Origin of the sequence: Mycobacterium sp. E802 (genome assembly GCF_001666875.1) — a bacterium.
Lineage (GTDB): Bacteria > Actinomycetota > Actinomycetes > Mycobacteriales > Mycobacteriaceae > Mycobacterium.
Map to the genome: position 1 here is coordinate 1 of NZ_LZJD01000011.1, position 44,022 is coordinate 44,022.

Below are 44,022 nucleotides of genomic sequence, written 5' to 3' on the forward strand. Positions count from 1 at the left end.
GGATTTCGCCCAGCGCCGCCGCCGCGCGGCTCACCCGGGCATGATCGCGGCCGGCCGAGCATTCGCCGCCACCCCGGCCCCGTTGTTGCGGTGGGGCGTCGCGCAATTCGACCCGACGGTGCGGGCGCCTATGGTCACCGGCAACACCGTGGTGTCCAGCGTCAACCGGGGTGGCGGCGAATGCTCGGCCGGCCGCGATCATGCCCGGGTGAGCCGCGCGGCGTCGGCGCTCGGCGAAATCCGCCGTGATATGCACGATCCGGTCTGGTACGGCGAGTTCGGGACACAAACCGATGCCGACGTTGCCGAAGTGGTTGTGCGCGTGGCGAATACCTGATTTGGCCATGGGCACCTCGGCCGCGAGCGCGCTCGTGTCGTCGCCGAATTCACGCAGATGCCCGTCCAGGGCCGACGAGATCGCGGTCAGGGCTCCGATGGTGACCGTGGGCCCGGGGATCTGTGAACGCTGCCGGATGATGGTGCGCACCCAACGCTCACCGGTCGGCTCGGTATTGCTGTGCAACACCGGACGCGACGGCGCCGGCGCCGGCACGGCACCGGATTCGGTGTCGCGGACCAGCTTCCGCTGGGTGCGGGCTGCCTCGATCGCCCGCCAGGGCAGCCGGGCGGCTGGAATTCGAGGTACGGACACCGGCACCACGGGCTCGGCGCGGCCGAACAGCCACGCGGCCAGCGCCGAGGCCCGGGTCCCGTCGGCAAGGGCATGCGAGATCTGCAACACCGCGACAGTGCCCGTCGCGGCACCCGGAATCGCACGGACCCGGGGGAATATGTGCAGGCGCCAGGCTGCGACGGTGACGTCGAGCTGATGGTCGGCCAGCTGCGCGACGGCGTCCAGGCACTCGTTCCAGCCGAGCTCACCGTGGTGGATCGCGAACTGGTCTTCGCCCACCGTCCGCGGCATCCAGGCCGGGTAGGTCAGCCGGCAGTCGTCACGGATACGCAGGGTCAGGTCCGGGCAGTGCTGGGCACGCATCCGGATCTCGGCCACCGTGGCACCGAGATCCGCGGGCACTCCGTCGAATCCGTAGAGCAGGAACTGATCGTTGGGCAGTTTGGCCGACATCCACCAGTTCTGGGCGTCGATTGCGGCCAGTCGGCGCACCGGTCAGTTCCGTCCGGGACTACCGATGAAATCCACGATCTGTCGCCCGACCGCGTCCGGCCGGTCCAACTGCAGGAAATGTCCGGCGTGGTCGATGATGCCCACCGCACTGCCGCTCGGCAGGATCTCCTCGACCCACCGGGCGTAATCCGGTGCGGCACAGCCGTCATCGGTGCCGTGCAGATACAGTGTCGGCAGCACCGGCGCGGACAGCCAGTGCAGGTGGAGCTCGGCATACTGGGCCGGCGGCTTGCTGCCGCGCAGCATCGCCCGGTAGTAACCGAGCGCGGCCCGCCAGCGGTCGGGCGCTCCGATCGCGGCGTCGACGTGGCGCACGTCCTCGGCGGCGTCGTAGCCGGGTGACCATTGCTTCCACAGTTTCGGCACCACCCACGACGCGGATCGTTCAGGCAGCCAAGGCAATTGGAAGTACATCATGTACCAACTGCGGGCGAACTGACGCGGCAACTGGGCGATCAGCCGGCCTGTGTCGGGCACTCGGCCCAGCGGCCGGAACGACGCCGACGGCGGGACCGACATGATCACCGATTTTGTGAACGGGCTGTCCGGCATCGCCGCCAGACCCGAGGCGGTGATGGCGCCCCAGTCGTGGCCGATCAGCGCATCGTTTCCCGTCGGTCCGGCGGCGTCCAGCACCCGCAGCGCATCATCCATCAGCGCCCCGACGTGATAACTGCCGTCGCTGGGAATCGACGACGGCACGTAGCCGCGCAGGAACGGCGCCACCACCTTCCAGCCGGCATCGGCCAGCATCGGCGCCACCTTCCGCCAGCCGTAGGCGGTATCGGGAAAACCGTGCAGGCACAACGCCACCGGCCCGTCGTCGGGGCCCCACACCAACGCCCGCAGCTGTACCGCGGGAGTGTTCACGTCGATCCAGCGCGGCTCACTCATGGCTGCACCGGCTCGTACTGGGACAGCAACCACTGGTCACCCTCTTTGACCATCGTGGCCCGCACGATCGACAACGTCTTCTCCGGCATCTTGTTACCCACCTGAACGCTCTGATCGACGTACATCACCACCTCGGCACGGTCGGGCTTCGCGCTCACCACTCCCACACGCTGCACATCGGCCACCGCGGCGATCTGCTGAGCATGCGCCGCGGGAATCACCTCGTTGATCATCGCGGTGTACGTCCCGAGGAACTCTCCGGTCATCCGGTCACGGGCCGCGGTCAGCTGCTGGTCGACGGTCTCGGTCTCATACGAGAGCATCTGGACGGTGATATCCTTGGCCGCCTCGACGGATTCTGTTCGGGCGGTGGCACTTTCATGTTGGGTGACGATCAGCCAGCGCAACACCCCACAGGCCACCGCCAGGACCAGAGCCAGCGCCGCCAACACCAGCGGGATCCGTGAGCGGTTACGCGACGGCTCGGGCTCGGCGGGCTCGTCGGCAGCCGCGGGCTCGTCCGTCTGCGCCGTACCCTCGGGCGCCGCGCTCTCGGGCTCGGCGGGCTCAGTCTCGGCCGGCTCAGTCTCGGCCGGCTCGGTCTCGCTGGGCTCGGGTTCAGGTTGCTCGGCCGCGACCTTGTCGAGGCTCACCTGCTCTGTTGCCTCGGCAGATTCCGCCGCGGCCTTGCGACGCCCGGCCGGTGGCATCGTGTGTCGGCCGCTCACTGGATGAACTCCACGTTGGAAACCTTCGCCTTGCCGTCAACGTCCTGCACTGTCAACACCATTCGCCATACCTGGGGCGCCTGTTCGGGCACCCCGGCGTTGGTCGAGCGGATGGTCGCCGAGACGAGCACTTTGGCCTCATCTGGCGAGTAGGACTGCAACCCGGACGCCGTGACGGTGCCTACGGATTTCGATTTGATCTGTTTGACGACCTCAAGGAACGACTTCGAACGCTTGTCGAAGTCGTCGTAGAACGCACCGGTCGAGGTGTCGAGCACTCTCTGGATGTCGTCCTCGGCGTGTTCCCAGTTGACGGTGGTCAGATTTACCGCGGCCTGACGTGCGGTGTCGACGAACATCTCGCGCCGCTGCTGTTCATGCTGAACCTGGTAGAACTTGTATCCCGTCCAACCGGTCAGCGCCACGAGCGCGACGACGAGTACGGCGCCGAGAGCCGTCGGCGTCCGCAGAAAACGTCGCCGCTCGGGCACCGCCCGGTCGTCGTCCGCCGGTTCGGTCTCGTCGGCAACCTCGTCGTCCGCCTCGGCGGTCTCGTCGGCCTCGGTCTGCTCGACAGGCTCGGCGTCCGCGCTGTCGTCTGCCATACATCTGCTCCTCGGGGCACTACGTGTCGCGTGGGTTGGCACGCGTGCGCTCCAAAGTACGTGGCATCGGTCACACCGCGATCAGCGGTCCCGGGTGCGCGCACCCACGGCTCGCAGAGCAAAGTCCACCGCCGCTGCGCACGCATCCTCCCGGTCCCCGTCGGCAGGCAGACGGGCCAGCTCATGGCTGACCACGGCGCGGATGGCCGCGGCGTCGCGATCCGGCTTGGCCAGTGGAAAGGAGCCATCGTCGCGGCCGCGGCGCAGAAGCCCGGCCAGTGCCCGTTCCCGGTCGAAGCGCCACTGTTCCTGTGCCTCGTCGTACCCCTTGGCCGAGCGGATCTCGTCGGAATCCAGAACTGCGGCGTGATTACGCAACCGCGCATCGTGGATCACCTGGAACGCGACGCTGATCCACTGTGCGAGCTGCTCGACCGGCCGTCCGCCGTCGTCATCGGCGATCCGGTCCAGACGGCAGCCCAACGACCGGCCGCCGCTCTGCTGCATGGCCAAGAACAGCGCATCCTTGGACTCGAAGTGCCGGTAGAACGCCCGGGTGGACAACCCCGCCCGGGCCAAGATCACCGCCAGCGGCACCGCACCGGCATGGGGCTCGGACAGGCACGTGAACGCCGCCTTGATGATTGCCTTGCGCTCATCGGCGTCGCGTGCCACCTCGCCTGGCTCGATTTGCACGATTGTCAATTCTAGGAACGTGCCCGCGCAGCGGGTCGCGGATGGGGCGAAAACCCGTCTGGGTAACGTGACCTCCGGGGCCTGGCGAGAGGAATGTCCGTGAGCACCGGGAAACCAGAGCACAGCCAATTGCGGACCGTCACGTTCCGCGGGGTCGACGACCTGAATCTGGTCGGCGACGAATGGAACCGCGACGCGGCGTCGGCTGCCGACAAGCCGACGGTCCTGTTGTTGCACGGCGGCGGACAGAACCGGTTCTCCTGGAAGAACACCGGACAGATCCTGGCCGACCGCGGGCTCCACGTGATCGCTCTCGACGCACGTGGGCACGGCGACAGCGACCGCTCCCCCAGCGCCAACTACTCGGTCGAGGTGCTGTGCGCCGATGTGCAGCATGTGCTGTACCAGATCGGCCGTCCTGTCGTGTTGATCGGCGCCAGCATGGGCGGCTTGACCGGCATCCTGGCCGCGCACGAGGCAGGTCCGGAACTGGTCACCAAACTGGTGCTGGTCGACGTGGTGCCACGGTTCGAGAAGAGCGGCAGCGCACGCATCCGCGACTTCATGTTCACCAACGTCAACGGCTTCGACTCGTTGGAGGAGGCCGCCGAGGCGGTGGCGGCCTACCTGCCGTACCGCACCAAGCCGCGCAGTCCCGAAGGGCTCAAGAAGAACCTGAGGCTGCGCGACGGGCGTTGGTACTGGCACTGGGATCCGGCGTTTCTGACCAAGCCGGAAGACGATCCCTTCGTCCGGGTCGAGAAGCTGGAACAGGCCGCGATAAACCTGTCGATCCCGATCCTGCTGATCCGCGGGAAACTGTCCGATGTGGTCAGCCCCGAGGGTGTGCAGGACTTCCTGGAGAAGGTGCCCGCCGCCGAATTCGTCGAGCTGTCCGACGCCGGGCACACCGCCGCCGGTGACGACAACGACGCCTTCACCGGCGTGGTCGTGGAGTTCGTCGGCCGCTGAACTGCCGTCAACCCGCCGACGCCAAGGTTCGAAGCTGTCGGCGCGAGGTCACCCCAAGCTTGGCGAACACGTTACGCAAGTGCCACTCGACGGTGTGGGTGCTGATGAACAACCGCTCGCCGATGACGGCATTGGTGAAGCCTTGCCCGGCCAGGGTCGCGATCTGCAGCTCCTTGGCGGTGAGATGGTCCCCACCGGCAAGCGTGGGCTGAAGCGGCTTTCCCTCCTTGGCAATCAGTTCACGTTCGGCCCGCCCGGCAAACGCCTGGGCGCCGAAGCGGATGAACATGTCGTGGGCGACGGTGAGATGCTCGTGTGCCGCCGAGCGCCGCCGCCTGCGCCGCAGCCACTCCCCATACCGAAGGTGTGCCCGCGCGTGGTGGATCCGAACCTGGGTACGGCTCAGGTGGTCGATCGCTTCGAGGTGACCGGCCTCGGCATCCTGGCCATGGGTGGTCAGTGCCCGAGCACTCGCCAGAGTTCCCCGCGCCCAATCGGTTTGGCTCGTGGCGAGGCGGCGGGTCAGCCGGATGAGCGCATCCTCGGCCGTTGCGGTGTCACCGACACGGGTGGCCGATTCGACGAGCTCGACCAGGTGCCAACCGTAGAGCCCGAGGTCGTCATACTCGGCGGCCTGTCGGGCGGCGGTGAACGCCTCCTCGTAACGGCCCAGACCATTGCACAGCACCGCCGTCGCATACTGGGCCAGCCCCAGGGCGCGTCCTTCCCCATGGTTGAGCGCAGCTTCCGCACCGGTTTTGATGCCCTCCAGGTCGGCCGGATCCCCTCTCCACGCGTCGAGTAGCAGCGACGGGTAACGCCAGGGGGCGTGGTAGCCGGCCGAGGCCGAGCGCGAATGTGCCTCCGACAGCATCATTTCGGCTTCGTCGAGCTGTCCGGCCAGCATGAGCACGACGGCTCGGTGGGACAGCGTTTCCGCGAGCAGGTGCCGGGCGCCGGACTCCCGAGACCGTTGCACCGCAGCCGTGGCGAGCCGGTGTGCGAGAGCGTCATCCCACATCTCGTAGGCTGCGGCCTGCTCGAGGACGGGCAGGGCGGCCAGTCGGCCCGATGCCTCGAACTCCGGCACCGCGGCGGGTTCACCGGCGGCGGGAACGACCGACTCGGCGAGGCGGGCCACGGCCGGGACGCTCCCGAGACGGCCGGCAGCCGTCGCCGCGGCGAGTGCTTCCAGACGGGCCTCGCCCGCCGCGGCTTCGTCGAGGGTTTCCAACTGTTGTGCGGCATCGTGCAATCGGGCGGCGATATCGCTCGACGTCGTCGCACCGGAGCCGTCATCACGATGTTGGAGGTACGCCATCCGGGCAGACAACCCTGCCGATCGGGCCCGCTGCAGTTCGGTCAGCGGGCCCAGCTGCGCCGTGGCGAGCAACTCCTCGGCATCGCCCAGAGCACCGGCGTCGAGCTTGGCGCGGGCCGCGGCGAGCGCACGGTCGCCGCGACGTTCGGGGTGCGAGGTCAGCAGCGCCGCCCGCTGCAGGAAAGCTGCCGCCACCGAGACACCGGACCGGTGGCGGGCGGGGCCAGCGGCGGCTTCCAGTTGCGTGGCCACCTCGTCGTCGGGCCCAGTCACGGCATTGGCGATATGCCACACGCGCCGATCGGGATCGGTCTGCGCGTCGGTGACTTCGGCCAACACGCGATGTATTGCGCGACGCTCCACCGGGTCTGCGGCACGGTAGGCTGCCGACCGCGCGAGGGGATGGCAAAACCGCACCCGGGCACCGACTTCCACCACACCGGCCGTCACCGCGGGCGCCAAGTCGGCGGCGGTGACCGCCAAGCTGTGCGCGGCGCGGATCAGCACTGCGCGGTCTCCGATCGGCTCGGCAGCGGCGGCGAGAAGCAGCATCCGCGTCGGTTCCGGCAGTGCCCCGATCCGTTCGGCGTAGCTCTGCTCGATTCGTGTGGTCACCGAGCGGGGATGTCCGCGGCGCAACGAGCCGCCAAGTTCGGCAGCGGAGTCATCTGCCGGCAGCGTCATCAACGCCAACGGATTACCCCCGGCCTCGGCCAGGATGCGGTCACTCACCCGCGGATCCAGGTGGACACCCAGGGTCGAGTCCAACAGCTCGCGCGCGTGTGCATCGGACAGGGCTCCGACCACCCGTTCCGGCAGGCCGGCCAAAGCGCCCACGTCACGGGTGGCGAACACCAGCCCCACCGGTCCTTCCATTCGTCGCGCCGCGAACGACAACACCTCCAGTGAGGCGAGATCGAGCCACTGCGCATCGTCGATGAGGCACAACAGCGGCCGGTCACGGCCGGCCGCGGTCAGCAGGGCCAGCGCCGCCACCCGCACCCGGTCCGTTGGGGGACTGTCCCCGGTGTCCAGCCCCAGGGCCGTCTCGAGCGCTCGGCGCTGTGGGTCCGGGAGTTCGTCGAGGTAAGGCAGCAGCGGCCGACACAGCTGCTGCAGGCCGGCATACGCCAGGTCCATGTCGAACTCCACGCCGGTGACCTGAGTGGTGCGGAAACTGCTGTCACACTGGCGGGCCCGCCCGAGCAGGTAGCCCAGCAGTGCCGTCTTGCCGACACCGGCCCCTCCGCGCAACACCAGCACTCGGCTTTCGGTCGACAGAGCCGACATCAGACCATCCAGCAGCCGGCATTCGCCATCGCGACCGATCAGAACCTGGGCGTCGAGGTCGTGAAAAGTTTTCCGCCGCATATGAATATAGACCGCTCGGATAGCCGAAATGTGACAGAACCTAGGCCGAGGGATCGGCGGCCAGCCTCCCCGCGATATCCCGTCGGGAGCGGATGCCCAACTTGCTGAACACCTTTCGCAGGTGCCATTCCACGGTGTGGGCGCTGATGTACATCGCAGCGCCGATCTGCGCGTTGGTCAGCCCGTCGGCAGCCAGCGCAGCGATCCGCCGCTCCTGGTCGGTGAGCACCGCGCCGGCCGGCATCGATCGAGCGGTCGACGGCTCGTGCACCGGCCCGCCCGCAGCCGCAAGTTGGCGAGCGGCCCGCTCGGCGAAGCCGCGCGCACCGATGCCGCCCAGCAGTTCGTGTGCGCGGCCCAGTGTCTGCCGGGCGTCCTCGTGACGCTGCTCACGGCTCAACCACTCTCCGTACACCAAATGAGCTCGGGCCGTGAGCATTCCCACGCCTGAGAGCCCGAGTAACTCGATCGCTTCCCGATGGTGTTCTTCCGCGGCTGCGCCGTCGGCGACCAGCGCGCGAACGTATGCGGCGGTGCCACGCGCCCAGTAGGTTTGACTGGCCGCAGCCATGCCTTCGATATGCCGCACCGCGTCTTCGGCTTCCCCGGACCGGCCGAGTCGCGCTGCGGCCTCCACCAATTCGACCATCGACCACGTCGACAGACCGAGCTCCCGCGGGTACGCCGACCCGCGACGCGCGGCTGCGAGCGCCTCCTCGTACCGGCCGAGTCCGTTGTAGAGCACCGCGGCCGACCATTCCGTCGCCGTCAGCGTCTTACCCTCCCCGTGCAACATCGGATCACCGGTGATCGAGTCGATCGCCTGCCGCGTCCGCATCTCGTCGCCGCGCCAGGGCTCGACCACCACCGCGCCGTAACGCGCGAAGAAACTGCTGCCGATCACCTCACCCAAGGTAGCTGCCTGGCTGACCAACGCGTCGGATGCGGCCAGGTCGCCGGCGTAAACCCGGTTCGACAACCGCAGCAACAGCGCCGACGGCAGCACCGCGAGCGCACCGGCCTCGACCGCCAGTTCCACCAGGGTTGCCGACAGTGCCGACCAGGCATCGAATTCCCAAGTGTTGTGCGCCAATCGGCATGCCAACGGCAGCCAACCCAGTCCTTCCTGGGCTCCGATGGGGGCCGTCCGGTAGGCGGTCAGGGCGCGCTGAACCAGCGACGCACCGGCCGCGTAACCGTCGACCGTTATCCGGGACACCCCCTCGAGCAGCTGATCCGCCCGCGTCGGATTCACCGGGCGGGGCATCGTCAGGACGGCCGCCGCGACCTGCTCGACACCGGTGTCCCCCGACAACCGGCCGGCGGTGAGCGCGGCGTAGATGGCATCGCGATAGGTCTCGGTGGCCAGTGCAGCATCAAGTGGCTCAAGCTGTTTGGCGGCGCTCAGCAGTAACGGCAGCCCCGCGCTCGCGCTGCGGAACGAGAACAGGCTGCGTCCGCGGATCAATTCCGCGAGTGCTCGCTGCTGCTCGTCCAGCGGCTGGGCGGCACCGACGTCGAGCAAATCGAGAGCGTCGCCGAACTCCCCTGCCTCGCTCTTGGCCTGGGCCGCGGCCAGGGCACGGGTGCCGCGACGGTACGGGTCTGGGGTCAGTTGGACGGCCCGGTCAAGAAAGGCTGCGGCCGCGGCCGCACCACCGCGCGCCCGGGCCCGGTCAGCCGCCCACTCCAGACCGGCGGCCACCTCCTCGTCGGGAACCTCTGCGGCACTGGCCAAATGCCACACCCGGCGATCCGGGTCATGGTCTGGATCGGTCGCCTCGGCCAGCGCCCGGTGCACCTGCTGCCGCTGCTGGAGTGTCGCCGACCGGTAGGCCGCCGACCGCACCAGCGGATGACGGAACCGGACCATGGTGCCCACGGTGAGCAGATCGGCCTCCTCGGTTTCCAGGCCGGCAGCGGCCATATCGATGCCGAGCCCCGCTGCGGCGCGCCGCAGCAGTACCACATCGCCCACCGGATCGGCCGCCGCGAGCAGGATCAGACGTTGGGCATCGAGCGACAGGGAGCCGAGACGTCGCCGGAAGCCGGTCTCGATCCGGTGGGCCGGCGGCTCATCGGGCGAGCGTCCGGGCCCGGCGACCGGAGGGGTCTGCCCAACCTCGCGGGGAAGTTCGAGCAGCGCAAGCGGATTGCCTCGGGCCTCGGCCAGGATGCGGTGCAGGACACGGTCGTCGATCCGGCCAGGCGTTCCCGCGGCCAGCAGGGCGCGGGCATCGTGCTCACCCAGACCCTCCACCTGCAGTCGGGGCAACTCCTTCAGCGCGTCGACGCGGACCGGTTCACGCACGGCAAACACCAGCGCCACGCGCTCGGCCAGGAGCCGACGGGCGACGAAAGACAGTGTGTGGGCCGACATCTGGTCCAGCCACTGGGCATCGTCGATCAGGCAGACCACGGGCTTGCGCGCGGCTGCGTCGGCCAGCAGGCTCAAGACGGCCAATCCGACCAAGAAGCGATCGGGAGGAGCGCCGCCCCCGAACCCGAAGGCCGCCTGTAGCGCCGCCCGCTGCGGATCCGGCAGCCGGTCGAGATGATCGGTGAACGGCGCGCAGAGTTGGTGCAGCGCACCGAAAGCCAGTTCGGCCTCCGCCTCGACACCCGTGATGCGTGCCACCCGGCAGCCCGGGGCGTGCTCGGCCACGTGGTCCAACAGCGCGGTCTTGCCGATCCCCGCCTCACCACGTAACACCACCGATGCGCTGCGACCATTCACCGCCCCCGCGACGAGGTCGTCGAGCGTCGCACATTCCCGATGCCGGCCGAGCAGCCGGCCGGTGCCCCTGCGCTCCATGTTCTCGACGCGCAGCGTGTCGACCGACCAGGTCGACCAGCTGGTCACGCCGCTCGTGAGCACGCGAAATCCTCGACCAGCACCCGCTCCAACTCCCGCAGTTCGCCGGTGTGGGCCGCCGCCAGAAACGCCTTGACCAGGCGGCGGTGCGCCCCCACCGGAACCGGTGTCACGCGCCGGCCCACATCCAACCGGGTCTGGGCGCGACGAACCAGCTGGCGGGCATTGGCGACGCTGAGCGTCAGCAGCGCGGCAACGTCGGCATAGGGGTAGCCGAATCCCTTGCGCAGCAGATAGGCGGCCAGCTCCCCCGGCGACAACCTGGCCATGAGCAAGGCGAGCACATCCTCGATCAGCGCCGTCCGCTCGGCGCTGCGGGCGGACGCGTCCTCGCCGGACTCGGTGAGCTGTCCCAACGGTGACGCGGTCGGGGCCTCATGACGGTGCCGCGCGGACTGGATCACGTTGATGGCCAGATTGGTCGTGGTGGTGATCAGGAACGCGGCCGGGTTCTCGACCCGGGCCCGGTCGGTGCGCTGCCAGCGCAACCAGGCCTCCTGGACCAGATCTTCGGCCCCGCACACCTCGCCGGTGACCCGGTAGGCGATCCCGAACAACCGCGGCCGGTGACTCAGGAAGATGTCGAGGGCCACGTCGAGGTCGGCGGATGGCGGCATGGTTCCACTTTCGGTCCCACGTGCCCGCCGTCGCGCCACGGAGGTCCGTGGTCGAGTCCGTGGCGCCCACCCCACGGACTGCCGCGGAGCACCACGTATCGGCCCTAGCCGGCTGCCCCGAGGGCACCGGGCAGCTCACGTCGGGAGCTGACGCCGAGCTTCGTGTACACCTTGCGAAGGTGCCACTCCACGGTGTGCGGGCTGAGGAACAACTCCGCACCGATCTTCGGATTGGTCATCCCGGCGGCGGCCAACGCGGCGATCTGCGCCTCCTGTGGAGTCAGGCTGGTCGCCGGTCCGGTTTCGCGGGTGCGCACATGTTCACCGGTCGCCAGCAGTTCGCGTCGGGCCCGCTCGGCGAACGCCGTGGCCCCCATGCCGTCGAACATCTCGTGGGCGGTCCGGAGCTGCTCGCGCGCCAGTGCCCGCTGCCGGTTGCGGCGCAGCCACTCTCCGTACAGCAGATGGGTGCGTGCCACCTCCACGATCACACGGTCGCCGGCGATCTCCTCGATGGCCGTGCGGTACAGCGCATCTGCCTCGTCGCCGTCGGCGAGCAGGGCCCGGCTGCGCGCGCTGACGCCGCGGGCCCACCCGGAATCGGCGGCGTGGGTCAGTTCGACCAGACGGGCCAGTGAGGTGCGGGCCGCGTCGAGCTCACCGCACCGGACGGCGGCCTCGACATGCTCGACCAACGACAGCCCGGTGAAGTTGTAACCGTCGTGCTCGATGCCCGTCCGGGCCGCCGCGAGCGCCTCGTCGTAGCGGGCCAGGCCGTTGTACAGCACTCCCTGGACATAGCCGGTCACGCCCAACAGCGAGACCTCGCCGTGCTGAGCGGCACGTGCCTTGGCCTCGGCGATCGGGCCGGCAGCGGCGGCCTCGTCGCCCCGCCACGCGGCCAACACCAGCGAGGCGTACGCGTGTGGAGTCTGTCCGGTCGCGGCGGAGATCGCGTCGGCCTCCTCGATCATGCGGGCGGCCGTGGCGAAATCGCCATGGTGGATGTAGACGCCGCCGAGGTAGATCAGGGCCGGGGGCAACACCCCGAGTGCGCCGATGTCGCGGGCGAGCCGCACCGCACGGGTTGCGAAGGCATCCCACGCGGGCAGATCCCAGCCGTAGTGGATGAACGATTCCAGCGCGACCGGCACCAGCAGCAGCCATCGCATGGTCGCTTCGCGGCTGTGTAGTTCCTCTTGCGCGAACGGTTCGAACGCTCGGCGCAGGACCGGCACCCCGGCGTCATGTCCGTCGGCCAGCAGCGTGGCCACACCGTCGAGCAGCAGATCGGCGGCAGGCGAGTTCGACGGCGGAGCACCCGAGGCGCAGGCGGCGACCGCCGCGGCCCTGGCGCCGGCCGGCCCGTGGACCCGGCCGGCGAACACGGTGGCGCTGATCGCCTCTAGGTAGGTCTCGCGGGCCAGTGGTGACCCGGCGGCCGTGAATTGTTCGGCGGCGTCGAGCAGTAACGGGGCCGCCTCGTCACTTCGGCTGCGGCCGAACAGGATTCGGGCGCGCAGTCGGGCCAGCCGGGCCTGGTCCAATGGGTCGAGCGGGCACAGGCTGGCCATGGTGGCCAACTCGGTGGCGCGATCGGGTGCGGCGGCCGAGAAATGCGCCTCGGCGGCCGCAAGTGCCCGGCGTCCGCGCTGCCACACGTCCGGGGTCAGCTCGGTGGCACGTTCCAGCAGAACCGCCTCGGCCGCCATTCCGCCGCGCTGCCGCGCGCGGCCGGCAGCGCGGTCCAGCCCCGCCGCGACCTCCTCGTCGGGTCCGTCGGCCGCCTCTGCGGCGTGCCAGGCGCAGCGGTCGGGATTCAGGACCGGGTCGGTGACCGCTGCCAGAGCCCGGTGCACCGCCCGACGCTCATCAGGATCGGCCTGGCGGTACACCGCCGAGCGGACCAGCGGATGGCGGAACCGCACGGACTCACCGAATTCGATCAGACCAGCCGCCTTGGCCGGTGCCGCATCGGGGACGATGTCCATCGCCTCGGCCGCACGCAGCAGCAACCGGGCCTCCCCGACCGGGTCGGCGGCCGCGATCAACAGCAGTGTTCGGGTCGGTGCCGGCAGCATCTGGATCCGGTCGGCGAAGTCCTGTTCGACGCGGCTCGACACCGATTCCCGGTTTGTCGCCTCATCCGCCTCGACGCCGTAGGCGAGCTCGGCCGCACTGCGCCCGCGGTAGAGCTCCAGCAGTGCGAGCGGATTTCCGGATGTCTCGGCCACCAGCCGGTCGCGTACCCGTTCCTCCAGCCGGCCGTCCACCGCGGCCTCCAACAGCTCGCCGCCCGCCGTCGGGTCGAGCCCACCGAGCCGCAGCTCGGGCAGATCCTTGAGCACGGCGTGCCCTTCGGGATCACGCACCGCGAACACCATCGCGACGGCCTCGGCCAACAGCCGGCGTGCCACGAACTCCAGCGTCAGCACCGACACCTGGTCCAGCCACTGCGCGTCGTCGACGATGACCAGCACCGGACGCGTCTCCGAGGCCCGGGTGAGCAGGGTCAACACCGCCAGGCCGACCAGGAAGCGATCCGGCGGATCACCGGCGGCCAAACCGAACGCGACCCGCAGCGCGTCGCGCTGGGGCACGGGCAGCGCATCGATCGCGGCGAGAAACGGTGCGCACAGTTGATGCAGCCCGGCGTAGGCGAGCTCCATGTCGGCCTCGATGCCGCGGGCCGTGGTGACGGTGATGCCCGAGGCCTGGGCCGCCACAAACTCCAGCAACACCGATTTGCCGATGCCCGCCTCACCCCGGATCACCGAGACCGCGGATTCGCCGCGGCGCAGGCCGTTGAGCAGCTCCGTCAGCCGGGCGCACTCACGTTGCCTGCCAACCAGGTTGGGCAACGGGCTGGCACTCATGCGGGCGACTCCTGGCGGGGCTGGCCGGCACGGATGTGCGCGACTGGCGAGAAATCTACCGGGATTGTCACAAACCGTGACGCCACCCGGTCGGTACTTATAACCACCGGTCTGTCCCCAGGAGATGTCCATGTCGCTCCGCGAACACCAGCTCGCCACGTCTGTCCTCGTGATCGGCGTCGGCGCGGCCGGGTTGCGCACGGCCATCGAGCTCGCCGAGTCGGGTATCGCGGTCACGGCTGTGGGCAAGCACACACCGGACGACGACCACACCGGGCGGTCCCTCAGCGGCATCAACGCCGCGCTGGGCACGGCCGGCGCGTGGGAGCAGCATGCGGCCGACACTCTTCGCGAGAGTCGGTTGTTGGCCGATCCGCGCACCGTGCAACAGGTCGCCCAGGGTGCCGCTCAAGGCATCCACGACTTGGAGCGATTCGGCCTGCGCGCGGAACGAGACGATGCCGGCGGGGCGCACTCCTACCGGCGTCGGGTCGACGCCGGTGAGGTGCAACGCGTCCTGCGTGAACACGCGCTGCGGCTCGGGATTCCGATGCTCTCGACCGTCTACATCACCCGGATCCTGGTGAACGACGGAGCCGTGTTCGGTGCATACGGTTTCGATCTGGTCGACGGATCCCGCTATCTCGTCCACGCCGACGCGGTGATCCTGGCCACCGGCGGGCACTCCCGGATCTGGCGGCGGACAACGGCCCGCCGCGACGAGAACACCGGTGACTCGTTCCGGCTCGCCGCCGAGGCGGGCGCCCGGTTGCGAGATGCCGAGCTGGTGCAGTTCCGGCCATTCGGGTTGCTCACCCCCGAGCCCGCGGCAGGCACGCTGATCAGCGATTCGGTATGCGAGGAGGGCGCCTATCTGCTCAACACCTCCGGTGAGCGGTTCATGGCCCGCTACGCCCCGGAGCAGATGGAGCGGGCCGGCGCCGACCGGGTCGCGATGGCGGCCTACACCGAGATCAAGGCGGGGCGCGGCACCCGCAGCGGAGGGGTTTGGCTCGACCTGTCGCATCTGCCCGCCGAGCAGGTCGTGACGCGGCTGCCGCGCATCTACCAGGCGCTGCTGGAGCTGCAGGGGCACGACATCACCCGCGACCCCGTCGAGGTGGCCCCGACGGCGCATCACTCCTTGGGCGGGGTCGCGGTCCGGCCCCAGGACCACCGCACCGAGGTCGACGGGCTCTACGCCGCCGGCGAGGCCGTCACCGGACTGCACGGGGCCGGCCCGCTGGACGGAAACTCCTTGAGCGCGGTGTTGGTCTACGGCCGGCTGACCGGTCAAGCCGCAGGCCAGTATTCGGCACGGCTGGGCGCGCAACGTCGTTCACCGGCGGCCGTCCGTGCCGCCCAGACCCAGATCGACCGGTTGCTGGCCGCCGATGGCAGCGAGAACATCCGAGGATTGCAACGTTCGGTGCGCAACCTGATGACCGAACATGCCGGCGTGGTGCGCGACGAAGCCGGGCTGCGGGCCGGGCTGAGTGCGCTCGACGAGATCGAGTCCCGGACGGCCGACGTGGCTGTGCACACCGACATCAGCGGGTTCGCAGACCTGGCACACGCCTTCGACCTGCAGTCGGCCGTGCTGTCGGCGCGAGCCACGCTCGAATGTGCGCTGGAACGACGCGAAACGCGCGGCTGCCACATACGTTCGGACTTCCCCGATCCCGACCCGGCACTGCAGGTGAACCTGGTGTGGTCACCGCACGACGGGGTGCGCCGCGAGCCCATCGCTCCGATCCCCACCGACATCGCGGAGTTGATGCACGGCTAGCTACGGGTTCGCATCAGCCTGTTCTGCCTCGGCCAGCCGCCGGTGCATACGCTCCCGGATGTCCTGCGGGGTATAGGCGTTTCGGCGACGCTGATCACGCGCCACCATGACACCACCGGCGACGACGCCGGCGACACCGGCCAGCCCGACCCACTTCCAGATGCTGCGCATGCCTTGAGTCTGCCTAAGCTGCGCATGTGAAAGCGAACACCGTGTCGTTGAGCAAGGCGCTGGAGGAGACCCGCACCGGTGACATCTGGCTGTTTCGCGGCGGGTCCGGGCCCGACCGGGCGATCCAGACCCTGACCAACAGCCCGGTCAACCACGTCGGTATGACCGTGGCCATCGACGACCTTCCGCCGCTGATCTGGCATGCCGAGCTCGGCGACAAATTGCTCGACATGTGGACCGGCACCTTCCATCGAGGCGTGCAGTTGCACGATGCCCGCCAGGCCGTCGAACGCTGGGCCCACAGTTACGGGCAACGCTGCTGGTTACGTCAGCTCACCCCGTTCGCCACCCGCGAGCAGGAGGACAAGCTGCTCAAGGTGATCGCCCGGATGAACGGCACGGCCTTTCCCACCACGGCCCGGCTCACCGGCCGCTGGCTGCGCGGCCGGATCCCCGTCGTCAGCGATTTCACCCGCGGAATCCCATTCGTGCACAACAAGGTTCGTGAGTCGGCCGAACGCAGGAAGGCGCGCGATCGCCAGGTCGGGCTGGAAACCGCCTACTGCGCCGAGACCGTTGCCATCACCTACGAGGAGATGGGCCTGCTCACCACTGAGAAGCACTACAACTGGTTCGATCCCGGCTCGTTCTGGAGCGGGGATCGGTTGCCATTGACCGCCGGATATGCCCTGGGCGACGAGATCTCGGTGATCGTCGACTGAGATTTCGGATTGTCACCGAACGTGCACTCAGATCGCGTTTCGGGCGAAAATCGCGATCTGTATGCACATTCGGCACGTCAATCACGTTCTCACAACCCGAACTTGGCCCGAGCCTCGTCGGTGACGGGCGTGAACAAGTTCACCAGGTTCCCATCCGGGTCGCGGAACAGCAGCGCGCGATTACCCCAGGGCATCGTCGTCGGTTCCGTCACCACCTCGCCGACCGACTCCCGGAGCCGCTCGTATTCGGCATCCACGTCGTCGACGATGAACTCGATGATGGCGCTGCGGTTAGCCGCCGGCTCGGCGGACCCGGCACCGAACAGCGGCACAGTCTTGTCACTGCCGATGGCCAAAGTGCCGACCGGCGTGGGAATCTCGGCGAACAGTTCATTGCCCCAGACGGCGTCGGCACCGGTGACCGTCTCGTAGAACGCGACGAGCCGCTTGACGTCGGCGGTGATGATGCGGGTGGAAACGAATTTCATGCGCGGCACCCTAGTCGTGGGCACCGACAACAGGTTCCGAGCCGAGGTTCAGCCGCTGAACACGAGGCTCCAGTTCGGCGCTGTTGATGGGCCAGAGCGTCAATCCGAACCCATGGGGTCGGTCGTCGCAAGACCGAGATGTTCTGCGACCACCTTCATCGTGGCGTCATGGCTTGCCACTGTGACCGGCTCGCCGATCAGGAGCGCGGTCGCAAGATGCAACGCGTCGAGCGTCCTGGTGTGCCGCTCGATGGATTCGGCGATGACGTGCGTCTCCCTGGTGATGTCGAACATCCCGACGCGATCCAGTAAAGGAGTCCCATCCGTCAGCGCCCTCTTGTCACGCCGCAGCACGCGAACGACCTCGGTGCGCAGCAGCCGCGACGAGACGAAATCGGTTCCGGGGCTCTGCATCCATTCCTGCAGCCGGACGCGCTCGGGAACATCAAGGATCGTGCGCAGCGCGATCGAGGAATCGAGATAGACGATGCCCACGGGGTCAGTGGTCTCCCTTGACCTCATCCAGAAGCGCGTCGACATCAGCGGACTCGTAAGCAGGGCCTCCCGGTCGATCCGGCCAAGGAGCCGGCGCCGGCGCCGGCGGCGTGTAACGCCCCTGGCGTTCTGCCCGCGCCAACGGCGCGTCCTGGCTGCGGTAGGCGCTGACACGCCAGCGCGGCTCACCGCGCTCGGTCACGATGACCTCGCCGGTGTCGGTGACCTGGTCGAGCACGGCCGAAGTGCGCTGGTTGAGGTCACGCTTCGTGACGGTGTCCACGGGACCGATTGTAGTACGTATGTCTGACATAACTAGGAGACCGGCTGAACGCTGAGCCGGAACTCCACCGGTTGGTCATCCCCTTCTATCGCCGCCTTGGTGGCGGTAAGCCATGTTCGGATGTAGCGACGGTGGGACTCAGCCGCCTCCGCCAACACGGTCGGGTTCGCCGCCAGATAGTCGACGAGCCACCGCGACAACCCGTCCCACTCCTCCACAGGGCCAGCCGGATGCAGCTCCCAACCGAGGTGCTCCACCGTCCACTGGTCCTTAGCCTGATTGCTCAGCATCGACGCTGTGACCCAGTTCGACTCGTCGTCGCTCCCACCGCGGCTGACGGGCACGAAATGATCGACCGTCGGGAACAACTCCCAGAAAGCGGGGTGCGTCTCTGAGACCTTCCAGTTCGGATGTGTCGGGAAGTCGACCCCCAGCACGACATGGAGGAGTCGGAGAACGCCGGGGTTAACGAGTCGGTTGCCCGTGTAGCGGTCGATGAAGCCATCTCTCATGAACAGCTTCATCGACTGACGTTCTGAGTACCGGCGGGCGATCTTCTCTACCGGCTTAAACGGATACCGCGACCGAATGGTCGCCTTAGCAGAACGCGAGTCGCCCGCAGCAAGAGCAGCGCATACCTCAAACAGCACGCCAGCCTTTGAGTCCACCCGTATACCTCCCGACTGCTTGCCCGCGGCTTTGCCGATCACACGTTGAAGCGGAACTCCACCCAATTGCGTCACCGATAAACATCACGACGATGCCGTACGTCGATTACCCGTACAACCACAACATCCTCATGAATCTCGTAAACAACGCGGAAGTCGCCGCGCCGTGCTGACCAGCGGCCGGCCAACTCGTCACGCAGGCGCTTGCCGACCCGATGAGGGTGCTCGGCGAGCGGACCGCAGATGAACTCCCAGCAAGCCGCCGCGACAACCTCGGGGAGTTCCTCGGACAGACTTCGCCGAGCGCGTCGAGTCAGTTCGACTCGGTAGGTCATGAAGTGATGACGCCCTTCGCGCGGAGTTCGGACTCCACCTCTTCCAGCGGGTAGACCCGGCCAGCGGCGATATCGGCGTCAGCCTCGCGGATTGCCTCCATCGCTTCCCGATCGCCCAGAATCTCGAGCGTCTCCATGAGAGAGTCGTAATCGTCGGCGCTCATGAGCACGGCGGCGCGGCGCCCATTCTTGGTGACCTCCACCCGCTGATGAGTGCGCATCGCCTCGTCCACCAACTTGGAGAGATTCGCGCGTACATCGGCGATTGGCAACGTAGTCATGTACATAATTCTAGCGCGATGGTAGAACTCAAGCAGTTGTGATTGATGGATCATGGAACCAAAGCAACGGGGGTGACATGACAAACCACTGGTCGGCGGTGACGATCGATTGTCTAGATCCGGTCCGGATGTCGACGTTCTGGGGACAGTTGCTCGCCATCGAACCGTCGCATGAGCACGGTGACGATCCAGGTTGGGCGACCCTCGGATCTCGATCAGGTCCGACACCTCGACTCACGTTCCAGCGAGTGCCCGAGACGAAGTCGACGAAGGTTCGCATCCACCTCGACGTCGAAGTCGATGACATCGAAGCCGGACAGCAGCAAGTCGAGAACCTCGGCGGGCAATGGTCAGGCACTCGCCACGACTACGACGAGGGTGTCGTTCTCGTCATGCTGGATCCCGAGAACCACGAGTTCTGCCTCGTCCAGTATTTCGAAAGACCAACCGCCAAAGGTTGAATCGGAATTAGACGTTGAACCTGAACTCGACGACATCCCCGTCGGCCATCACGTAGTCCTTGCCTTCCATGCGGACCTTGCCTGCAGCCTTGGCCGCGGCCATCGACCCGGCCTCCACGAGATCGTCGAAGGACACGATCTCGGCCTTGATGAAGCCCTTTTCGAAGTCGGTGTGGATCACCCCGGCCGCCTTGGGTGCGGTGTCGCCCTGGTGGATGGTCCAGGCCCGGGCTTCCTTGGGCCCGGCGGTCAGGTAGGTCTGCAGCTTCAAGGTGTGGAAGCCGGCGCGGGCCAGCGCGTCCAGACCACGCTCGGTCTGCCCGATCGACTCCAGCAGCTCGGTGGCCGACTCGTCGTCGAGCTCGATCAGCTCCGATTCGATCTTGGCGTCGAGGAACACCGCGTCGGCCGGGGCCACCAGCTCCCGCAACTCCGCCTGCTTGGCCGGGTCGGTCAAGATCGATTCGTCGGCGTTGAACACATACAGGAACGGCTTGGTGGTCATCAGATTCAGCTCACGCAGGATCGACCAGTCCTGGGCCGCAGAGGCCGCAGAGAACAGAGTCTTTCCGCCATCGAGTACCGCCTGGGCCGCAACCGCCGCTTCCAGCACCGGCTTGCGGTCCTTGTTGTTGCGGGCTTCCTTCTCCAGTCGCGGCACCGCCTTCTCCAGCGTCTGCATGTCCGCGAGGATCAGCTCGGTCTCGATCACCTCGATGTCCGAGCGCGGGTCCACCCGGCCGTCCACGTGGACCACGTCGTCATCGGCGAACGCCCGGACCACCTGACAGATGGCATCGCACTCGCGGATGTTGGCCAGGAACTTGTTACCGAGACCGGCGCCCTCGGACGCGCCTTTGACGATGCCGGCAATGTCGACGAACGTCACCGGCGCCGGCACGATCTTCTCCGAGCCGAAGATCTCGGCGAGCTTGTCGAGCCGGGGATCGGGCAGCGGCACCACGCCCTCGTTGGGCTCGATGGTCGCAAACGGGTAGTTGGCCGCCAACACGTCGTTACGTGTCAGGGCATTGAACAGAGTCGACTTTCCGACGTTCGGCAAACCGACGATTCCCAGGTTCAGGCTCACAGGGAACACAGTCTAGGCCGGTGTGACAGGCGCGCCAGCGCGAGCTGGCAGCACGCGGCCAGACATAGCCGGTACGGTCTACGTGTGTCAGGACAGCGCGCACAGTCGGCCGTGCCGGCTGATCATCGCTCTGTACACCCGCGTTTCGCCGGTGTGCCGTGGTGGGGTGCTGTCTTGTTGGCCGTCACGGCTACTGCGATCGGCTTTGCTTTCGACGCCGGTTCCGGTGCCCGGGAACTCAGCGCGGTGTTCGCGGTGTGCTACTCGCTCGGTTGCCTTTTGGCTGTTCTGGCGGTTCAACAGGCCGGCCTGTTCACCGCGGTGATCCAGCCTCCGCTGATCCTTTTCGTCGCCGTCCCGGGGTCCTATTTCCTGTTCCACGGGGGCCAGCTCGACGGCGTGAAAGACCTGGCGATCAACTGCGGATACCCACTGATCGAACGCTTTCCGCTGATGCTGTTCCTTTCGGCGGCGGTGCTGCTGATCGGCCTGGGCCGGTGGTACGTCGGCCTGACAGCGCGCCGCGGGACCGACGCGGCCGAGCCGACCGACGCGACGCACACCGCCAAAGCAGCCGGAACGGCCAAAGCCACGCCCGTCGCAGCAATTGTGGCTTCTGTCACAGAGAAACTTTCCGGGCTGGTGCTCCGCAAACCCGCGACGGCGTCGACTCGTCGGGCCAGGGCGACCGATCAGGACCCGGCCACCGATGCCCCGCCGCGGCGGCGTCCGTCGGAACGGCCCCCACGGCGGCGTCCGGCCGGCGCCGGCGTCGCATCCGAAGCCGGGGCAGCTGCCGGGCGACCCCGGGGCGAACGCAGGCCCACCAAGCGCACCGCGCCGCCGCGACCCCGTCCCAGCCGCGCCGGTGACACCGACCTCGGCAGCGAGTTCGACGGGGCGATCCCCGAGCGCCCGCGACGCCCCAGGCCTCCGCGTCCGGCCGAGCCCGGGGTCGGCGAGCCGCGCCGACGGGCACGGACCGAGCCGCGGGAACCACGCAGGCAACCGCCACCCGAGCGTCGTGAAGCGGGCACGTTCGAGGCCCATGAACGGCCACAGCGGCGTCGCCGCCGATTCGACGACTACCAACCGTTCGAGGATTCTTTCGACCCGCCGACCCGCTCTGGCCGCTCGACGCACCACCCGGTGTCACGGGTGCGCTACCGCGGCACCGATGACGAAGATCATCGGGTGGAACATCGCACGCGGTCTCGTTCAGCCACCCGGCGCCAGGCGCCCAGGGGACGTCACTCCTGGGAGTACGACGACTGAACGGCCCTCAGGCCCGCGGCGGGCGGATCTCCCGCGGCAGGGCGAACACCAGGGTCTCGTTGGCGGTGGTCACCGGCTGCACGGTTCCGTAGCCGTAGTCGGCGAGCCGCTCCAGCACACCGCGCACCAACACCTCGGGCACCGAGGCCCCTGAGGTGACGCCCACGGTGGTGACGCCTTCCAGCCAGGCCGGGTCGATGTCCTCGGCGTAGTCGACCAGGTGCGCATCGCGCGATCCGGCACCGAGAGCCACCTCGACCAGCCGGACCGAGTTGGACGAGTTACGCGAACCGACCACGATCACGAGCTCACACTCCGGCGCCATGGCCTTCACCGCGACCTGACGGTTCTGCGTGGCGTAGCAGATGTCGTCGCTCGGCGGATCCTGCAGCGTCGGGAACTTCTCGCGCAGCCGACGCACGGTCTCCATGGTCTCGTCGACACTCAGCGTGGTCTGCGACAGCCAGATCACCTTGTTCGGGTCGCGCACCGTGACCTTGTCCACCGCGTCCGGATTGTCGACCACCTGCACGTGATCGGGGGCCTCACCGGCGGTGCCGATCACCTCCTCATGGCCTTCGTGACCGATGAGCAGGATGTCGTAGTCGTCACGGGCGAATCGCTTGGCCTCGTTGTGCACCTTGGTGACCAGCGGGCAGGTGGCGTCGATGACCTGGAGGTCGCGGGCAGCGGCCGTCTCGTGCACGGTCGGTGCGACGCCGTGCGCCGAGAACACCACGATGGCCCCCTCGGGCACTTCGTCTGTTTCGTCGACGAAGACGGCGCCGGCCTTGGCCAACGTCTCCACGACGTGCCGGTTGTGGACGATCTCGTGCCGCACGTAGACCGGGGCACCGTGCTTCTCCAGCGCGCGCTCCACGGTCTCCACCGCGCGGTCGACGCCGGCGCAGTATCCGCGCGGCTCGGCCAGCAGAACTCGTTTGCCCAGGGCTTGCGAACCGCCGCCTGATCGCACCGAGCTGGTGGCACCAGGGATACCCATGTTGATTGTCGACGGCATGTCACCAGGGTACGGGGACACCGCCACGCCGAGCCAGCCGTAGGCTATCGACTATGGGAACTGCACCGTATGGGGTCCGGCTGCTGGTGGGGGCGGCGGTCACCACCTTGGAAGAAGCTCGCAAGTTACCCCACACCATCCTGACCTACCCCATGACCGTGGCCAGCCAGGCCGCCAACATCGTCATGCACGTCCAGCAAAACCTGGCCGAACTGGTGATCAAGGGCGACGAAACGCTCGAGCAGCTGTTTCCGCCCAAGGACGAACAGCCCGAGTGGGCCACCTTCGACGAAGATCTCGAGCCCGCTTCCGACAGTGACGCGGCGGACGATGCGCCCGACACCGACGGAGAACGACGCACCGAGGGCCGGTTCGCGCTGTACAGCACCGGCGAGCCGGAGACGGCGGCGACGAACGGCAAAGCCACGGCCACCAAGGCCGGTTCCGCGGCCGGGGCACCGGGCATCGCCGAGGAACTCGGCTATGACGGGCTGACGCTGGCGCAGCTGCGCGCCAGGCTGGCGTCGCTGCGGGTGGCCGACCTCGAAGCGCTGCTGGCCTACGAAGAGGCCGGCCGGGCCCGCGCACCGTTCGTCACCCTGCTCGCCAACAGGATCACCCGCGCGACCGCGAAGTGACCGAACCGGGTCAGTCACCGGAAAACCCCTGGCCGGTTCGCGCCGTGGCGACCCGGGTCGCCAAATGGATCGACCGCCTGGGCACCGTCTGGGTCGAGGGGCAGTTGACCGAACTGAAGGTCCGCCCGGACTCCAAGACCGTGTTCATGGTGCTGCGCGACCCGGCGGCCGACATGTCGCTGACCCTGACGTGCCCGCGCGATCTGGTGCGCAACGCCCCGGTGAAGTTGTCCGAGGGCACGCAGGTGGTCATCTGCGGCAAGCCCAACTTCTACACCGGCCGCGGCACGTTCTCGTTGCGGGTCAACGAGATTCGCGCTGTCGGTATCGGTGAGCTGCTGGCCCGCATCGAGCGGCTGCGTCGGCTACTGGAAGCCGAAGGGCTGTTCGACCCTCGGCTCAAACGGCCGATTCCGTTCTTGCCCAGCACCATTGGTCTGATCACCGGTCGGGCGTCGGCAGCCGAGCGCGACGTGACCACCGTGGCCACCACCCGTTGGCCGGCAGTGCGTTTCGCGATCCGCAACACCATCGTGCAGGGCCCCAACGCCGTTCCGCAGATCGTGGCGGCGCTGGCGGCACTGGATGCCGATCCCACGGTCGACGTCATCGTGCTGGCCCGCGGCGGCGGCAGCGTCGAGGATCTTTTGCCGTTCTCCGACGAGACCCTGTGCCGGGCCATCGTGGCCTGCCGCACGCCGGTGGTCAGCGCGATCGGCCACGAACCCGACACTCCCCTGTCCGACCTGGTCGCCGACGTGCGGGCGGCCACCCCGACCGACGCGGCCAAACGGATCGTGCCCGACGCGGCCGCCGAACAGGCGCTGATCACCGATCTGCACCGGCGCAGCGCCCGCGCGCTGCGCAACTGGGTGCACCGCGAACAGCATCACCTGGATCAGTTGCGCAGCCGGCCGGTGCTGGCTCAGCCGCTGGCCGCGCTCACCGCGCGGGCCGAGGAGGTTCACCGGTGCCGCGCCACCGCCGAGCGCGACATCACCCGGTTGATCAATGCTCAGGCGGACACGATCGGACATCTGTCGGCGCGCCTGACTGCGCTCGGCCCGGCAGCGACGCTGGCCCGCGGATACGCGGTGGTGCAGACGAAGCCGACGGACGGTGAGCCGGTGGTCCTGCGTTCGGTGGACGACGCACCAGAGGGGACGCGGCTGCGCGTGCGGGTGTCCGACGGGGTGGTCACCGCTGTGAGCGACGGTAGCGAGTAGAAGGTACGAGCATGAAGCCTATTAGTGAACTGGGCTACGAAGAAGCCCGCGACGAGTTGATCGCCGTCGTTCAGCAACTCGAACAGGGCGGTCTCGGCCTTGATGCTTCGCTCAATCTGTGGGAGCGAGGTGAAAAGCTGGCGAAACGCTGCGAGGAACACTTAGCTGGGGCGCGTCAGCGGGTCGAGCAGGCGCTGGCCGAGCGCGAGTCCGGAGAAGATTGATCCAGCAATCAGATCCGATATTTCCGCTCGAAACTGGAACATGTTTCAGTTACCCTGTGCGGCATGGGTGATCCGAAACTGACCACCGAACTCGGCCGTGTCCTCGTCACCGGCGGCTCCGGCTTCGTCGGCGCGAACCTGGTGACCGAACTGCTGGATCGCGGATACGCGGTGCGGTCCTTCGACCGCGCGCCGTCCCCGCTGGGCGAACACGCCGGCCTCGAGGTCGTCGAGGGCGACATCTGCGACAAACAAACGGTGGCCGCCGCCGTCAAGGACGTCGACACGATCATCCACACCGCGGCCATCATCGACCTGATGGGTGGCGCGTCGGTCACCGAGGAGTACCGGCAGCGCAGCTTCGCCGTGAACGTGGAGGGCACCAAGAACCTGGTGCACGCCGCACAGGAGGCGGGGGTCAAACGCTTCGTCTACACCGCGTCCAACAGTGTGGTGATGGGCGGTCAGGACATCGTCAACGGTGACGAGACCATGCCCTACACCGACCGGTTCAACGACCTCTACACCGAGACCAAGGTGGTCGCCGAGAAGTTCGTGCTCGCCGCCAACGGTGAGCACGGCATGCTCACGTGCGCGATCCGGCCCAGCGGCATCTGGGGCCGTGGCGATCAGACCATGTTCCGCAAGGTGTTCGAGAACGTGCTCGCCGGACACGTCAAGGTGCTGGTCGGCAACAAGAACATCAAGCTGGACAACTCCTACGTGCACAACCTGATCCACGGATTCATCCTGGCCGCCCAGCACCTGGTGCCCGGCGGCACCGCACCCGGTCAGGCCTACTTCATCAACGACGGCGAACCGATCAACATGTTCGAGTTCGCCCGCCCCGTCCTCGCCGCCTGCGGCCGGCCACTGCCCACGTTCCGGGTGTCAGGACGCCTGGTGCACAAGGCGATGATGGTGTGGCAGTGGCTGCACTTCAAGTTCGGCATCCCCGAGCCGCTGATCGAACCCCTTGCGGTGGAACGGCTTTACCTCAACAACTACTTCTCGATCGCCAAGGCCCGCCGCGACCTCGGGTACGAGCCGTTGTTCACCACCGAGCAGGCCATGGCCGAATGCATGCCGTACTACACCGACCTGTTCCACCAGATGGAGTCCGCAACCAAGCAGCCGGTCACCGCCTGATCAGCGGTACAGGTGCACCGGATGGTGCGTGGACTGTTCGATGCGCGCCGACGCGGCATGCAGTAGGTCGCTTCCCAAGGAGATGAGCGCGCGGGCCGCCGCGATCTCCTCGCCGATCATGGGCGCGCCCGCGTCTTTCGGGTTGCGGTAGGCATCGCCGGTGGCCGACATCGTGTCGTCGCGCAACTGCGCCCGAGCCGATGCGTGGGTGTGGATCTCGTCCTCGGAGAACTCGATCTCGATGAGCCATTTGTTGGTCAGATCCTTGTCGTACATCTCAATCTCCCTCCACCTTCAAGAGTGCGCCGGATCTGTCCGCGACACCAGGTAGCAGGGTGAGGAAAAGGTGGCGCAGCATGGCCACGAAAGTCACGGCCCACACCACCAGCGCCACCCACCCTTCCACGTAGCCGATGTTCTCCACGATCGGCAGCTGGTCGGCCTGCCCGAGATAGTGCCCGCCGACGCCGTACATGCCGAGTGGGAACACCACGCTCCACATCGTCGCGTCGTACCGCAGCGGGATCCGGTGCACGAGATGGCGCCAGATGCCGGCGGCGATCAGCGGCGGGATCAGCCAGGTGCCGAACGCCCAGAAGAACACCGAGGTGCCGGCGATGAGCCCGCGGGTGGCGGCGACCATGGGCGCGTCGGCCATTTCGACGATCCGGGCGCCGGCAACGACGGTGATCGCCGTGGCGCCCATGGCGACCCAGTAGGGCGGGGTGAGGTCGTCGGGCCGCAGTGGATACATCAGCATCCGCAGCGCGACGAACATGCCGGCGGCTCCGTACAGGAAGATCCCGACGGACCAGGAGAACACCGCAAGCAGCGCGAGTTCGCTGCGGCCCTGGGCGATCTGGGGCTGTAGCGCAGCGGCCAGCACGGCCACCGACTGGCTCGCGACCACCCAGATGAACCAGGTGCCGTTGGCGCTCTGCAAGACCGGCCGCGCGGCGCGGCCCAGCACCGCTGTCCACGGCACCACGTAGCCCAGGACCATCCAGGCCACCCAGCCGATCGCCAGCAGCCCCAGCGCCACGCCGTAGTGGCCGTCGGTGGCGAGCCGGGTACCCAGCACGTTCGTGGCAGCGACGAACGTGAACATCGCGAAACCGCGCCGCGGGTCGGTCAGGTCGGCGACGAACTCGCGACGGAACGCGATGATCCGTGCCGTCACCAACACCACCAGCACCACGTAGGAGATCGCCGCCAGCCACAACAGCACCACCGACAGTGCGTACGTGCGGTGATACTGCGCTGCGATCGACACGATGCCGGTGCCCATGACGAGCGCGAAGTACCCCGGATGCAAGCTGCGGACGGCTTCCGATCCCCTGGCCTGGCTCATGTTCCGGTCATACCATCACGCGATTTCCGTCGCGCCCGAGTGGCGTTTTCCGATGACGGCGTCCGAGTACGCATAAAGTTCAAGGCGCTCAAGATTTTCCGCTCACGGGAGGACGACATGCCTGACGGTAAACCGAACATCCTGGTCATCTGGGGCGACGACATCGGGATCACCAACTTGTCCTGCTACAGCGACGGCTTGATGGGCTACCGCACACCCAACATCGACCGTATCGCCAACGAAGGCATGCGGTTCACCGACTCCTACGGCGAGCAAAGCTGCACCGCGGGCCGGGCGGCTTTCATCAGCGGACAAAGCGTCTACCGCACCGGCATGAGTAAAGTCGGCGCACCCGGCTTTCCCATCGGCTGGGCGGCCGAAGACCCCACCATCGCCGAACTGCTCAAGCCGCTCGGATATGCGACGGGGCAGTTCGGCAAAAACCACTTCGGCGATCTGAACAAATACCTGCCGACCGTGCACGGGTTCGACGAGTTCTACGGCAACTTGTATCACCTCAACGCCGAAGAAGAACCCGAACAGTTCGACTACCCGCATGCCGACCAGTTCCCGGTGCTGCACCAGCTGGCCAAGCCGCGAGGCGTGCTCGACTGCAAGGCCACCACCGAGGTCTCGACGGAGCCCGACGACCCGAAATTCGGGCCCATCGGCAAGCAGACGATCGCCGACACCGGTCCGCTGAACAAGAAGCGGATGGAAACGATCGACGAGGACATCGCCGACCGCACCGTCGACTACATCAAGCGGCAGCACGAGGCGGGCAACCCGTTCTTCGTGTGGTGCAACTTCACCCACATGCACCTCTACACCCACACCAAGCCGGAAAGTCGTGGACAGGCCGGGCTGTGGCAGTCGCCCTACCACGACACGATGATCGACCACGACCGCAATGTCGGCACCGTGCTCGACGTGCTCGACGAACTCGGTATCGCCGAGGACACCATCGTCATCTACTCCACCGACAACGGGCCGCACCGCAACACCTGGCCGGACGGCGGCACCACCCCGTTCCGCAGTGAGAAGGACACCAACTGGGAGGGCGCGTTCCGGGTGCCCGAGATGATCCGGTGGCCCGGAAAGATCAAGGCGGGCAGCATCTCCAACGAGATCATCCAGCACCATGACTGGTTGCCGACGCTGCTGGCCGCGGCGGGCGAACCGAACATCGCAGAGAAACTCAAGAATGGTCACAAGGCCGGTGCCGACGGTCAGACCGAGTACAAGGTGCACATCGACGGGTTCAACCTACTGCCCTATCTGACGGGTGAGGTCGAGACCAGTCCCCGGCGGGGCTTCTTCTATTTCTCCGACGACGGCGACCTGGTGGCCCTGCGGTTCGAGAACTGGAAAGTCGTGTTCGCCGAACAACGTTGCCAGGGCACCCTGCGCATCTGGGCCGAACCCTTCACTCATCTTCGAGTGCCCAAGCTGTTCAATCTGCGCACCGACCCGTTCGAATACGCCGATCTCACCTCGAACACGTACTACGACTGGTTCCTGCACCACGACTACTTCGTGTTCTATTCGATTGCCATGGCCACGAAATTCCTCGACACCTTCAAGGAATTCCCGCCGCGGCACGCGCCGGCCAGCTTCACCATCGACCAGGCCGTGGAAAAACTGGAGAAGTTCCTGGCCAAGGACTGACCGTTCAGACTTAGTTTTCCCTGAGAGACCCGAGAGTTCGTCGTCAACCCGGCCTCACGCGAATACCGTCGAGTCAGCGTCCGATGGCCAGCGTTCAAATTCGATACGAAAGCGAGGCATTGCGAATGCCGAACGGGAAACCCAACATCCTGGTGATCTGGGGCGACGACATCGGGATCAGCAATCTGTCCTGCTACAGCATGGGGCTGATGGGCTATCAAACACCCAACATCGACCGCATCGCCAAGGAAGGCATGCTGTTCACCGATTCCTACGGCGAGCAGAGCTGCACGGCCGGGCGGGCGTCGTTCATCACCGGCCAAAGCGTCTACCGCACCGGCCTGAGCAAGGTCGGCTTCCCGGGCGCCGACGTCGGATTGCAGGCCGAGGACCCGACGATCGCCGAATGCCTCAAACCGCTCGGGTACGCCACCGGGCAGTTCGGCAAGAATCACCTCGGTGACCTGAACAAGTACCTGCCGACGGCCCACGGGTTCGATGAATTCTTCGGCAACCTCTACCACCTGAATGTGGAGGAGGAGCCGGAGCTGCCGGACTATCCCAAGAGGGAAGACTTCCCGGTGCTGGCCGAGATGCAGCGACCGCGTGGCGTCATCCGCTCATGGGCCACCGATGAGGTCTCGACCGAACCCGACGACCTCAAGTACGGGCCGATCGGCAAGCAGCGGATCGAGGACACCGGCCCGCTGACCAAGAAGCGGATGGAGACCATCGACGACGAAACGACCGACGCCTGTGTGGATTTCATTCGGCGGCAGGCCACCGCCGACACCCCGTTCTTCGTGTGGATGAACACCACCCACATGCATCTGCGCACCCATGCCAAGCCGGAATCGATTGGGCAGGCAGGCGTTTGGCAATCGCCCTACCACGACACGATGATCGACCACGACCGGCACGTAGGTAAGTTGCTCGACCTGCTCGACGAGCTCGGCATCGCCGAGGACACCATCGTCATCTACTCCACCGACAACGGACCGCACGCCAACACCTGGCCGGACGGGGCCACCACCCCGTTCCGCAGCGAGAAGAACACGAACTGGGAGGGCGCATTCCGGATTCCCGAACTGATCCGCTGGCCCGGAAAGATCAAAGCGGGCAGCATCTCCAACGAGATCATCCAGCACCACGACTGGTTCCCGACCTTCTTGGCCGCCGCGGGTGAGCCGGACATCGTCGAAAAGCTCAAGGCCGGGCACAAGATAGGCGACAAAGAGTTCAAGGTTCACCTCGACGCGTTCAACCTCCTGCCCTATCTGACCGGCGAGGCCGAGGAGAGCCCGCGCAAGGGGTTCATCTACTTCTCCGACGATTGCGATGTGCTCGGATTCCGGTTCCACAACTGGAAAGTGGTGTTCCAGGAGCAGCGCTGCCAGGGCCGTCTGCAGATCTGGATGGAGCCGTTCACGCCGCTGCGCGCGCCCAAGATCTTCAACCTGCGCACCGACCCGTACGAGCAGGCCGACATCACGTCGAACACCTACTTCGACTGGTGGCTCGATCACGACTACATCGCCTTCTACGGCAGTTCGATCGTCACGCAATTCCTCGACACGTTCCGGGAATTCCCGCCTCGTCAGGAAGCGGCCTCATTCACGATCAACCACGCGGTGGAGAAGCTGCACGCGTTCCTGGCGGCTGACTAGGTGCTGGACTCCTGGAAAGACGGGCCGACGAAGTCGGCTGTCGTCGACTTCGTCGAGCGCGCGGCCCGCGACGTCGCCTCTGAGGATCGGGTCGCGGTCTTCGACAACGACGGCACGCTGTGGGTGGAGAAACCGGCCTACATCCAGCTCGATTTCCTGGTGCGCCGATTGGCCGAACAGGCCGCCGCAGATGCCGAACTCGCGGCGCGTCAACCATACCGGGCCGCGGCGGCCGGCGACCTCACCTGGTTCGGCGATGCCGTCACCAAGCACTACAACGGTGACGACTCTGGCCTGAAAGTCCTTGCTGCCGGGATACTTTCGGCCTATGCCGGGTTGCCGGTGGAAGATCACGCCGAGCGGGTCAAGGCATTCTTCGCGGCGACCGCGCACCCGACGCTGAACCGGCCGTACACGGCTTGTGGCTACGCGCCCATGGTCGACCTGCTGCGTTATCTGGAAGACAACGGATTCACCAACTACATCGCCTCCGGCGGTGGTCGCGATTTCATGCGCCCGGTGACCAGGCAGATGTACGGCATACCGCCGGAGCGGGTGATCGGCAGTTCGGTGGGGCTCGATTTTGTCGACGGCCACCTCAAGACCACCGCCACCCCGGAATTCATGGATGACGGGCCGGTCAAGCCGGTGCGCATCTGGGGACGCATCGGCCGACGGCCCATCTTCGCGGCGGGCAATTCGAACGGTGACATCGAAATGCTCGAGTACACCAGCGCAGGTCCGGGCCCGTCGCTGAGCCTGCTGGTACGTCACGACGACGCCGACCGCGAATTCGATTACACCGCAGGGGCCGAGAAGGCGCTGGCGCTCGCCGCCGACCGGGGCTGGACGGTGACGAGTATGCGCGACGATTGGACGACGGTCTTTGGGTGACGTGCCGAAATCGATCCTGCGTCCAGGGCGCAAAAGTGCGAGTAGCCCACGCCCTCATTGCAGAGTCGATCTATGACAGACACCGGCCTGGTCTGGATTCCGGCACAGACGACGATCCTCGGATCTGACTCGCATTACCCCGAGGAGGCGCCGGCCCGCGAAGTCGCCACGCGGGGGTTCTGGATTCAGCCCCACCAGGTCACCAACGCCGAGTACGCCGAATTCGTGAACGCCACCGGCTATGTCACGGTCGCGGAACGTCCGGTGAATCCTGACGACTTTCCCGGCGCCCCGCCGGAAAACCTGGTGCCCGGCTCGATGGTGTTCCGGCGCACTGCCGGGCCCGTCGACCTGCGGCACATCAACCTGTGGTGGGCCTGGACCCCGGGTGCCTGCTGGAATCACCCACGCGGGCCACGGTCGTCGCTCAAAGGGCGCGACGACCATCCGGTCGTGCACATCGCTTTCGCGGATGCTCAGGCTTATGCGGACTGGGCCGGCCTGGAACTGCCGACCGAGGACGAGTGGGAGATCGCCGCCCGCGGTGGCCTCACCGGTGCGTCCTACACCTGGGGTGACGATCCCGAGCGACCTGGACAACGCCTCGCGAACTATTGGCACGGCGAGTTCCCGTATCTGCCCGAAACCGACTATGGCACAACGAAACCGGTGGGCAGTTTCGAGCCCAATGGCTACGGCCTGTTCGACATGGCCGGCAATGTCTGGGAATGGACCGTCGATTGGTACGGCGCGGACCGCGCCACCACGCCCTGCTGTGCCGCGGAGACGTATGACCCGAACCAGCCGCAGTTTCAGGTCGGTCGACGGGTGATCAAGGGCGGGTCGTACCTGTGCGCCGACAGTTACTGCATGCGGTACCGGCCGGCGGCACGGCGACCGCAGGCGGTCGATACGGGTATGAGCCACATCGGTTTTCGATGCGTGCGCCGCAGCTGAGTACTGTCTAGAACGCCGGGGCGACGAAGCGGCGCAGCATCTCCTGCTCGGCGGCCTCGTCGGCACCTGGCCATACCAACAGGGACAGCACCAGGCGCACGATCCAGGCCGCGGCCACCGGATCGTCTTCACCGAGTCCACTGAGCTCGGTGGCGAACGTGGCCGGCACCGACGATCGGGCCAAGTCGGCCGCCATGCCACCGCCGCTGCGCAGTGAGCTCAGCAGCAGGCCGAACATCGGGTCGGCCCGGATGAGTTGCAGCGCCACGGTGACGGCGGTGAGCACACGCTGCGCCCCGGTCAGGCCGTCGACCCGACCACGGATCTCCCCGACGATCGTGGCGGCCAGCCGGGCCAGCACGGCATCGCGGATCTGAGCTTTGCCACCCGCATGCCGGTACACCGTCGCCCGTGAGCAATGCACGCGCGCGGCCAGGGCATCGATGTCGAGGGCGTCGAGACCGTCCCGTGCGACCATCTCGGCGGCCGCGGCATAGATGCGCTCGGCGGCCTCGGCTCGTCGATCTCCGCCGACCAGCCAGTCCGTTCGCCCTGGAGACATGGTGCCAATTTATCGCATCCTGAGACGAAATTAGCTGATGGTCTCACCCGGTCCGCAGGTCACTGCGCGTCACTGAGACACCGGTTCGACCACCTGCCGCGTGCGGGTTATCAACCTGCACCCGGCCCGTTGACTCCCCGCAGACACCGGATCAACCTGGGCGAATGCTTCTGGCACACGAACTGTTCGAGCCGGCCTGCCTCCAGGATCCCTACCCGCTGTATGACCGGTTGCGTACCGACGCTCCGGTGGCGCGGGTTGGCGACTCACCGTTCTTCGTGGTGAGTTCGTACGACGCTGTCGCCGAGGCCACCGCGCGCACGCAGGAATTTTCGTCGAATCTGACCGCGACGATGTGGTCGCAGCCCGACGGCACCGTCGCCGCGTTCGGCATGGGCGAGCTGGGCGATCCGATCCACGTGCTGGCCACCGCCGACGAACCGATACATGCAGCCCATCGCAAGACGGTGTTGCCCCGGATGGCTGCCAAACGCCTGGTCGAGCTGGAGCGCTTCATCGCCGAGACCGCCGACGAGCTGCTGGCCGCGGCGGGTTCGGAGTTCGACTGGATGGAAGTGGTGGCCGACCGGCTGCCGATGCTGGTGGTCGCCCGCTTGCTCGGAGTGCCCGCCAAAGATGTGGACCGGTTGGTGACGTGGGCGTATGCCACCACCCAGCTGCTCGACGGTCTCGTCGACACGGACCAACTGACCGCGTCAGGGATCGCCGCCATGGAAGTCGGTGGGTACCTGACCGAGCGGTTCGGTGAAGCGCTGGCAAACCCGGGCGACAACCTGCTGGGCGATCTGGCGGCACACTGTGCGGCTGAGCGTTTGTCGCCCGAAACCGCGGTGATGATGCTTGTCCAGCTGGTCGGTGCGGGTGGGGAGTCGACGGCCTCGCTGATCGGCAGTGCGGTCTGGATCCTGAGCCGTCGACCTGAAGTCGCCGAGCGGCTGCGGAGCGACCCGGCGTTGATTCCGCCGTTTCTGGAGAAGGTGTTGCGGTTCGAATCCCCTTTTCGGGGCCATTACCGGCACGTGGTGAGCGATACCGAGCTGGCCGGCGTCGCGGTGCCCAAAGACTCACATCTGCTGCTGTTGTGGGGAGCAGCCAACCGCGATGCAGCCGTGTTCGAGGAGCCCCAAGAATTCCGGATGGATCGTCCGAACGTCAAGCGCCACATGGCTTTCGGCAAGGGCGCCCACTTCTGCCTGGGCGCCGCGCTGGCGCGGCTCGAAGCGCGCATCGTGGTGTCGTCGCTACTTGCAGGCGGCCACACCGTGCGCCCGGCCGGGGTCGCCGAATGGCAGCCCAGCCTGCTGGTGCGGCGGTTACGTCAGCTTCCGCTGAGAGTGCGGTGAACTACCGCGAGATCAGGCGTCTTGCGTCGCGAGCGCGATGCTGTCGTCGTCGACGAACACCAGGCCGCCGTCGTCGAGGTTTACCGCCCAACGCCGCGCCGGTCCGACAATTCGTTCCCCAGCGACCTCGACCGCGGTGCCGGCCAAGTCGGCAAAATCTTCGACGACCTCACCGTGCAGCTCGTCGTCAGTTCCGGGATAAACGACCACCGAGGAACCGACAGCAACCTCTCCGGCAATTTCACCGGAGTCGCTGTCGTTAACCCCTGCCACGACATCTTCGGACATCACACACCTCCCCAATTGCTGACGCGTGCAACCGAGTACATCACAAACGCCTGCGATTGGCTCACTTTCATCGATACCTACAGCCACACCTTGCATAGGTCTCGGGCAAATTTCCAAATTGAGCGACGACGACCATTCCGGCAAATGGATCACAGGCCAACCCGCGATGTGTTCCCAGTCACACATACCTTCGGACGGTGCCATTGGCGACTGCTTTTGAGGCAACGGCAGCAACATTCGCCTCGGCATGCGCCGCCCCAGCACCACGGTCATGGACCGGTTGCTGAGCATCGACGGGCTAACAGCCCATTTAGAGCCCTCGAAATCGGGCCGGATCACGGTGACACACACCACACTGTCGTTCGCTAGGGTTGCAACACGTTCTATCGAGGAGGTCTATGTCCGACGCAGTTCTGGTCACCGGAGCTTTCGGTTTGGTGGGCTCTGCCGTGGTGAAGGCTCTGGCCGCCGGTGGGCGCAGCGTGGTCGCGACCGACCTCGACGTCCCGGCCAACCGGAAGGCGGCAGCCGCACTGCCGGCCTCGGTCCAGGTGCGCTGGGCCGATCTGACCGATTCCGGGACGGTCGATCAGCTGATGGCGGCAGTCGCCCCGGCCGCCGTCATCCACCTCGCCGCCATCATCCCGCCGTTCTGCTACCTGCGCCGGGGGCTGGCCCGCAAGGTCAACGTCGAGGCAACCGCCTCACTGGTGCGCGCCGCCGAGGCCCAACCGACCCCGCCGCGGTTCATCCAGGCCTCCAGCATCGCCGTCTACGGGGCCCGCAATCCGCACCACATCGACGACGTCCTGACCCCGGACACCCCGGTCAACCCCTCCGACATCTACGGCGCGCACAAGGTCGAGGCCGAAGCACTGGTGCGGGCCAGCACGCTGGACTGGCTGATCCTGCGCCTCGGCGGGGTGATGAGCTCCGAGTTCAGCCTCGACATGGACGTCGACCTCATCTCGTTCGAGAGCGTGCTGCCCGCCGACGGCCGGCTGCAGACCGTCGACGTGCGCGATGTCGCGGCCGCGTTCGTCGCGGCCACCACCGTCGGAACCGACATCGCCAACCACGAGGTGCTCCTGATCGGCGGCGATTCCGAGACGCACCGCCACACGCAATCCGCGGTCGGTTCGCAAGCGGCGGCCGCCATGGGCATCAAGGGTGGACTGCCGCCCGGCCGGCCCGGCAACCCCGACGACGACGCGGCCTGGTTCGCCACCGACTGGATGGACAGCAGCCGGGCGCAGGAAGTGCTCGGCTTTCAGCATCACAGCTGGCCGCAGCTGCTGGCCGACACCAAGGCGAAAGCCGGCTGGAAGCGGTTCCCGATCGGCCTGGCCGCCCCGCTGATCCGCGCGTTCCTGCGGTCCAAGTCCGCCTACAAGAACTATCCCGGGCACTACGCCGACGTGTGGAATGCCATCGACAAGAAGTGGGGCGATCACCGACCGGATGGGACGCCCGACGAGCGCTCGCCCGAGGGCCAAGCGTGAGCACGCAACGCGTCGCCGTCGTCATCGGCGGGGCCTCGGGAATCGGGTGGGCCAGTGCGCAGGCACTGGCGGCCGACGGCTGCCGCATCGTGGTGGCCGACCGTGATGCCGAGGGCGCCGCGGCCCGGGCCGCCCAGCTGGGTGCCGGCCATGACAGTCACTACGTCGACGTCACCGACGAGGCCTCGGTGGAGGCGCTTTTCGCCTCGATCGACGCCGTCGACGTCGTGCTCAACTGCGCCGGGTTCAGCAACGTCGGCCTGATCACCGACATGCCGGTCGAGGATTTCCGTGCCGTCATCGACGTCTGCCTCAACGGCGGGTTCGTCGTCGCCAAGCACGCCGGGCGCCATCTGCCCGAAGGCGGTGTGCTGGTGTCGATCTCGTCGCTGAACGGGCGTCAGCCGGCCGCCGGCATGAGCGCCTACTGCGCGGCCAAGGCCGGGTTGTCCATGCTCACCCAGGTGGCCGCGCTCGAGCTCGGGCCGCGCGGCATCCGGGTCAACGCGATCGCACCGGGGTTCGTGAAAACCCCACTGACCGACCCCGCGGCCATGATCCCCGGCGTGGTCGAGGAGTACGTCGAGAACACCGCCCTGGGCCGTACCGGGGTGCCCGAGGACATCGCCGCCGCGGTGGTGTTCATCTGCTCACCGCAGGCGTCCTGGCTGACCGGTGAGGTGCTCGACCTCAACGGCGGCGCGCACCTCAAGCGCTACCCGGACGTGCTCGGCCATGTGATGAAGCTGGCGCAGGGATGAATCTCGCCGGCAAACAGGCGATCGTCACCGGGGCGGGATCCGGCATCGGGGCGGCCCTGTGCCGGGCGCTGACGGCCGCCGGTGCCGAGGTGTTGTGCACCGACATCGACGCCGACGCTGCCGCGGCCACCGCCGCAGGACTCGGCGCACGCTCGGCCCGGCTCGACGTCACCGACGCGGCCGCCGTCCAGGATGCGGTGGACAGCGTCGTCGAGCGGGCCGGACGGCTCGACCTCATGTTCAACAACGCCGGCATCGTCTGGGGCGGAGACACCGAACTGCTGACGCTGGACCAGTGGAACGCCATCATCGACGTCAATGTGCGCGGCGTCGTCCACGGTGTTGCCGCGGCGTATCCGCAGATGATCCGGCAGGGCCACGGGCACATCATCAACACCGCCTCGATGGCCGGCCTGGCGGCCGCGGGCCAGCTCACCAGTTATGTGATGACCAAGCACGCCGTCGTCGGCCTGTCCTTGGCCCTGCGCTCGGAAGCGGCGGCTCACGGTGTCGGCGTGCTGGCGGTGTGCCCGGCCGCCGTCGAGACCCCGATCCTGGACAAGGGTGCGGTCGGCGGGTTCGTCGGGCGCGACTACTTCCTTCAAGGCCAAGGCGTCAAGACCGCCTATGACGCCGACCGGCTGGCTGCCGACACCCTGCGCGCCATCGCCCGCAACAAGGCCATCCTCGTCAAACCCCGCCGCGCCCATGCCTCCTGGGTGTTCGCCCGACTGGCCCCGGGCCTGATGCAGCGCCTGTCGATGAAGTTCGTCGCCTCGCAACGGGCCGGCCAAGCAGCCCGCCGCGCCCCCAGCGTCACGCTGGAGTGACGTTCAATGCCCACTGTCACGCCGCCCTGACGATAAGGTCAGGCCAACGGCGGGAAGGGGCCTGATGGAAAACCAGTTCACCGTCACCCAGAAGCGGGCCCTGGCGGTCGTCACGGTGCTGGCGGTGTTACTGGGCGCCTATTTTCTGCGCAGCTTCTTCGTCCTGATCGTGATGGCCGCCGTCGGCGCGTACCTGTTCACCCCGCTGTACCAACGATTTCGACGACGCCTGGGTACCGGTTTTTCGGCCACGCTGACGGTGTTGGTCGCCATTCTCATGGTGATCATCCCTGTCGCCCTGGTGGTGTTCATGGCGATCGTGCAGATCACCCAGATCGTCAACACGGTCAGCACGTGGATCGCCGAGACGGACGTCAGCACCCTGGGCGACCGGGGCCTGGAACTGGTCAACTCACTGCTGGCGCGGGTGCCGTTCCTGGACATCCACCTCACCGCGGATTCGTTGCGCGACACCGTGGTCAAGCTTTCCCAACATCTCGGGGAATGGCTGCTCGGCATCCTGCAGGGCGCGGTCGGCGGCCTGGTCGGCGCGATCACCGCGTCAATCATCTTCCTGTACGTGTTCATCTCGATGCTGGTCAAGAACGACGAGATGGCCACCCTGATCCGGCGGCTCAATCCCCTCGGCGAAGAGATCACCGACCTGTACCTGGCCAAGACCGGCGCCATGGTGAAGGGAACGGTCAAGGGGCAGTTCGTGATCGCGCTGTGTCAGGGCGTGGCCGGCGCGATCTCGATCTACATCGCCGGTTTCCACAACGGCTTTTTCGTCTTCGCGATCCTGCTCACCGCCCTGTCGGTGATCCCGCTCGGCGGCGGCATCGTCACGATCCCGTTCGGAATCGGGATGATGTTCTTCGGCAACGTCATCGGCGGCATCTTCGTGGTGGTGTTCCACCTCGTGGTGGTCACCAACATCGACAACCTGCTGCGTCCCTGGCTGGTGCCCAAGGCGGCCCGGCTGGATCCCGCGCTGATGCTGCTGGCGGTGTTCTCCGGGATCGCGATGTTCGGCTTCTTCGGCCTGGTGATCGGGCCGGTGCTGATGATCATCATCGTCACCACGGTCAGCGTGTACCTGGCGGTCTTCAAGGGCGTCGAGCTCGAGACCACCGAACCAGAACAAGCCGGCCCGAGTCCGTGGCGACGGCTCGTGAACTGGGTGCAGAAACGGCTGGGCCGCGAGAGCGACCGGGAGAATGACGCTAAGCGCTCAGCCGCGAGGTGAGAAAAGCCACCACCCGCTTGCGCGCCTCATAGGCCGGATGCCCGTCGACCTCGCGTACCTGATCGGTCAGCACCGAGTGCGCTGAGGCCGGGAAGCCGTGGGCATTGCCCTTTTTCGAGTCGATCTCGATGACCTCGAAGGCATCGCCGAGACGGGCCTTGAGCGTGGCGAACCGCTCCCCCGGCGCCATCCGATCCTCGCTGAACCGCAACGCCAGCGCGCACAAGCCGTCGTTGGCCGCGCGTTGTTCGATGATCTTGAGTTCGGCCTCGGACATACCCGGATCGCGTTTCTGCTTGGCCGTCAGCGCCACCGGGACCGAAGGTTGGCTGAGCACCGGGGCCAGCACACTGTCGTCCACCGCGGCCGCCAGCGCGAAACCACCGGTGAAGCACTGCCCGATGACGCCGACGCCCTTACCCGGGGTGGTGGCGTTCAGGTCGCGGGCCAACGCCCGCAGATAATGCGCGACGGGACGATCGGCGTTGGTCGCGAATGCTGAAAACTCGCGCGTCACACAGGCTTTCACCAGGACCCCGACGGCTCCGGGCCGCACAGCAGGCGCGCCGGGCGTACCGAACAACGACGGCGCCGCCACGGTGAACCCGTTGTCCACCAGGTGGTTACCCAGCGCCAGGACGCCGGGATGCAGGCCGGGGATCTCGGGGATCAGCACCACCCCGGGACCGGCACCCTTGCGGTACACGTCATGGGTCTGGCCGGCGGCGGTGAACGGGGTGGCGGTCCATCCGGTGAGATCGGCAACTGGTGAGGTCAACGCTCACTCCTTATCGGCGAAGGTGAAGAAGATCGTCACACCCGGGAGAAATCTCGCCAACATCTTCACCTTCGCACCCCCTGTTTTGCGCCCCTATTTGCGGATCGGCAGTGGCGATTGCTTCTGCGTCGCGCTCGCCAGCGTACGGAACTCGTCGGTACCACCCGCCCCGGTGATGGCCACCTGTGCCGGGCCGCTCAGCCTCGTCGTCCACACCGGCTCGGGGTCGCTGCTCTCGTAGACCACCCATGTCACGCCGTCGACGTCCTGGGTGCCCGACGGGTAGGAGTCCGATTTGATCGACGCCACCAGCGCGGCCTCGTCGGCATTGCTCTGGGTCAGGCTCAGGTACTTGCCGCTGGGCGCCAGATAGCCGACGCGCGAGGACACCGCCCGCTCATGCCGGCCGTCCGGCAGCGTCCTACCACCGTCGATACCGTGGCGGCTGCCGGAGTTGGGCTGCCAGCCCTCGGGCAGCTGCGGCAGCCGGATCGGAATCTTCAGCGCATCGGCGTCGGCCTGCAGCGCCGCTGGGGCGTCGAACTCCGGGGCCGGCCCGGCCCCCGGACCACCCGCCTGCAGCGAGCACATGCCCAACATCCCGGCCAGCACGATGCAGGCCACCACTAGCGGCGCCATCGACCAGAACATGTCCCGGCCGTCCTGCAACAACCGCGACTTCTCCGGCTTGGGGACCGGGGTGGGCTGGGAGGTCGGCTCGCTGGACATGCTCGTCAGTATCCCAGCTCCCAAACCCTGACCACGTTCTGGGACAATCTGGGCCATGAGTCCCACGCGGGGGGAAGCCCCGGATCGCAACCTTGCCCTCGAGCTCGTCCGGGTGACCGAGGCCGGCGCCATGGCCGCAGGCCGCTGGGTCGGCCGCGGTGACAAGGAGGGCGGTGACGGGGCCGCCGTCGACGCCATGCGGGAACTGGTCAACTCGGTGACGATGCGCGGCGTCGTGGTGATCGGCGAGGGCGAGAAAGACGAAGCCCCGATGCTGTTCAACGGCGAAGAGGTCGGTAACGGCGACGGGCCGGACTGCGACTTCGCCGTCGACCCCATCGACGGGACAACCCTGATGAGCAAGGGCATGCCCAACGCCATCTCGGTGCTCGCGGTCGCCGAGCGCGGCGCGATGTTCGACCCGTCGGCGGTCTTCTACATGAACAAGATCGCCGTCGGACCGGAAGCGGCCGACGCGATCGACATCACCGCCCCGATCGGCGAGAACATCCGGCGGGTGGCCAAGGTCCGCGGTGCCTCGGTGAGCGATCTGACGGTGTGCATCCTGGACCGGCCGCGGCACGCGCAGCTGATCGACGACGTACGCGCCGCCGGCGCCCGCATCCGGCTGATCACCGACGGCGACGTGGCCGGCGCCATCTCGGCCTGCCGGCCGAACTCGGGCACCGACATCCTGGCCGGTATCGGTGGCACACCCGAGGGCATCATCGCCGCGGCGGCGATCCGCTGCATGGGCGGGGCGATCCAAGCCCAGCTGGCCCCGACCGACGATGCCGAACGCCAGAAGGCCATCGACGCCGGCTACGACCTGGACCAGGTGCTGGCCACAGAAGACCTGGTGTCGGGCGAGAACGTCTTCTTCTGCGCCACCGGTGTCACCGACGGTGACCTGCTCAAGGGCGTGCAGTACTACCCCGGCGGCTGCACCACGCAGTCGATCGTCATGCGCTCCAAGTCCGGCACGGTCCGGATGATCGAGGCCTACCACCGGCTGGCCAAGCTCAACGAGTACTCCGCCATCGACTTCACCGGCGACAAGACCGCCGCCTACCCGCTCCCGTAAATCGCTAGAAAGGCCAACATGAGCACCGATACCGACGGAGCTGTCGAGTACCGCATCGAGCACGACACCATGGGCGAGGTCCGGGTGCCGGTCAACGCCCTGTGGCGGGCCCAGACCCAGCGGGCCGTGGAGAACTTCCCGATCTCGTTCCGCGGCCTGGAGCGCACCCAGATCCGCGCGCTCGGTCTGCTGAAGGCCGCCTGCGCGCAGGTCAACAAGGACCTGGGCCTGCTGGCTGCCGACAAGGCCGACGCCATCATCGCCGCGGCCGGTGAGATCGCCGACGGCCTGCACGACGACCAGTTCCCGATCGATGTCTTCCAGACCGGCTCGGGCACCAGCTCGAACATGAACGCCAACGAGGTCATCGCCTCGATCGCCGCCCGCAACGGCGTCACGGTGCACCCCAACGACGACGTGAACATGTCGCAGAGCTCCAACGACACGTTCCCGACGGCCACCCACATCGCGGCCACCGAAGCCGCTGTGCGCCATCTGATCCCGGCGCTCGAGGTGCTGCACGAGTCGCTGGCCGCCAAGGCCAAGCAGTGGAAGACCGTGGTGAAGTCCGGCCGCACCCACCTGATGGACGCGGTGCCGGTGACGCTGGGCCAGGAGTTCGGCGGCTACGCCCGTCAGATCGAGGCCGGCATCGAACGGGTTCGCGCGACCCTGCCGCGGCTGGGTGAGCTCGCCATCGGCGGCACCGCCGTGGGCACCGGCCTCAACGCCCCCGACGGCTTCGGCCCGAAGGTGGTCGAGGTGCTGGTCAACCAGACCGGACTGGCCGAATTGCGTACTGCCGCCGACTCTTTCGAGGCGCAGGCGGCCCGCGACGGGCTGGTCGAGGCCTCGGGCGCACTGAAGACCATCGCAGCCTCGCTGACCAAGATCGCCAACGACGTGCGCTGGATGGGCTCTGGCCCGCTGACCGGCCTGGGCGAGATCCAGCTGCCTGACCTGCAGCCGGGCAGCTCGATCATGCCGGGCAAGGTCAATCCCGTTCTGCCCGAGGCGGTTACCCAGGTGGCCGCGCAGGTTATCGGCAACGACGCTGCCGTCACGGTCGGCGGCCTGTCCGGTGCCTTTGAGCTCAATGTGTACATCCCGATGATGGCCCGCAACGTGCTGGAGTCGTTCACCCTGCTGGCCAACGTGTCTCGGTTGTTCGCCGAGAAGTGCATCGACGGTCTGGTGGCCAACGAGGAGCACCTGCGCACCCTGGCCGAGTCCTCCCCGTCGATCGTGACGCCGCTGAACTCGGCGATCGGCTACGAGGAGGCCGCGAAGGTCGCCAAGCAGGCGTTGAAGGAGAAGAAGACCATCCGCCAGACGGTGATCGACCGCGGGCTGATCGGCGACAAGCTGTCCGAGGCCGAACTGGACAAGCGCCTCGACGTGCTGGCCATGGCCAAGGTGAAGTCCGGGGAATAACCTCCGCGAACAATAGCTCCTATGTCAAGCCGCCGCTGATTGTGGCGGCTTGACTGGGTTTTGGTGGTCGTTGTGAAGTCCTGCGTCGTGGCGTAGGGCTTGGTAGACGCGGCGGGCGATGCGGCGTTTGACGCAGCGACGGGCCGCGGCTTTGGTTTTGCCGGCATCGCGCAGTTTCTGGAAGTAGATCTGCCCGGCGCTGCCGGTCATCCGGATCTGGGTCACCGCGATGCGATGGATGGCGGCGTTGAGTTGACGGTTACCAGCCCGGCTTAGCCGCATCTGCCCGGCGCTGGCGCCTGACCAGGCCGGGATGGGCGCGACTCCGGTGTGGCAGCCGAACGCGGCCTCGCTTTTGAACCGGCCGATGCCGGCGACCTCACCGAGGATCTTGGCCGCGGTCAGCTCCGCGCACCCGGGGATCTGCAGAAGAGTCGGAGCGTGCTGCTGGGCGCTGGCGGTCAACCGCTTGGCCAAGGCGTTGAT

The 44,022-nt window shown here is 67.2% G+C and carries 45 protein-coding genes and 1 pseudogene; 22 read left to right on the plus strand and 24 right to left on the minus strand.

Annotated elements, in window-relative coordinates; genetic code table 11:
• Window positions 1-193 (plus strand): annotated as a pseudogene (locus tag A5699_RS29760) (DUF1298 domain-containing protein); the annotation flags it as partial.
• A gap of 244 nt (window positions 194-437) precedes the next feature.
• Window positions 438-830: a hypothetical protein gene (locus A5699_RS29765; protein ID WP_231965533.1), complete on the plus strand. Its 393-nt coding sequence runs from the start codon at window positions 438-440 to the stop codon at window positions 828-830.
• Between the two features lie 299 nt (window positions 831-1,129).
• Here the strand turns inward: A5699_RS29765 and A5699_RS01705 are convergent, their stop codons facing one another.
• The 4 genes from A5699_RS01705 to A5699_RS01720 all read right to left on the minus strand — a co-directional run bounded on the left by A5699_RS01705 (window position 1,130) and on the right by A5699_RS01720 (window position 4,070).
• Complete coding sequence (locus A5699_RS01705) at window positions 1,130-2,041, minus strand: alpha/beta fold hydrolase (protein ID WP_067764430.1); 912 nt, start codon at window positions 2,039-2,041, stop codon at window positions 1,130-1,132.
• Window positions 2,038-2,769: a hypothetical protein gene (locus A5699_RS01710; RefSeq protein WP_231965534.1), complete on the minus strand. Its 732-nt coding sequence runs from the start codon at window positions 2,767-2,769 to the stop codon at window positions 2,038-2,040. Before A5699_RS01710 ends, A5699_RS01705 begins: the two co-directional genes overlap by 4 nt.
• Window positions 2,766-3,374, minus strand: a complete 609-nt coding sequence (locus A5699_RS01715; RefSeq protein ID WP_067764435.1) for an Mce protein — start codon at window positions 3,372-3,374, stop codon at window positions 2,766-2,768. The genes A5699_RS01710 and A5699_RS01715 overlap by 4 nt, the downstream gene beginning before the upstream one ends.
• 81 nt (window positions 3,375-3,455) lie before the next feature.
• Window positions 3,456-4,070, minus strand: coding sequence for a TetR/AcrR family transcriptional regulator (locus A5699_RS01720; protein WP_231965535.1), 615 nt, complete (start codon window positions 4,068-4,070; stop codon window positions 3,456-3,458).
• 99 nt (window positions 4,071-4,169) lie between these two features.
• Here A5699_RS01720 and A5699_RS01725 point away from each other — a divergent pair, with 99 nt between their 5' ends.
• A complete protein-coding gene (locus tag A5699_RS01725; RefSeq protein ID WP_067764527.1) occupies window positions 4,170-5,042 on the plus strand; it encodes an alpha/beta fold hydrolase in 873 nt (290 codons plus the stop codon).
• A 7-nt stretch (window positions 5,043-5,049) separates the two neighbouring features.
• Here the strand turns inward: A5699_RS01725 and A5699_RS01730 are convergent, their stop codons facing one another.
• The 4 genes from A5699_RS01730 to A5699_RS01745 form a co-directional block, all read right to left on the minus strand.
• Window positions 5,050-7,734: an AAA family ATPase gene (locus A5699_RS01730; protein ID WP_082957527.1), complete on the minus strand. Its 2,685-nt coding sequence runs from the start codon at window positions 7,732-7,734 to the stop codon at window positions 5,050-5,052.
• A gap of 40 nt (window positions 7,735-7,774) precedes the next feature.
• Complete coding sequence (locus A5699_RS01735) at window positions 7,775-10,612, minus strand: AAA family ATPase (protein WP_369806643.1); 2,838 nt, start codon at window positions 10,610-10,612, stop codon at window positions 7,775-7,777.
• Window positions 10,594-11,226 carry a sigma-70 family RNA polymerase sigma factor gene (locus A5699_RS01740; RefSeq protein WP_067764441.1) on the minus strand — a complete coding sequence of 211 codons (633 nt, stop codon included), beginning with the start codon at window positions 11,224-11,226 and terminating at the stop codon, window positions 10,594-10,596. The genes A5699_RS01735 and A5699_RS01740 overlap by 19 nt, the downstream gene beginning before the upstream one ends.
• A 104-nt stretch (window positions 11,227-11,330) precedes the next feature.
• Window positions 11,331-14,102 (minus strand): LuxR family transcriptional regulator, encoded by a 2,772-nt coding sequence (locus A5699_RS01745; RefSeq protein WP_067764444.1) that lies wholly within the window; start codon window positions 14,100-14,102, stop codon window positions 11,331-11,333.
• Between the two features lie 130 nt (window positions 14,103-14,232).
• On the opposite strand from A5699_RS01745, the gene A5699_RS01750 reads away from it, so the two are divergent.
• Window positions 14,233-15,891 (plus strand): FAD-binding protein, encoded by a 1,659-nt coding sequence (locus A5699_RS01750; RefSeq protein WP_067764533.1) that lies wholly within the window; start codon window positions 14,233-14,235, stop codon window positions 15,889-15,891.
• On the opposite strand, the gene A5699_RS28900 is transcribed toward A5699_RS01750, so the two are convergent.
• Window positions 15,892-16,062 (minus strand): hypothetical protein, encoded by a 171-nt coding sequence (locus A5699_RS28900; RefSeq protein ID WP_157561037.1) that lies wholly within the window; start codon window positions 16,060-16,062, stop codon window positions 15,892-15,894.
• Window positions 16,063-16,088: 26 nt separating this feature from the next.
• Here A5699_RS28900 and A5699_RS01755 point away from each other — a divergent pair, with 26 nt between their 5' ends.
• Window positions 16,089-16,784, plus strand: coding sequence for a guanylate cyclase (locus A5699_RS01755; RefSeq protein WP_067764447.1), 696 nt, complete (start codon window positions 16,089-16,091; stop codon window positions 16,782-16,784).
• A gap of 89 nt (window positions 16,785-16,873) precedes the next feature.
• Here the strand turns inward: A5699_RS01755 and A5699_RS01760 are convergent, their stop codons facing one another.
• The 6 genes from A5699_RS01760 to A5699_RS01780 form a co-directional block, all read right to left on the minus strand.
• Window positions 16,874-17,272, minus strand: a complete 399-nt coding sequence (locus A5699_RS01760; protein ID WP_067764450.1) for a VOC family protein — start codon at window positions 17,270-17,272, stop codon at window positions 16,874-16,876.
• A 99-nt stretch (window positions 17,273-17,371) separates the two neighbouring features.
• Window positions 17,372-17,767 carry a type II toxin-antitoxin system VapC family toxin gene (locus A5699_RS01765; protein ID WP_197508166.1) on the minus strand — a complete coding sequence of 132 codons (396 nt, stop codon included), beginning with the start codon at window positions 17,765-17,767 and terminating at the stop codon, window positions 17,372-17,374.
• 4 nt (window positions 17,768-17,771) lie between these two features.
• Entirely contained in the window at window positions 17,772-18,050 is a 279-nt protein-coding gene (locus tag A5699_RS01770) for a type II toxin-antitoxin system Phd/YefM family antitoxin (protein ID WP_197508167.1), read from the minus strand.
• A 32-nt stretch (window positions 18,051-18,082) separates the two neighbouring features.
• Window positions 18,083-18,760, minus strand: a complete 678-nt coding sequence (locus A5699_RS01775) for an HNH endonuclease (protein ID WP_157561038.1) — start codon at window positions 18,758-18,760, stop codon at window positions 18,083-18,085.
• A 29-nt stretch (window positions 18,761-18,789) separates the two neighbouring features.
• On the minus strand, window positions 18,790-19,053 hold the full coding sequence (locus tag A5699_RS28305) for a type II toxin-antitoxin system RelE/ParE family toxin (RefSeq protein WP_076241659.1): 264 nt from the start codon (window positions 19,051-19,053) through the stop codon (window positions 18,790-18,792).
• Entirely contained in the window at window positions 19,050-19,334 is a 285-nt protein-coding gene (locus tag A5699_RS01780) for a type II toxin-antitoxin system Phd/YefM family antitoxin (protein WP_082957529.1), read from the minus strand. The genes A5699_RS28305 and A5699_RS01780 overlap by 4 nt, the downstream gene beginning before the upstream one ends.
• 77 nt (window positions 19,335-19,411) lie before the next feature.
• On the opposite strand from A5699_RS01780, the gene A5699_RS01785 reads away from it, so the two are divergent.
• On the plus strand, window positions 19,412-19,795 hold the full coding sequence (locus A5699_RS01785) for a VOC family protein (RefSeq protein ID WP_067764460.1): 384 nt from the start codon (window positions 19,412-19,414) through the stop codon (window positions 19,793-19,795).
• A 7-nt stretch (window positions 19,796-19,802) separates the two neighbouring features.
• Here A5699_RS01785 and ychF read toward each other — a convergent pair whose 3' ends face one another.
• Window positions 19,803-20,885 carry a redox-regulated ATPase YchF gene (ychF, locus tag A5699_RS01790; protein WP_067764463.1) on the minus strand — a complete coding sequence of 361 codons (1,083 nt, stop codon included), beginning with the start codon at window positions 20,883-20,885 and terminating at the stop codon, window positions 19,803-19,805.
• A gap of 84 nt (window positions 20,886-20,969) precedes the next feature.
• Here ychF and A5699_RS01795 point away from each other — a divergent pair, with 84 nt between their 5' ends.
• Window positions 20,970-22,160 carry a DUF6542 domain-containing protein gene (locus A5699_RS01795; protein WP_067764466.1) on the plus strand — a complete coding sequence of 397 codons (1,191 nt, stop codon included), beginning with the start codon at window positions 20,970-20,972 and terminating at the stop codon, window positions 22,158-22,160.
• Window positions 22,161-22,167: 7 nt separating this feature from the next.
• On the opposite strand, the gene A5699_RS01800 is transcribed toward A5699_RS01795, so the two are convergent.
• The gene (locus A5699_RS01800) at window positions 22,168-23,181 is read right to left on the minus strand and encodes a 4-hydroxy-3-methylbut-2-enyl diphosphate reductase (RefSeq protein WP_067764542.1); all 1,014 of its coding nucleotides are present in this window, start codon (window positions 23,179-23,181) and stop codon (window positions 22,168-22,170) included.
• Window positions 23,182-23,234: 53 nt separating this feature from the next.
• Between A5699_RS01800 and A5699_RS01805 the strand changes: the two genes are divergently transcribed.
• The 4 genes from A5699_RS01805 to A5699_RS01820 all read left to right on the plus strand — a co-directional run bounded on the left by A5699_RS01805 (window position 23,235) and on the right by A5699_RS01820 (window position 26,418).
• Complete coding sequence (locus A5699_RS01805; protein ID WP_067764469.1) at window positions 23,235-23,819, plus strand: lipid droplet-associated protein; 585 nt, start codon at window positions 23,235-23,237, stop codon at window positions 23,817-23,819.
• Entirely contained in the window at window positions 23,816-25,045 is a 1,230-nt protein-coding gene (gene xseA / locus A5699_RS01810; protein WP_067764472.1) for an exodeoxyribonuclease VII large subunit, read from the plus strand. Before A5699_RS01805 ends, xseA begins: the two co-directional genes overlap by 4 nt.
• An 11-nt stretch (window positions 25,046-25,056) precedes the next feature.
• On the plus strand, window positions 25,057-25,269 hold the full coding sequence (locus A5699_RS01815) for an exodeoxyribonuclease VII small subunit (protein ID WP_067764475.1): 213 nt from the start codon (window positions 25,057-25,059) through the stop codon (window positions 25,267-25,269).
• A 63-nt stretch (window positions 25,270-25,332) separates the two neighbouring features.
• Window positions 25,333-26,418, plus strand: coding sequence for an NAD-dependent epimerase/dehydratase family protein (locus A5699_RS01820; protein WP_067764478.1), 1,086 nt, complete (start codon window positions 25,333-25,335; stop codon window positions 26,416-26,418).
• On the opposite strand, the gene A5699_RS01825 is transcribed toward A5699_RS01820, so the two are convergent.
• The gene (locus A5699_RS01825) at window positions 26,419-26,694 is read right to left on the minus strand and encodes a DUF1876 domain-containing protein (RefSeq protein WP_067764482.1); all 276 of its coding nucleotides are present in this window, start codon (window positions 26,692-26,694) and stop codon (window positions 26,419-26,421) included.
• 1 nt (window position 26,695) lies between these two features.
• Entirely contained in the window at window positions 26,696-27,769 is a 1,074-nt protein-coding gene (locus tag A5699_RS01830; RefSeq protein ID WP_067764485.1) for a tellurite resistance/C4-dicarboxylate transporter family protein, read from the minus strand.
• A gap of 117 nt (window positions 27,770-27,886) precedes the next feature.
• On the opposite strand from A5699_RS01830, the gene A5699_RS01835 reads away from it, so the two are divergent.
• The 4 genes from A5699_RS01835 (at window position 27,887) to A5699_RS01850 (ending at window position 32,955) form a co-directional block, all read left to right on the plus strand.
• A complete protein-coding gene (locus A5699_RS01835) occupies window positions 27,887-29,437 on the plus strand; it encodes an arylsulfatase (RefSeq protein ID WP_067764545.1) in 1,551 nt (516 codons plus the stop codon).
• A gap of 125 nt (window positions 29,438-29,562) precedes the next feature.
• The gene (locus tag A5699_RS01840) at window positions 29,563-31,104 is read left to right on the plus strand and encodes an arylsulfatase (RefSeq protein WP_067764488.1); all 1,542 of its coding nucleotides are present in this window, start codon (window positions 29,563-29,565) and stop codon (window positions 31,102-31,104) included.
• A complete protein-coding gene (locus tag A5699_RS01845; protein ID WP_067764491.1) occupies window positions 31,105-31,998 on the plus strand; it encodes an HAD family phosphatase in 894 nt (297 codons plus the stop codon).
• Between the two features lie 72 nt (window positions 31,999-32,070).
• A complete protein-coding gene (locus A5699_RS01850; RefSeq protein ID WP_067764494.1) occupies window positions 32,071-32,955 on the plus strand; it encodes a formylglycine-generating enzyme family protein in 885 nt (294 codons plus the stop codon).
• Window positions 32,956-32,962: 7 nt separating this feature from the next.
• Here the strand turns inward: A5699_RS01850 and A5699_RS01855 are convergent, their stop codons facing one another.
• On the minus strand, window positions 32,963-33,517 hold the full coding sequence (locus A5699_RS01855) for a TetR/AcrR family transcriptional regulator (RefSeq protein ID WP_067764497.1): 555 nt from the start codon (window positions 33,515-33,517) through the stop codon (window positions 32,963-32,965).
• 164 nt (window positions 33,518-33,681) lie between these two features.
• Between A5699_RS01855 and A5699_RS01860 the strand changes: the two genes are divergently transcribed.
• Window positions 33,682-34,881: a cytochrome P450 gene (locus tag A5699_RS01860; RefSeq protein WP_067764500.1), complete on the plus strand. Its 1,200-nt coding sequence runs from the start codon at window positions 33,682-33,684 to the stop codon at window positions 34,879-34,881.
• Window positions 34,882-34,893: 12 nt separating this feature from the next.
• Here A5699_RS01860 and A5699_RS29770 read toward each other — a convergent pair whose 3' ends face one another.
• Window positions 34,894-35,442 carry a hypothetical protein gene (locus tag A5699_RS29770; RefSeq protein ID WP_231965536.1) on the minus strand — a complete coding sequence of 183 codons (549 nt, stop codon included), beginning with the start codon at window positions 35,440-35,442 and terminating at the stop codon, window positions 34,894-34,896.
• Between the two features lie 125 nt (window positions 35,443-35,567).
• Between A5699_RS29770 and A5699_RS01870 the strand changes: the two genes are divergently transcribed.
• The 4 genes from A5699_RS01870 (at window position 35,568) to A5699_RS01885 (ending at window position 39,511) form a co-directional block, all read left to right on the plus strand.
• Window positions 35,568-36,671, plus strand: coding sequence for an NAD(P)-dependent oxidoreductase (locus A5699_RS01870; RefSeq protein ID WP_067764504.1), 1,104 nt, complete (start codon window positions 35,568-35,570; stop codon window positions 36,669-36,671).
• Window positions 36,668-37,432, plus strand: coding sequence for an SDR family NAD(P)-dependent oxidoreductase (locus A5699_RS01875; RefSeq protein WP_067764507.1), 765 nt, complete (start codon window positions 36,668-36,670; stop codon window positions 37,430-37,432). Before A5699_RS01870 ends, A5699_RS01875 begins: the two co-directional genes overlap by 4 nt.
• Window positions 37,429-38,262, plus strand: coding sequence for an SDR family oxidoreductase (locus tag A5699_RS01880; protein WP_067764509.1), 834 nt, complete (start codon window positions 37,429-37,431; stop codon window positions 38,260-38,262). The genes A5699_RS01875 and A5699_RS01880 overlap by 4 nt, the downstream gene beginning before the upstream one ends.
• Window positions 38,263-38,326: 64 nt before the next feature.
• A complete protein-coding gene (locus tag A5699_RS01885; RefSeq protein ID WP_067764511.1) occupies window positions 38,327-39,511 on the plus strand; it encodes an AI-2E family transporter in 1,185 nt (394 codons plus the stop codon).
• Here A5699_RS01885 and A5699_RS01890 read toward each other — a convergent pair.
• Window positions 39,489-40,289, minus strand: coding sequence for a dienelactone hydrolase family protein (locus A5699_RS01890; protein WP_067764513.1), 801 nt, complete (start codon window positions 40,287-40,289; stop codon window positions 39,489-39,491). The two genes, A5699_RS01885 and A5699_RS01890, sit on opposite strands and share 23 nt — an antisense overlap.
• A 93-nt stretch (window positions 40,290-40,382) precedes the next feature.
• On the minus strand, window positions 40,383-41,018 hold the full coding sequence (locus A5699_RS01895) for a DUF4245 domain-containing protein (RefSeq protein ID WP_067764516.1): 636 nt from the start codon (window positions 41,016-41,018) through the stop codon (window positions 40,383-40,385).
• 55 nt (window positions 41,019-41,073) lie between these two features.
• Here A5699_RS01895 and glpX point away from each other — a divergent pair, with 55 nt between their 5' ends.
• Window positions 41,074-42,102: a class II fructose-bisphosphatase gene (glpX, locus tag A5699_RS01900; RefSeq protein WP_067764519.1), complete on the plus strand. Its 1,029-nt coding sequence runs from the start codon at window positions 41,074-41,076 to the stop codon at window positions 42,100-42,102.
• 18 nt (window positions 42,103-42,120) lie between these two features.
• Window positions 42,121-43,536, plus strand: a complete 1,416-nt coding sequence (locus A5699_RS01905) for a class II fumarate hydratase (RefSeq protein ID WP_067764522.1) — start codon at window positions 42,121-42,123, stop codon at window positions 43,534-43,536.
• A 24-nt stretch (window positions 43,537-43,560) separates the two neighbouring features.
• Here A5699_RS01905 and A5699_RS01910 read toward each other — a convergent pair.
• Window positions 43,561-44,022, minus strand: a 462-nt coding sequence (locus tag A5699_RS01910; RefSeq protein WP_157561039.1) for a transposase, incomplete at its 5' end; no start/stop codon positions are given.

What these genes read in the sequence shown, in the direction of transcription:
- A5699_RS01785 (WP_067764460.1), top strand. Translation starts at nt 19,412, where the DNA reads ATGACAAACCACTGGTCGGCGGTGACGATCGATTGTCTAGATCCGGTC.
- A5699_RS01830 (WP_067764485.1), bottom strand. Translation starts at nt 27,769, where the DNA reads ATGAGCCAGGCCAGGGGATCGGAAGCCGTCCGCAGCTTGCATCCGGGG.
- A5699_RS01855 (WP_067764497.1), bottom strand. Translation starts at nt 33,517, where the DNA reads ATGTCTCCAGGGCGAACGGACTGGCTGGTCGGCGGAGATCGACGAGCC.
- A5699_RS01815 (WP_067764475.1), top strand. Translation starts at nt 25,057, where the DNA reads ATGAAGCCTATTAGTGAACTGGGCTACGAAGAAGCCCGCGACGAGTTG.
- A5699_RS01800 (WP_067764542.1), bottom strand. Translation starts at nt 23,181, where the DNA reads ATGCCGTCGACAATCAACATGGGTATCCCTGGTGCCACCAGCTCGGTG.
- A5699_RS01885 (WP_067764511.1), top strand. Translation starts at nt 38,327, where the DNA reads ATGGAAAACCAGTTCACCGTCACCCAGAAGCGGGCCCTGGCGGTCGTC.
- A5699_RS01730 (WP_082957527.1), bottom strand. Translation starts at nt 7,734, where the DNA reads ATGCGGCGGAAAACTTTTCACGACCTCGACGCCCAGGTTCTGATCGGT.
- A5699_RS01740 (WP_067764441.1), bottom strand. Translation starts at nt 11,226, where the DNA reads ATGCCGCCATCCGCCGACCTCGACGTGGCCCTCGACATCTTCCTGAGT.
- A5699_RS01760 (WP_067764450.1), bottom strand. Translation starts at nt 17,272, where the DNA reads ATGAAATTCGTTTCCACCCGCATCATCACCGCCGACGTCAAGCGGCTC.
- A5699_RS01805 (WP_067764469.1), top strand. Translation starts at nt 23,235, where the DNA reads ATGGGAACTGCACCGTATGGGGTCCGGCTGCTGGTGGGGGCGGCGGTC.
- A5699_RS01860 (WP_067764500.1), top strand. Translation starts at nt 33,682, where the DNA reads ATGCTTCTGGCACACGAACTGTTCGAGCCGGCCTGCCTCCAGGATCCC.
- A5699_RS01780 (WP_082957529.1), bottom strand. Translation starts at nt 19,334, where the DNA reads ATGACTACGTTGCCAATCGCCGATGTACGCGCGAATCTCTCCAAGTTG.
- A5699_RS01895 (WP_067764516.1), bottom strand. Translation starts at nt 41,018, where the DNA reads ATGTCCAGCGAGCCGACCTCCCAGCCCACCCCGGTCCCCAAGCCGGAG.
- A5699_RS28305 (WP_076241659.1), bottom strand. Translation starts at nt 19,053, where the DNA reads ATGACCTACCGAGTCGAACTGACTCGACGCGCTCGGCGAAGTCTGTCC.
- A5699_RS01850 (WP_067764494.1), top strand. Translation starts at nt 32,071, where the DNA reads ATGACAGACACCGGCCTGGTCTGGATTCCGGCACAGACGACGATCCTC.
- A5699_RS01835 (WP_067764545.1), top strand. Translation starts at nt 27,887, where the DNA reads ATGCCTGACGGTAAACCGAACATCCTGGTCATCTGGGGCGACGACATC.
- A5699_RS28900 (WP_157561037.1), bottom strand. Translation starts at nt 16,062, where the DNA reads ATGCGCAGCATCTGGAAGTGGGTCGGGCTGGCCGGTGTCGCCGGCGTC.
- A5699_RS01825 (WP_067764482.1), bottom strand. Translation starts at nt 26,694, where the DNA reads ATGTACGACAAGGATCTGACCAACAAATGGCTCATCGAGATCGAGTTC.
- A5699_RS01750 (WP_067764533.1), top strand. Translation starts at nt 14,233, where the DNA reads ATGTCGCTCCGCGAACACCAGCTCGCCACGTCTGTCCTCGTGATCGGC.
- A5699_RS29770 (WP_231965536.1), bottom strand. Translation starts at nt 35,442, where the DNA reads ATGACCGTGGTGCTGGGGCGGCGCATGCCGAGGCGAATGTTGCTGCCG.
- A5699_RS01870 (WP_067764504.1), top strand. Translation starts at nt 35,568, where the DNA reads ATGTCCGACGCAGTTCTGGTCACCGGAGCTTTCGGTTTGGTGGGCTCT.
- A5699_RS01840 (WP_067764488.1), top strand. Translation starts at nt 29,563, where the DNA reads ATGCCGAACGGGAAACCCAACATCCTGGTGATCTGGGGCGACGACATC.
- A5699_RS01745 (WP_067764444.1), bottom strand. Translation starts at nt 14,102, where the DNA reads ATGAGTGCCAGCCCGTTGCCCAACCTGGTTGGCAGGCAACGTGAGTGC.
- A5699_RS01705 (WP_067764430.1), bottom strand. Translation starts at nt 2,041, where the DNA reads ATGAGTGAGCCGCGCTGGATCGACGTGAACACTCCCGCGGTACAGCTG.
- A5699_RS01715 (WP_067764435.1), bottom strand. Translation starts at nt 3,374, where the DNA reads ATGGCAGACGACAGCGCGGACGCCGAGCCTGTCGAGCAGACCGAGGCC.
- A5699_RS01880 (WP_067764509.1), top strand. Translation starts at nt 37,429, where the DNA reads ATGAATCTCGCCGGCAAACAGGCGATCGTCACCGGGGCGGGATCCGGC.
- A5699_RS01820 (WP_067764478.1), top strand. Translation starts at nt 25,333, where the DNA reads ATGGGTGATCCGAAACTGACCACCGAACTCGGCCGTGTCCTCGTCACC.
- A5699_RS01905 (WP_067764522.1), top strand. Translation starts at nt 42,121, where the DNA reads ATGAGCACCGATACCGACGGAGCTGTCGAGTACCGCATCGAGCACGAC.
- glpX (WP_067764519.1), top strand. Translation starts at nt 41,074, where the DNA reads ATGAGTCCCACGCGGGGGGAAGCCCCGGATCGCAACCTTGCCCTCGAG.